Here is a 57,671-nt window from a genome sequence, read left to right as displayed (position 1 = left end):
TGATGATGGGCGGCGATGGTGTCGTTGACGAGAGTCTTGAAATGGAACCGATTGCGTTATCTGCCGTCCAGGAAGCGATGAACCAGATGATGGGAGCGGCTGCGACCTCAATGTCGACCGTTTTCTCAATGCGTATCGATATCTCGCCTCCAGCGGTCGAAGTTTTTGATTTCTCGCAAGAAAAAAGTATCGTGGATAGCTTCTCGTTATGGGAAAGCATGGTCATCATCGAGTTTGATTTGAAGATCGGAACGCTGATCGATTCAAAAATCGTACAATTGGCACCACTTGAATTTTCCAAACAACTGATTCAGAAATTATTCAGTGCCAGTACGACAACGACCGAACCGGCACCCACAGCTCAAGTCCCTACACCAGAACCGGTCCGGGAACAGCCGGCCGCGCCACAGCCACAACCGGAACCCCGGTATGAAGCACCGCCGGAATACAAAAAAGAGCCGGTTGGTGTCAGTCCTGTCCAATTCGGTCAGTTCTCTGAAGTGCAACAAGAAGGTCCGCCCGGAAATATCGGCATGCTCTACGATGTACCATTGAATGTCACAGTCGAACTGGGACGGACACGCCGGTCAGTCCGGGACATTTTGGAACTGACGCAAGGTTCAATCATTGAACTGGATAAATTAGCAGGAGAACCCGTTGACGTGTTCGTCAATAATACATTGATTGCAACGGGTGAAGTCGTCGTCATCGAAGAAAACTTCGGTGTCCGGATTACAGAGATTGTCAATAAAAAAGAACGTCTGCGGATGTTCTAAGGAGGAAATAGGATGAGTGCAAAAGTTTTGATTGTAGATGATGCAGCTTTCATGAGAATGATGATTAAGGAAATTTTATCGAAGAACGGCTATGACGTCGTCGGTGAGGCGGAAAACGGACGTGAAGCAGTTTCGAAATATAAAGAGTTAGCGCCGGATCTCGTCACACTTGATATCACGATGCCGGAAATGGACGGGATTTCAGCATTAAAAGAAATCAAAGCCTTTAATCCGGCTGCCAAAGTCATCATGTGTTCTGCAATGGGACAACAATCGATGGTCATCGATGCGATTCAAGCCGGAGCAAAAGACTTCATCGTTAAACCGTTCCAGGCAGACCGTGTACTCGAAGCCGTTTCGAAAACCATTTCATCATGAGAAGACTGACCTGTTTGACCTGTCTTCTCCTGTTCCTGCTGACGCATCAGGTCGGTGCCGAAACAGTGGAAGAGAAGCTCAACCCATCTAAGAAAAATGAACCTACAACACAACAGGTCGACGGGTCATCGACAGTCGTCACGGTCGTAAAAATCGTCGTGACACTCGCAGTTTTGATTGGTGGATTCCTTCTTGCCGTCCGTTTCATCAATGAACGGACAAAGGGAGTCCGTCAATCGAGCCGACTGTCGCATCTCGGTGGTGTCCCGCTTGGCAAAGATCGATCCGTTCAGCTCGTGAGGGTTCACGGTAAGATTTATGTTGTCGGTGTCGGTCAGAACGTTGAACTGCTTGATACGATTGAAGAAGACGACGAATGGTTAGCAACGGATACATCCGACAGCCTACCACATCCGTCAGCCGCATCCCCGTTTCTGGAATCATTTAAGCAACAGCTCGATCAGTTCCAGAAGAAACGAGGACGGTCATGACGACGATTGAAAACTTGATTTCCTTGGATACGCCGTCCGGGACGGCGACTTCCATCAAATTACTGGTCTTACTTACGCTTTTATCATTAGCACCGTCGTTACTGATTTTGATGACTTGTTTCACACGCGTCATCGTCGTCTTATCCTTTGTTCGTTCTGCTTTAGGAACACAACAAACACCGCCTAACCAACTGCTCGTCGGACTGGCGTTATTCATCACATTGTTCGTTATGGCACCTATTTTAACAGAATTGAACACGACGGCATTACAACCGTACATGGACGACAAAATCAGTCAAGAGGAAGCCTTTGATCAAGCCGGAGGAACGATGAAACGTTTTATGTCTCAATACACGCGGAGCAATGACTTAGAACTGTTTTTGAAGTATGGCAATTACGAGAAGCCCGAGAAGGTGGAAGATATTCCGCTCGTCGCGTTAGTACCGGCCTATGCCATCAGTGAGTTAAAGACGGCGTTTCAAATCGGATTTATGATTTTCATTCCGTTCCTCGTCATCGATATGGTCGTTTCGAGTGTCTTGATGTCGATGGGGATGATGATGTTACCACCGGTCATGATTGCCTTACCGTTTAAATTATTATTGTTCATTTTAGTAGATGGTTGGCATTTGATTGTCGAATCACTACTCGTCAGCATGCGATAGGGAGGGACGACATGACGCAGGAAATGATTATTCAATTAGCCAGTTCGGCCGTCTGGACCTTGTTAAAGGTGTCAGCTCCGCTCTTGCTCGTCTCACTCGTCGTTGGACTTCTCGTCAGCATCTTGCAGGCGACGACTCAAATTCAAGAGCAGACCTTATCGTTTGTTCCGAAGATTGTTGCCGTTTTTTTAGCACTCGTCTTTTTTGGACCATGGATCATGGAAGAACTCAAAACGTTTACGATTGAAATCTTCAAACAGATTGCCGAGGTTTCGCGAAAATGACGTTACTGTCCTTTGTCAGTGTTTTTTTACTTGTATTTGGCCGACTTGTTGGATTTTTAGTGGCTGCTCCTTTGTTTTCATCGAAGCAGTTACCCGCTCAGCATAAGTTGGCAATTGCTGCAGGACTTGCCTATTTTGCCAGTTACGCGGTCAAGACAACGGTTCAAGTCGATGACATCGATTTCTTTTTTCGAATGGGAACAGAAGTCATCATTGGGCTCGCCCTCGGTTTGCTCGCCAGTTTTTTACTGTATGCGCCACAAATGGCCGGATCAATCATTGATTTACAGATGGGGCTGGCGATGGCTTCCGCATATGATCCGATGTTTGGTGGGCAATCGCCGATCGTCGGTCGATTTTTTTACATGTTGACACTGCTCGTGCTGCTGGCGTCAGATATGCATTTGATTTTACTGGATGGCATCTATACGAGTTTTAAAATCTTTCCGCCCGGCAGTGCGATTAACGTTTCCGGAGAAGCCGGCATGAGCTTAGTCGTTCGTGTCGTCGGGCTCGCGATGCTCACGGCTCTTCAAATGGCGATGCCACTTGTGGTTGCCTTGTTTTTAGTCGATTTGGCGCTTGGTTTTTTAGCGAAAACCGCACCCCAGTTCAATATTTTTGCGATTGGATTTTCCGTCAAGTTATTGATGGGTTATGCGATTTTGTTTTTACTCGCCGGAGCGACCATTACCGGGATTTCCCGATTTGTTCCCTTATTACAAAACGTACTGTCCGATGCGATTCAATTACTAGGAGGTTGAGATGAAAAAATACACATTAACGCTTGACCTCCAGTATTTTGCGGGCGAAAAGACGGAAAAGGCATCACCTCGAAAACGTGATGACTCTCGGAAAAAAGGTCAGGTCGCAAAGTCGGCTGATTTAACGAGCAGTTTGATGTTGTTCGGAATGTTCTTGATTCTATTTTTCTTTGGTCCGTTTTTAGGGAAACGGTTCGTCATGGTATTAGAAGATGGGCTGAGCGCCCAAACGGTTTTAGTCGCTGTCGAAGAAGGACGCGTCCAGGAAGTCATGATTGAAATGCTGGTCCAAATGAGTATTCTTGTTGCACCATTCTTTCTGACGGCTGTCGTCATCGGCATTTTAGGGAATTTTGTACAAATCGGAGCATTGCTTAGCACCGAATCGATTCAACCGAAACTCGACCGGATCAATCCGTTGCAAGGCGTCAAACGAATCGTCAGCATGAAAGCATTAATTGAATTCTTAAAATCTGTTTTTAAATTACTTGTCATCGGTGTGACGAGCGGAACTGTCTTATGGAATAACAAAGTAGAAATTTCACGTTTGACGTCAGAACCGATTGGTGACGCCTTGGCGATTATCGGTCATCTGACGTTCCTGTTAGGGATTTCGGTCAGTATTGCGTTGATTGTCCTTGCTGTACTAGATTTTGCATATCAAAAATTTGATTTTGAAAAGTCGATTCGGATGAGTAAACAAGACTTAAAGGATGAGCATAAGAATACGGAAGGTGACCCGCAAATCAAAGGGAAAATTAAACAGCAACAACGGGAGATGGCGATGCGGCGGATGATGCAAGAAATACCGAATGCCGATGTTGTCATTACGAACCCGACCCATTACGCCGTAGCGATTCAATATGATGACGGCAAACATGCCGCACCCATTGTCGTCGCCAAGGGAGTGGATGCTGTCGCATTCCGGATTCGGGAGAAGGCGACAGCAGCTGAGATCCCGATTATTGAAAATAGACCGCTCGCACGAGCATTATTCGCAAAATCAGAAATAGGAATGGCAGTGGATGAATCATTTTATCAGGCACTCGCTGAAACACTCGCCTTTGTCTATCAAATGAAACAAGCGAAATGAAAGGATGAAGCATCATGACTATTTCAACACGAGATTTATCTGTCCTGCTAGGCGTCATTATGATTGTCTTCATGCTCGTCATTCCACTGCCAGGATTTTTACTCGATTTTCTCATTATCATCAATATTTTAATTGCCTTAATGGTCTTACTTGTCGCAATGAACGCGAAAGAAGCATTGGAATTTTCCGTTTTCCCGACACTCTTACTGATTGTGACTTTGTTCCGATTGGCATTGAACGTCTCGACGACCCGTGCGATTCTCTCGAACGGGAACGGTGGAGAAGTCATTGAAGCATTTGGTAGTTTCGTTGTCGGCGGAAACGCCCTGGTTGGATTCGTCGTCTTCTTGATTCTCGTATTGATTCAGTTTTTGGTCATCACGAAAGGATCAGAGCGGGTATCGGAAGTGTCGGCCCGTTTTACGCTTGATGCCATGCCCGGAAAACAGATGGCGATTGATGCCGATTTGAATTCCGGTATGATTGACGAATTACAGGCCCGGACACGCCGCCAAAAAATTCAATCGGAAGCCGATTTTTACGGAGCAATGGATGGAGCTTCGAAATTCGTCAAAGGAGACGCGATTGCCGGAATCATCATCGTCATCATCAACTTGATTTTCGGAATGATCATCGGTGTCGTGCAACAAGGGTTACCAATGGGGGAATCTGTCAAGCTGTATACGCTGTTAACCGTCGGTGACGGTCTTGTCAGTCAAATCCCGGCCTTATTGATTTCTGTTGCAACCGGAATCATCGTTACCCGCTCGACTTCTGACGGTAACTTAGGAGAAGACATCATCGGTCAGCTCTCACGGACACCGCTCCTCGTCATGATTGGAGCCGGTGCAATCTTCCTGCTAGGACTCTTTACAGCAATTCCCGATTACGTGACGATTCCTGTCGCGGCTGCAGCGGCTTTCTTCGCTTGGCGATTGACACGAACGTCAAAAGCAGCACAAGAAGAAGTGGCTGTCGAAGAAGCACCAACTGAAAATCTGCGATCTAGCGAATCGGTCATTTCCCTCTTGAACGTCGATACAATTGAGTTTGAATTTGGCTATGGTTTGATCCCGCTCGCAGATGAAGCACAAGGTGGGGATTTACTCGACCGGGTCGTCATGATCCGGAGACAGTTGGCACTTGAACTTGGATTCGTCTTACCGACAGTCCGGATTCGTGACCATCTGCAACTTCCACCGAACCACTACCGGATAAAAATCCGTGGAAGTGAGATGGCAACCGGCGAACTGTTACTCGATCATTACCTGGCAATGAGTCCGGGAGTGGATGATCCGGAAATCCAAGGTATCGAGACGGTTGAACCCGCGTTTGGGATGCCGGCCTTATGGATTGACGAACGGACGAGAAGCCGAGCAGAGATGTCCGGCTATACAGTCGTCGACCCGCCATCTGTTGTCGCAACACATTTGACAGAGCTTCTGAAAAAACACGCGGCCGATTTACTCGGTCGGGAAGAGACAAAACAACTGGTTGATCATTTAAAGGAATCGCATCCGATTTTAGTCGACGAAGTGACACCACAATTGTTGTCGATCGGCGAGCTACAAAAAGTGTTCGTGCAGTTGTTAAAAGAAAAAATTTCGATTCGAAACTTACCGCTCATCTTTGAGACATTGGCCGATTATGCTGCCGTGACGAAAGATAGTGATTTGTTGGCTGAATATGTCCGTCAAGCATTGGCTCGACAAATTACGGAACAAGTCTTACAAGGAGACGTCTTACACGTTGTGACGGTATCGAGTGAACTGGAGATGGAGATCCAGTCAGCGATTCAAAAAACGGAGTTCGGCAATTATTTGGCGCTTGATCCGGATAAGGCAACACGTTTCATCGAGTCACTAAATGAATTGACGGCAGAATTCGAACGATACGGAGCTCAGCCAATCGTTTTGGCATCGCCAAGTATTCGGATGTTTGTTCGTCAATTAACAGAACGTTATTTCCCGGATGTGCCTGTTCTGTCTTATAACGAACTGATTCCGACCATTGAAGTCAAGAGTATTGGGGTGATTTAACACATGATGGTAAAACGAATTATCGCAAATTCTGTCAGCGAAGCGATGGAACTGGTTAAACAAGACTTAGGAAATGATGCCATCATTTTGAACACACGGCAGATCAAAGTGGGCGGTTTGTTCGGCTTGTTTGCACAAAAAAAAGTGGAGCTCGTCGCCTCAGTCGAAGAACATCCGGTCGAAAAAACAACACAGCCTGTAAAACGGGTCTCGGATGAGCTACAACCAACTAAATCAGTCGTTCAAAGTCACCCATCAATGATGGAGCCGCTTAGCCCGAAGATTGTCTCGTTCAGTTCACGGCGGTTGCCGGAAGCGCTTAGCTCATACGAAGTCTTGCTCGCTGAACCTGCCCTGCAACATGAAGCGGAGGCACTCTATGATTTATTAGTGTCAACTTACTACAAGACCAATGATGTGAGACAGGTCGAACAAGCCTTCATCACGACTGTGACTGCTCCTATTCAAGTCACGACGGCAACTTCCCGTTTCATCATGGTGACCGGACCAACGGGAGTCGGAAAAACGACGACCCTTGCCAAACTGGCTGCTTATTACCGTCTCACGAAACAACAAACCGTTGGATTGATTACGACGGATACATATCGGATTTCAGCCATCGAACAATTACGGACTTATGCCGACATCATCGATATTCCGTTACACGTCGCCTATGATTTACAAGAATTCGAACAAGCGAAAGTCGACTTATCCGACTGTGACGTTATCCTAATCGACACGGCGGGAAGAAATTTTCTTGACGCGGGTTATGTCGAACAGTTAAAAAAGCGGCATGATTTTTCAGAGACAGATGTATTTCTTGTACTCAGCTTAACGTCGAAGTACCGCGATTTAGAACAGATTCAACAACGGTTCGATCAAGTACCGTTGTCCGGATTCATTTTTACCAAAGCCGATGAGACAACAGATTTGTGGTCGATTTACGGACTTACGAAAAAGACACAATTGCCTGTGTTTTGTCTGACGACCGGACAAGAAGTACCTGAAGACATCATCTGGCCGACAAGTGCAGAAGTTTCCCGAATGATTGTAGAAAGAGGGTTAAGATGATGCCAGAGGATCAGGCACGAGCGTTAAGATCAAAAGTTTCCGTACGGCAGACCAAAACCATTGCCATCGTCAGCGGTAAAGGTGGGGTCGGAAAAACGAATGTCGCGGTGAATCTGGGTGTCGCGTTATCGTTGCAAGCTAAAAAAGTATTAATCATTGATTTGGACATCGGTATGGCGAATGTCGGTGTGCTACTCGGAAAATCGTCGAAAGTTTCATTAATGGATTGTGTCAAGGAACGGTCACCCTTGACCCAAGCGGTCGTCGAAGCGACGCCGGATCTGCATTTCATTCATGGCGGGAGCGGATTCACAGAACTGATGGATCTGACGGATCATGATGTCGAATTCATGATGAGCGAGTTTCGGTTTTTCTATGAATATGATTTCGTCTTACTTGATCTAGGTGCCGGAGCGACACATCAGACTTTTGATTTCATCAGTAGTGCGGATGAAGCATGGCTGGTCGTGACGCCTGAACCGACGTCGATCATGGACGGATATGCTTTCGTCAAACTTGCGCATCACCATGCAAATGAACTTCCTGTCGCTGTCATCGTCAATCGGGCAACGAACGGACAAGAAGCGCTTGAAACGTTTGACCGGCTACAACAGGTCAGTCAGAACTTTTTGGGAAAATCGTTGCGCTTCGTCGGTTTTTTGCCGGATGATCCGACTGTCATGAAGGCAGTCAAAGCCCAACGACCATTTTATGTATTTGATCGGACGAGTGATGTCAGTTGGCGACTTGATCATATCACGACATCGCTGACAGGACTTCAGGTCCAGGAACAGAAATTTTTAGACCGGTTACTGAATCGTTTGAAAAAACGGCATAGCCGTGTCCGCTAACCATAAAGGAGGATACGTTCCATGGATTTAAATGAATATTTAGGATTGTTTCTTGATGAATCGATTGAACATTTACAAGCCATTAACTCGAGTTTGCTGATTTTTGAACAACGACTCGACGATGAAGCCGTTATCGATCAAATTTTCCGATCCGCTCATACTTTAAAAGGGATGGCCGGAACAATGGGGTATGATGCCATTGCCGATTTAACACACGAAATGGAAAGTGCACTTGATTTAGTCCGTTCGAAGACACAACCTGCTACACCCGAATTAATTGATGTACTATTTGTCGCAGCTGAACAGTTAGAAACGATGGTCGAGGATATCAGTCAAGGTGGTACCGGGAAGCTGGATGTAGCAACAACCGTCGTTCGTTTGAAACAGTTTATCAATACGGATTCGGAACCAGGTCAGGATACGGACAAACCTGCAGCAACAGTCGTGAAAAACTTTGAGTGTGATGTCTACTCTGAGTCGGTTGTCCGTCAATCGATGGCTTCCGGTTATCAAGCCTATGTCATTACGGTGGAGTTATCGGCGGATGTCATTTTGAAGGCAGCCCGGGTGTATATGGTATTTGACCGGTTGCAAAACCTCGGGGATGTCATCTTGTCGAATCCGACTTCGGATGAACTGGAACAGGAACAATTCGAGACCCGTTTTGATGTCTTGTTCGTGACGATGAAATCTGCTGAAGACATTCAAGGTGAAATCAAAGCCGTTTCGGAAGTCGCTCAAGTGTTGATTCAGCCATTCGAAGTGCCGGTCGAACCAGCAGCAGCGGCGACATTGCTTGAGCCGGTTGAAACGCCGGTCGTCAGTCCGGCAACGGATACTTCGAACGAGACGCAAACACCGGTTGCGGCAAAAACGATTCGTGTCAACCTCGAGCGGATTGATCGATTGATGAATCTGTTTGAAGAATTCATCATCGATCGTGGACGTCTCGAGCGGATTGCGGCAGAAGCCGGTTCTTCTGATTTGACGGAGACGGTTGAACGGATTAAACGCGGAACAAATGAACTGCAGTCACTGGTCCTGACGTTACGGATGATGCCAATCGAACAAGTCTTCAATCGTTTCCCGCGGATGGTACGTTCGGTATCGAAAGATGTCGGCAAAAACATCAAGCTCCACATTACAGGAGCAGAAACGGAACTCGACCGGACGGTCATTGATGAAATTGGGGATCCACTCGTCCACTTGATTCGAAATGCGGTCGACCATGGAATTGAAAGCAAAGCCGACCGGATTTTAGCCGGGAAAGCAGTTGAAGGAAATCTTTCCCTCCGGGCCTATCATTCCGGAAACCGTGTTTTCATTGAGATTGAAGATGATGGCGCAGGAATCAATCAGGAACGGGTGACAAAAATCGCCCTTGAAAAAGGATTGTTGACGGAAGAAGAGGCGGCGATGTTGACGCCGGAAGAAGCGGCAATGTTATTGTTCGCGCCTGGATTCTCGACGGCAGAAACCGTCACCGACTTATCAGGTCGTGGTGTCGGGCTGGACGTCGTTAAATCGAAAATTGAATCGCTCGGTGGAGAAGTCTTCGTCGAGACGAAACGCGGAGAAGGAACGATTTTCAGAATCAGTTTACCGCTGACGTTATCGATTATTTCTGCGATGCTCGTCAAGTTGGGAGAAGAAACGTATGCCATCCCGTTAACAGCCATCCTTGAAACGACATCGCTGAAGCAGGACGCCATTTTACAAGCCCACCGGGAAAAGGTATTCGATTTCCGTGGCCAGCTTGTTCCATTGATTTCATTAAATCAAGTATACGGATTACCACATGTGGAGGCAGATGCCTATTCTGTCGTCGTCGTCCGAAGTGGTGAGAAATTAGCAGGGTTGATAGTCTCAGAACTGATAGGACAACAGGAAATCGTCATGAAACCGTTAGGCAGTTATCTTGAGGGGATTCGTGCGATTTCAGGTGCGACGATTCTGGGTGACGGACAAGTTGCGTTAATCATTGACAGCAATGCACTGTTACGAAAGTGAGGGAATGAAGAATGGAACAAAAATGGGTCGTCTTTCAATTAGAAGAAAATGCATATGGAATTGATGTGCAATCGGTTCGTTCAATCGAACGTGTCATTCCGATCACACGTATCCCCAATGCCGCATCCTATGTCAAAGGTGTCATTAACTTACGCGGAGTCGTTACACCCGTGATTGATTTGCGGACGCGTTTAGGATTTGAGGCCGTCGAAGAAACAGAAGAAACGCGTATCATCATCGCAACACTGGAACATGGAGATGCAGGATTCATCGTGGATTGTGCAAATGAAGTCGTTGAAGCAGCAGATGTCCGGATTGAACCGCTGGCAGATTCAAAACAAGATGAGACAAACTATTTAACAGCCATCGCTAAAGGGGAAGACCAACTGTTCTCTTTACTCGAACCAAACCGTTTATTTGAAGAGATTATCCATGCTTAATCGAATGGAACAGGATGTCTTTCGAGAAATTGGTAATATCGGGGCAGCACATGCGGCAACCGCTTTATCCACGTTGCTGGGACAACCGGTTGAAATCGAAGTCCCTTCAGCGGACTTGGAAGGGTTCTCGACCATCATTGAGAGGGTCGGAGGTGCTGAAGCCTACACAGCAGGAGCACTCCTTCGGTTTTCTGGGGATATTAAAGCATCCTTATTATTTTTAATGCCGCTCAAGGATGCTGAGAAACTCGTTTCGCAGTTATTGCAACAGCCATTTCAATTTTTTTCGGAGCACCATGCGCTTGGTGTTTCGGCATGGGAAGAGATCGGGAATATCTTAATCGGCGCTTATGCCCGCTCGATTTCCGATTGGCTGGATTTATCCGTCCATGTCACGGTCCCGGCCTCTGCTTTTGATATGGTAGGAGCAATTTTGGAAGTTGCCTTACTTGAGTCAACAAAATTTGGTAACATGGCAGTATACATCGATACACGTTTATCCAGTTCAGGTAATGATTTGAATGGTCATTTATTGTTACTACCTGAAGAAGGTGCCTTTGATTCGGTCTTTCAACGATTGGGTGTGGATATTGATGGATGAAGTCGTTCGGATTGGAATTGCAGAATATGCAGTCAGCCAAAAACCAATCATTCTTCGGACGGCTGGTTTAGGTTCTTGTGTCGGTGTCATTATCTACGATCAAGAGCGTGGACTGTCGAGTATGGCACACGTGATGTTACCGGACTCGGCAATCAGTCGGAATATCGCACTGGAAATCGGAAAGTTCGCCGATACGGCCGTCGTCGAGTTGACACGCCGTCTTCGTCATAGTGGAGCAATTCGTCTCCGGGCAAAAATTGCCGGTGGTGCACAAATGTTTCAATTTAAATATGAACACGAATCGATGCGAATCGGTGAACGAAATATTGCGGCGGTAAAATTGGCTTTACGAAAAGCGAACGTCCCACTCGTTGCGGAAGACGTTGGTGGAACAAATGGTCGAACGATCGAGTTCCATTCTCAGACTGGACGGTTAGTCATCCGGACAGTCAACGTCGGAACGCTGGAAATTTAGAGGAGGAATGGTCATGCGTGAGGAATTACAACAACTTTGGAATCAATGGCTATCGACGCGTGATGTAGCGGTAGCTGACCAGTTACTGCTAAATTATGAACCTCTTGTGCACTACCACGTTCAGCGTCTCAGCGCGACACTTCCGAAGAGTGTCGATCGTGATGAATTAAAAAGTCTTGGGATGATGGGATTGTATGATGCTCTTCAAAAATTCGACCAAAATCACAATAATAAATTTGATACGTATGCAGCATTTCGTATTCGCGGCGCCATTTTAGACGGCTTACGAAAAATTGATTGGTTACCCCGGTCGTTACGGGAAAAATCAAAGCGGGTCGAAGCTGCTGTCGAGATTTTAGAACAAAGTCTTCAACGGACCCCGACGATTGATGAAGTTTCATCGATTGTTGATATGAACCCGGAAGAAGTCAAGACGGCACTTGCTGAGAGCTATTTTGCGAATATTCTATCGATCGATGAAGCAGTGACGCTTCAAGACGAAGGAAAAGCGATGGCCGTTTCCTATCTGGATCCAGATGCAGCGACACCTGAGGATACACTTTTGATGCGCGAGCTGATTTCGAAGCTTGCCGAAGAAGTGGAGCAATTGTCCGAGAAGGAACAATACGTTGTGTCCCTCTTTTACTTTGAAGAACTGACATTGACGGAAATCGGGGAAGTACTTGGCCTATCTACTTCACGAATTTCACAGATTCATTCGAAAGCGCTCCGAAAACTGAAACAAGCGTTAGGAAGTGCTTATCTTTCTGACCGCGTCGCGATGTGAAAGGACATACCATGACACTTTTTTATATTTTGCTAGCAGCACTCATTTGTTACGGTCTTTTGTTATTATTTAAGCAACAAGCGCTTTTGAAGGACCGCGTTACACATCTTGAACGACAGAAGCAGGAAACGGAAGAAATTCTGTTACAATTCATGCAACAGGTGAATGAGCTGACGGAAGGGGAGGTAAGATCCCGCCCGTCGACTCCTGTCGAACAAGAATGGAAAGGCGAAATCATTGTAGCTGAAGAATCAGAGCGACCCGATTATTCTTCTGAACCGGTCAAAGTATTTTCAAAAGAAGACAAACCGGACGACCGGGTGGAAGAATCGCCTCTGTTGGATGTTAAAGATCAACTCGAAAAAGGTGCTGATTTAGATCAATTGGCACGTTCACTGAACCGGGGAGCCGGAGAAGTGGCCTTGATTGCTAAACTTTCTCAGAAAACGAAGGTTGCCCGGCGTTAAACTTTATGCTATATTAGTCTACGGTGTTAATTACGCACGCATGTATCGCCGGCTGCGGTGCCTTTAATAGGTTAGCTGGAACAACGATCATCGCGGAGGACATCCAAAACCCAAAAGGAGGAATTCATCATGGCAGTAATCTCGATGAAACAATTGTTAGAAGCTGGTGTACACTTCGGTCACCAAACACGCCGTTGGAACCCAAAAATGGCAAAATACATCTTCACAGAACGTAACGGAATCTACATCATTGACCTACAAAAAACGGTTAAAAAAGTAGACGAAGCTTACAACTTCATCCGTGAAGTAGCGTCTGAAGGCGGAAACGTTCTTTTCGTTGGTACGAAAAAACAAGCTCAAGACACTGTGAAAGAAGAAGCGATCCGTGCTGGTCAATACTTCATCAACGAACGTTGGTTAGGTGGAACACTCACGAACTTCTCTACAATCAAAAAACGTATCAACCGTTTAAAACAACTCGAAAAAATGGAAGAGAACGGTACATTCGAAGTTCTTCCTAAAAAAGAAGTCATCATTCTTAAAAAAGAAATGACTCGTCTTGAGAAATTCCTCGGCGGTATCAAAGATATGCCAGGCGTTCCAGATGCACTCTTCATCGTTGACCCACGCAAAGAGCGTATCGCGATTGCAGAAGCACACAAACTCAACATCCCAATCGTTGCGATCGTTGACACAAACTGTGATCCGGACGAAATCGACTACGTCATCCCAGCAAACGACGATGCGATCCGTGCAGTCAAATTGCTTACTGGTAAAATGGCTGACGCAATCCTCGAAGTTAAACAAGGCGAAGATAACGTAGCACCTGAAACTACTGAAGAAGTAGTAGCAGACGCTGAGTAATTCGTGATGCCAGGTGATAAAGGGAATTGACCTTTTATCACCTTTTTTTTGAAAATAAGGACGTTATAAGGAGGAATATCGAATGGCTATTACAGCAGCTATGGTAAAAGAACTTCGTGAAAAAACTGGTGCAGGGATGCTTGACTGCAAAAAAGCACTCGTCGAAGCTGATGGGGACATGAACGCAGCAATCGACTTCTTGCGTGAAAAAGGAATCGCTAAAGCAGCAGCTAAAGGCGACCGGATTGCAGCAGAAGGTTTGACAGCTGTCGCAGTTAACGGCAACAAAGCAGCACTTGTTGAAATCAACTCAGAAACAGATTTCGTTGCGAAAAACGAACGTTTCCAATCACTCGTTCAAAACATTGCAGACGCAGTACTCCGCAATGGTTCTGAAACGGCTGAAGCAGCACTTGCTTCTGAATACGAAGCAGGAAAAACAATCGACACATACATCTCAGAAGAAGCATCAACAATCGGAGAGAAAATTTCACTTCGTCGTGTAGCGCTCTTCGCTAAAGAAGACAACGCAGCATTCGGTTCTTACCTCCACATGGGTGGTCGTATCGGTTCTGTCGTCGTCGTCGAAGGCACAACAGACGAAACTGTTGCAAAAGATATCGCAATGCACATTGCTGCAGCGCGCCCACTTTACGTCGACCGTTCTTCTGTCACAGAAGAAGAAAAAGCACGTGAAGAAAAAGTTCTTACAGAGCAAGCACTCAACGAAGGCAAACCTGCTAACATCGTTGAGAAAATGATTGCTGGTCGTATGAACAAATTCTACGAAGAAATCTGCCTCGTTGACCAAACATTCGTCAAAGATCCAGACTTCAAAGTTGGTAAATATGTAGAATCTAAAGGCGGAAAAATCGTTTCATTCGTACGCTTCGAAGTTGGAGAAGGTATGGAGAAACGTGAAGAAAACTTCGCTGAAGAAGTAATGAACCAACTTAAAAAATAAGAATCAGGATTTCCTGATGACAAGAGAAGGAACACGTATGCTTCAATCCACTTTCGTGTGGAAGTGGGTCGTGTTCCTTTTTTACGGAATTTAGCAAGGGGGACATAGTCATGCAACCGAAATATAACCGGATTGTGTTAAAATTGAGCGGAGAAGCGCTCGCAGGAGATCAAGGGTTCGGAATTCATCCTGGGATTGTCAATTCGATTTCGAATCAAATTAAAGAACTAGTCGAATTGAACGTAGAAGTCGCAGTCGTCGTAGGTGCAGGAAACATTTGGCGCGGTAAGACGGGAGCGGAGCTTGGGATGGACCGGGCAAATGCCGATTATATGGGGATGCTTGCGACCGTCATGAACTCGCTCGCTTTACAAGATAGCCTGGAATCCGTTGGTGTCGAAACACGTGTTCAGACGTCGATTGAAATGCGACAAGTCGCTGAACCATACATCCGCCGTCGGGCAATGCGTCATCTTGAAAAAGGACGGGTTGTTATCTTTGCAGCCGGAACAGGGAATCCGTATTTCTCAACAGATACGACAGCGGCGCTTCGGGCAGCTGAAATCGAGGCGGAAGTCATCTTAATGGCGAAAAACAACGTCGATGGCGTCTACTCGGCTGATCCAAATGTTGATCCAGATGCGAAGAAATTTGAGACATTATCTTACTTGGATGTTCTTAAAGACGGTCTTCAAGTCATGGATTCAACGGCAACATCACTTTGTATGGACAATGACATCCCGCTCATCGTATTCTCGTTGATGGAAGAAGGAAACATTAAACGAGTCGTCATCGGTGATGAAATCGGGACACTTGTAAGGGGGAAATAACATGTCACAAGCAATCATGAAACAAGCAGAAGAACGGATGGAGAAAGCACATCTGTCATTGAAAAAAGAACTTGCGACGTTACGTGCAGGACGTGCGAACGTATCAATCCTTGATCCGGTTCAAGTGGACTACTATGGTTCACCGACACCACTCAATCAAGTCGCAAACGTCAACACACCGGAAGCGCGTTTGATTTTGATTACACCGTGGGATAAATCGATGGTGACAGAAATTGAAAAAGCGATTCAACGTGCAGACCTAGGGCTTGCTCCTTCTTCGGACGGGACAGTCATTCGATTAGCGATTCCACCATTGACAGAGGATCGTCGGAAAGAACTCGTGAAACTTGTCAAAAAGTACACGGAAGAAGGAAAAGTCGCTCTTCGGAACATTCGTCGTGATACGAACGAACAACTGAAAAAACAAGAAAAAGACGGCGTGTTGACTGAAGATGACCTCCGCGGTTACACAGAAGACGTTCAAACATTAACGGACAAATTCGTTAAAGTACTTGATCAAACGGCGACGGATAAAGAACAAGAAATTATGGAAGTATGACACGTAATATTGTCAGGTTGGGGACTCTTTGTCACACGAAGAGTCCCTTTCTTCTTAAACTAAACGAGGGGAGGAAGAAGTAAATGTTTCAATGGTTAAATCAGACTAAAGAAGTAATTGAACAACAAGTTCCTGAACATATTGCGATTATTATGGATGGAAACGGACGTTGGGCAAAAAAACGAGGCCTTCCCCGTATCATGGGGCATCGTGAAGGGATGAAATCTGTCCGGGAAGTTGTTCGGACGGCAAATGAATTAGGTGTGAAAAGTTTGACGTTATATGCTTTTTCAACCGAAAACTGGACGCGTCCTGAAGAAGAAGTCAGTTTCCTGATGAAACTGCCGGCCCAATTTTTAGAGTCGGATCTTAAAGATTTGAATGAACGGAACGTCAAAGTCGAAGTGGCGGGAGAAATTTCGCGTCTGCCGATTTATACACGGGAAGCCGTTCAACAAGCCAAAACGGATACAGCGGACAATACAGGACTTCGGTTGATTTTTGCCCTCAATTATGGAGGACGGGATGAAATCGTTCAAGTCATGCAAAAAATCGCTGAAAAAGTGCAAGCCGGTGTATTGCGGCCTGACATGATTACGAACGAAGTCATTGAACAAGAATTAATGACAGGTTCGATGACAGATGTCGATCTCGTCATTCGTACGAGTGGGGAACAACGACTTTCCAACTTTTTATTATGGCAAGCTGCCTATGCCGAATTTTACTTTACAGATGTCTTATGGCCCGAGTTCCGGCGTGACCAGTTCTTAGCGGCGATTGAAGACTATAATCAACGGACGCGTCGTTTTGGCGGAGTCTGACTAAACGAGGACATATCTTATGAAAACACGAATTATTACAGGAATATGGGCAGGTGCCATCTTTTTAGTATTGCTTTATCTAGGAGGACTCCCATTCCTTGCTTTCATGGCAATTTTGACAATCATCGGGTATACCGAACTGATTAAAATGCGACAATTGTCGTTCAAGTCAATTCCGGTCCTGTTGTTCGGAGCGGGAACATTACTTCCGTTCATCGGGTTGTATGAACAGGCCAGCGAACAGTCGCTGTCACTCGGGCTGTCTCCGATTGCATGGGGCATGTTAATTGTCTTGATCGGTTTATTTTGGACAGTGTTCTCCAAAAACGTATTCACCTTCGACGATGTGGCCTTTTTGCTGTTGACTGCAGTCTATGTCGGAATAGGATTCGCATCGTTTACGTACATTCGGTTGCTTGAAAACGGTTTGACGTTTTCCTTACTGATCATCTTACTGATCTGGTTCACGGATTCGGGTGCTTACTTCGTTGGGAAAAGTCTGGGGAAAACAAAATTGTGGCCAGCCATCAGCCCAAATAAAACAGTTGAAGGAGCACTCGGTGGTGTCGTTCTTGCGATCGTACTCGGAGTGGTGTTTGAACTGATTCACCCGACAGTCGGTCTCGGAACTGTCGTATTGTTGGCACTGATCGTTGCCGTCGTCGGTCAATTAGGCGATTTAGTCCAGTCAGCGTATAAACGTCATTATGGCGTAAAAGATTCCGGAGCATTATTACCCGGACACGGTGGGATTCTTGACCGGTTCGACAGTATGATCATTGTCTTTACCGTTCTGATTGTACTCGGTATATTCGGATAAGGAGGAAAAAGGATGAAACAGGTTAGTATCATTGGGGGAACTGGATCAATCGGGACCCAAACGTTAGATGTCATCGCAGCAAATCCAGACCGTTTTCAACTGGTCAGCTTTGCGTTCGGGAAAAACATCGAGGTTGCCTTACCCTGGCTGAATCGTTTACGTCCGGAGCTGGTAGCTGTCTTAGACGAGACAGTAAAAGAACAACTCGAAGCTGTTCTTGATTACGCGCCAACAGTGCTCGTCGGTGAAGAAGGATTGATTGCTGTCGCAACAGCAGAACAAGCGGATATCGTCATTACAGCCGTCGTCGGTGCCGTCGGGCTTCGTCCTACGCTTGCCGCCATTGAAGCGGGAAAAGCGATCGGGTTGGCAAACAAAGAAACACTAGTGACAGCCGGACACCTCGTCATGAAAAAAGCACGTGAAAAAGGTGTCGCTATTCTTCCGGTCGATAGTGAACATGCCGCGATTTTCCAATGTCTGAATGGCGAACGTCGCCAAGACGTCCGACAAATCATCTTAACCGCATCCGGCGGCAGTTTCCGTGATCAAACACGGGAACAGTTGGCAAACGTAACAGTCGAGCAGGCGCTAAACCATCCGAACTGGTCAATGGGGGCCAAAATTACGATTGATTCGGCGACGATGATGAACAAAGGATTTGAAGTCATCGAAGCGCACTGGTTGTTTGATGTCACGTACGATGAAATCGATGTCGTCCTTCACCGGGAATCCATCATCCACTCGATGGTCGAATTCAATGATGGTGCGGTTATGGCGCAACTCGGGATGCCGGATATGCGTGAACCGATTCAATATGCCCTTACATATCCGTCCCGCCTTGAAATCAAAGGGGGAGAACGGTTAAACTTAAAACAAATCGGACGCCTGAATTTTGCGGAAGCTTCATTTGAACGTTATCCATTGCTTCGTCTTGCGTTTGAAGCAGGACGTGCGGGTGGATCGATGCCTTCCGTGCTCAATGCTGCGAACGAACAAGCTGTTGACCGTTTTTTAAAAGGGGAAATCAGCTTTTTAGAAATTGAAGCGAGCGTCGAGGCGGCTCTTCAAGCACATGAAAACATCGAAGATCCGTCTTTGGACCAGATTTTAGAGTCGGATCGTTGGGCCCGTGCGTTTGTTGCGTCCCTCTCACTCGCTAATTAAGGATGGGATAACAATGACGACCTTTATATCAATCGTATTGATGTTCGGTGTACTTGTTGCCGTGCATGAATGGGGTCATCTCGTCATGGCAAAACGGGCAGGAATCCTCTGTCGCGAATTCGCCATCGGATTTGGTCCGAAAATTTTTTCTTTTTTCAAAAATGAGACGTTGTACACGATTCGCCTGTTACCAATTGGTGGATATGTCAAAATGGCCGGGGAAGAACCGGAATTCGTTGAAGTCAAACCGGGGCAAACAATCGGCTTGGGACTTCGTGACGGTATCATTGAGACGATGTATTTGGATGCTTCCCGTCCGGAGGCGGATCAAGTCGTAACCGTCGAAAAAATTGATTTGTTGCATAAGCTAGAAGTCATCGCCTTACAAGATGAAGTATCGGCACGTTACCCTGTCTCGAAGACGGCATTTCTTGTCGAAGGACAAACCAAAACTCAAATCGCGCCATACGATCGAACGTTTGGATCAAAATCCGTTTTCAAACGTGTCCTAGCCATTGCGGCAGGTCCGGCCATGAACTTTGTTCTCGCGTTTGTTATCTTGTTCGGCTTAGCATTGTATAATGGTTCACCGACCGGAGAAAGTGTCATTGGAACGGTGCAAAAAGAATCTCCGGCTGATAAGGCAGGTCTTGTCGAAGGAGACCGGATTGTTTCCGTCAATGGAACAGAAACGGATAAATGGACGGATTTACGGGCCGGGTTCCAAGATCAGGCCGGAAAAAAGACAACCGTCGTCTACGAACGAGATGGTCAGGAGCAAACGACGTCCATCACACCGAAGGTACAACAGCAAGGTGATCAAAAAGTTGGAATCATTGGTGTGACGAATGAGACAGAAAAATCATTTGGAACAGCCTTACAGACAGGTATTTCCGAAACATGGCGGATGTCGACATTGATCGTCGGAGCTGTCGGAGATCTCGTAACGGGTGTCGTCGGCGTCGATCAATTATCCGGTCCGGTCGGAATCGTCAAAATGACGGATCAAGTTGCGGACAGCGGATTTTCCATGTTGCTGACATGGACTGCATTGCTTTCAGTCAACTTAGCAGTATTCAACTTATTACCACTACCTGCTTTAGACGGTGGCCGATTATTGTTCCTGTTTTTAGAAGCGTTGCGCGGGAAACCGGTCGATCCGCAAAAAGAAGGATTAGTCCATTTTGTTGGATTTGCACTTTTGATGCTCTTGATGTTGGTCGTCACATGGAACGATATCCAGAAGTTCTTTTAAATTATTAGTCAAAGGGGTTCACGACTCACATGAAACAATCCAAATTATTTATGCCTACTTTACGTGAAGTACCATCCGATGCAGAAGCCATCAGTCATCAGCTTTTGTTACGGGCAGGGTTTATGCGTCAAAATGCAGCCGGAATCTATTCGTATCTTCCACTGGCGAAACGCGTCCTGTCGAAAATCGAGACGATCATTCGTCAAGAAATGGAGGGAGCTGGTGCGCAGGAATTGTTGATGCCAGCTATTCAACCAGCAGAACTATGGGAAGAAACCGGACGCTGGGATATTTACGGTCCGGAACTGATGCGTTTGACGGACCGTCACGATCGACGGTTTGCGCTTGGTGCGACACATGAAGAGTTGATTACGTCCATCGTCCGTGATGAGCTGAACTCCTATAAAAAATTACCGGTCAACTTGTTCCAGATTCAAATGAAGTACCGGGATGAACGCCGTCCACGGTTCGGATTACTCCGTGGCCGTGAATTCATCATGAAAGATGCCTATTCGTTCCATTCGTCGCAAGAGAGTTTGGAAGAAGAATATCAAAATATGTTTAATGCCTATACAAAAATCTTCACACGTGTCGGACTCGAGTTCCGTCCGGTCGTCGCAGATTCCGGTGCGATTGGCGGTAGTGGAACACATGAATTCCATGCCTTGGCTGCTATCGGCGAAGATACGATCGTGTATTCTGATCAGTCGGATTATGCGGCGAACCTGGAGATGGCAGAATCGGTCGATCAGTACACGAAACAAGATAAAGCATCAGAAGCATTAGAAGAAGTTCACACAGGTGACGCCAAAACAATTGAAGCTGTCAGTGCAGTACTTGGATTACCGGAACAGGAGTCGATCAAAACGGTTGTCTTCAAAACGGAAGAAGGTCTTGTCATGGCGCTCGTCCGTGGTGATCATGAAGTCAATGACATTAAACTGAAGAATTACCTCGGTGCTCTCGATATTATGATGGCAACGGATGAAGAAATCGAGCAGGCACTCCATTCGACACCGGGAACGCTCGGACCGATTGGGGCCGACATGAAGGTTGTTGCGGATTATGCAGTGCGGGCATTAACAAATTCTGTTTGCGGCGCGAACAAGCCGGAAACGCATTACGTGCATGTTGAGCCAAACCGCGACTTTGAAGCAGAATACACAGATTTACGATTCGTCGAAGAAGGTGACCTCTCACCGGACGGACAAGGACACGTCAAGTTCGCTCGAGGAATCGAAGTCGGACAAGTCTTTAAACTCGGGACACGTTATTCAGAGGGCATGAATGCTACGTTCCTTGATGAAGGCGGGAAAGCCCAACCGTTGATCATGGGTTGTTACGGGATTGGTGTCTCGCGGACGATGTCTGCCGTCGTCGAGCAACATTACGATGACCGCGGCATCATCTGGCCAAAAGCCATTGCACCATTTGATGTTCATTTGATTGCCGTCAACGGTAAAAATGCAGAACAAATGCAAGTCGCGGAAACGGTCTACCATGACCTGACGGCCGCCGGATTCTCGGTTCTCTTTGACGATCGGAAAGAACGTGCCGGCGTCAAATTCGCCGACGCAGACTTGATTGGACTGCCTGTAAGAATCAATGTAGGTAAAAAAGCACCGGACGGTATCGTGGAACTGAAAGCACGACGCGGTGGAGAAGCAGAAGAAATTCAACAAGCAGATCTTCTTGAAGCTGTTCGTTCGCTTTATGAAGGTTTACAATAAGTAATGGGAACGGTCACTTTTCGTAAAGTGACTGTTTTCTTGTCTCACACCCATTCGCCCCTTGGGCAATCTGCAAGAGGAGGAGGAGTGGCTGTCATGGTGTGAAGCAACAACGACAGCACAAATGCGAGTGGATACACAACAACGCATGTCGCTCTTGATGAGCGATTTAGAATTACCAACCGGCATCGTTGAAGAATTTTTTACAGATGCTTCACTTGAAAAATTACGGGTCCAAAAAGCAACCGCGACATGGACTTTCCATATCCGACTGGTACAGGTCTTACCTCAAAACGTTTATCAGATGTTTTACAGTCGGCTGAAAAGCCGTTACCAACAGTTTGCGGAGGTCAAATTACTGCTTGAATCCGAGCAACGTCCCGACGCTAAACTATTTATTGATTACTGGCCCTATATCGTCGAGGATTTGGCTGATGCCTCGTCAGCGATGCGGAGTCATCTAAGCCGTGTTTTGCCGGAGTACCGGGACAATAAACTATTTATTCCGGTTCGAAGTGAACCGGAAGCCGGATTCCTGAAAAATGATCTTTGCGGTGAAATGCAATTATTATACGGGGCATACGGGTTCCCGAAATTTGTGTGTGAACCGGTCGTCCAGATGGATCAAACTGAGCAGGAAGAATTACGGAATCAGGTTAAACAGGAGGATATTGATGAAGCAAAACGAATGCTTGAACTTCAATTCAAACGGGAACAATCCCGTGACGATGACGAAGGACCAATTGATATCCGGATTGGAAAACCGATTCAAGACGAAGTGGTACCGATTAAGACGATTCAAGATGAAGAACGCCGGATTGCAATCCGGGGACTTGTTTTTGCGGCAGAAAGTCGGGAACTCCGCAGCGGAAAAACAATCTTTACATTTAAACTGACCGACTATACGGATTCTTTGGTCGTCAAAATGTTTGCCCGTGACGAGACCGATGTCAAAATCCTGTCGGCTATCAAAAAAGGCATGTGGATTCAAGTAGCGGGCCGCGTCGAATTTGATACGTTCTTGCGTGACTTGTGTATGATGATCGCCCAGTTGTCCGAAGTCAAAATGGAACTGCCGGCCGATCCATGGGCGGGTGAGAAACGGGTCGAGTTACATGCCCATTCCCAAATGAGTCAGATGGATGCTGTCATGAACGTGACGAAATATGTGGAGCGAGCAGCTGCCTGGGGGCACCCGGCAGTCGCCATCACTGATCACGCGGGGGCGCAAAGCTTCCCGGATGCGTATTATGCCGGAAAGAAAAACAACATCAAGGTGTTATACGGGATTGAAGCGAACGTCGTCAACGACGGGGTTCAGGTCGCGTATCATCCGGTCGATCAGGACTTGGAAAAAGCAACGTTTGTCGTTTTTGACGTCGAGACCACCGGATTGTCTGCGATGTATAACAAAATCATCGAGTTAGCCGCTGTTAAGATTTACGATGGAGACATCATCGACAAGTTCGAAGCGTTTGCTGATCCACAACATCTCTTGTCAGCGACAACGATTGATTTAACGGGAATTACCGATGAGATGGTCCGCGGAAAACCGGACCCGGAACAAGTCGTCAAGGAATTCATGGACTGGGCGGGGGATTCGATTCTCGTTGCCCACAATGCTTCCTTTGATATCGGGTTCTTAAATGCCACATTACGGTCCGGTAACCATGATGAATCGACTTTACCCGTCATCGATACGCTCGAACTCGCGCGTGTCCTGATGCCGAGTCTTAAAAATCACCGTTTGAATACGCTCGCGAAACGATTTGATATTGAATTGACCCAGCATCACCGGGCGATTTACGATGCGGAAGCGACCGGCTATTTGATGCTCAAACTACTGCAAATGGCGGACGAGATGTTTAATATGAAGACTCACCTTTCGCTTAACCGGGAGATGGGAAAAGATATTTCACGGGCACGTCCGTATCATGCGACGGTCTATGCCAAAAACCGGACAGGTCTGAAAAACTTGTATCAGCTGATTTCGCTGGCGCATACGAAACACGTCCACCGTGTCGTCCGGACACCGCGTTCGCAACTCGTTGCGCACCGGGACGGTTTGATCATCGGTTCGGCCTGTGACAACGGGGAAGTGTTTGATGCAGCCCTTAATAAATCAGATGAAGATTTGGCGAAGGTCATGCGTTTTTATGATTTCATCGAAATTCAGCCACCTGCGATGTACGGTCATTTAATCGAACGGGAAATCGTTCAAAATGAGTTGGAACTGCGGGATTTGATCAAAAAGGTCATCCGGGTCGCGGAAGAAAACGATATTCTGCCGGTAGCGACGGGCAATGTGCATTATCTGGACACACATGACGCCACCTATCGGGAAGTGTTGATTCGGACGCAGGGCGGCGCCAACATGCTGAATATGCGTAAACAATTGCCGCCGGCCCATTTCCGGACGACACAAGAAATGATGAGTGATTTTAAATTTTTAGGACCGGAACTGTCGGAGCGGCTTGTCATCATCAATAGTCAGAAAATCGCCGGCTGGTTTGAAAATATTGATATCATTCCAAAAGATTTGTTCACGCCTAAAATTGAAGGCGCGGATGAAGAGGTCCGGTCGTTGTCGTATGACATGGCGCATCGCATTTACGGCGATGTCCTGCCGGAAATCGTCGAAGCACGGCTCGAAAAGGAACTCAAATCGATTATCGGTCACGGATTTGCCGTCATTTATCTGATTTCGCACAAGCTCGTAAAAAAATCACTCGATGATGGATATCTCGTCGGATCCCGGGGATCGGTCGGTTCGAGCCTCGTCGCGACGATGACGGAAATCACGGAAGTCAATCCGTTACCACCGCATTACGTCTGTCCGAATTGTAAGGAGTCGGAATTCTTTGATGATGGATCGGTTGGTTCTGGATTCGACTTACCGGATAAAACGTGTAAGACGTGTGACGTGCCGTTAATCAAAGACGGGCACGATATTCCGTTTGAGACGTTCCTTGGATTCAAAGGGGATAAAGTACCGGATATTGATTTAAACTTCAGTGGAGAATACCAGCCGAAAGCCCACGCCTATACAAAAGTCTTGTTTGGTGACGACTATGTGTACCGAGCCGGGACAATTGGTACGATTGCCGAGAAAACGGCTTACGGCTACGTCAAAGGATATCAGTCTGAAAATGATTTAAACTACCGGAATGCTGAAGTCGACCGGCTCGTCAGCGGTGTGACCGGTGTCAAACGGACGACGGGTCAGCATCCGGGTGGGATCATCGTTGTTCCGGATTATATGGACATTTATGATATCAGTCCGATTCAATTCCCGGCGGATGACATGGGGTCCGAGTGGAAAACGACCCACTTTGATTTCCATTCGATCCACGATAACTTATTGAAACTGGATATCCTCGGACATGATGATCCGACGATGATTCGGATGCTGCAAGATTTGTCGGGACGCGATCCGAAAACGATTCCCGTCGATGATGCAGAGGTCATGAAGATTTTCAGTTCGACAGAATCGATTGGCGTGACACCGGAACAGATTGATTCGAAAACCGGGACGCTTGGGATTCCAGAGTTTGGGACAAAATTTGTCCGACAGATGCTTGAAGAAACAAAACCGACGACTTTTTCAGAACTTGTCCAGATTTCCGGTCTGTCTCACGGCACGGATGTTTGGCTCGGTAATGCCAGTGAGCTGATTTATAACGGAACATGTGAACTGAAAGACGTCATCGGTTGCCGGGATGATATCATGGTCTATTTGATTTACGCGGGTCTTGAACCGTCACTTGCCTTTAAAATCATGGAATCGGTCCGTAAAGGGAAAGGTCTTTCAATTGAGATGGAAGAGGCGATGATTGAAAATCATGTACCGCTTTGGTATATCGATTCTTGTAAAAAAATCAAGTACATGTTCCCGAAAGCCCACGCCGCGGCCTATGTGTTGATGGCCGTCCGGATTGCTTATTATAAAGTCCATCATCCGATGTACTATTATGCCTCTTACTTCACGGTTCGTGCCGGTGATTTTGATATCGGGGCGATGAACAAGGGATCGGCAGCGATCCGCAAAGTATTGCAGGATATCAAAGATAAAGGATTTGAAGCAACGGCGAAAGACAAGGGGCTGTACACCGTGCTTGAGATTGCGCTTGAAATGATTGAACGGGGCTTTACCTTCAGCAAAGTCGATTTGTATAAATCGAGTGCATCCGAGTTTCTGATTGATGGAGATTCGCTACTGCCGCCGTTCGATGCTGTCACCGGTCTTGGAACGAACGCGGCGAAACAAATCGTCGAAGCCCGAAAAGGCGGTGAGTTCCTGTCGAAGGAAGATTTGCAAAAACGGGCGAAACTCTCGAAGTCGATTATCGAAACGCTGGATAATCTCGGTTGTCTGGAAGGTCTTCCGGATGAGAACCAACTCTCGTTATTTGACCTCTAAAGCCTTGCGGATGCTTGCTTAAGAAGGTGCATTATGCTATATTGAGTGAGGAAATGTTTTTTATACTACGACTTGGAAGGAGTAGGGGGACCTGCTCCTTTCTTGTTTGTTTTTTGAAGGAGGATGAAGATGACGAACGTAACTGAGAAGGTCGAACAACTCGCTAAACCGATCGTAGAACGAGAGGGGATGGAGCTTGTCGACGTCGAATTCGTCAAAGAGGGGGCGGATTGGTTCCTACGTGTCTCCATCGATAAAGAAGGTGGCGTTGACCTGGAAGACTGTGTCAACATCAATGAAAAGTTATCGGAAGCATTGAATCAAGATGATCCGATTGACGAACCCTACTATTTAGATGTTGCGAGTCCAGGTGCTGAACGACCACTCAAAAAAACCGAGGATTTCGAAAAGGCGATTGGCAAACACGTCTATATCAAGACGCATGATCCCGTCAAGGATGCGACAGAATTTGAGGGTACACTACTGACTTATTCTGAAGAAATGCTTGAACTCGAAGTCCGTGTGAAGACACGAAAATTGAAAATTGAAATACCGGTGAACAAGATCGCGATGGCGCGGCTTGCGGTAGTGTTCTAAGGAAAGGAAGAGAACGATGGGACCACAGTTACTTGAAGCAATCGAACAAATCGCTAAAGAAAAAGAGATTGATAAGAATATCATCATCGATGCGCTGGAACAGGCATTGATTTCCGCTTACCGTCGCAACTTTGGAAAAGAGTCGGAGGCAGTAAAAGTCGAATTTGACCAACAGACAGGAGATATCCGTGTCTTTGCCTTAAAAGAGGTTGTTGAACGTTTGACACAGCCGGAAGAACAGCTTTCACTCGAGGAAGCACACGAAATCGATCCAACGTATGAACTCGGTGATTTCCATAAAGTCGAAGTGACACCAGGTGATTTCGGACGTGTCGCAGCACAAACGGCGAAACAAATCGTCACACAAAAGATGCGCGAAGCAGAGCGGGAACGTATTTACAATCATTTCGCCGACCGGGAAGATGAAATCATGACCGGAATGGTTGAACGTCAGGATGCACGTAATCTTTACGTTAACCTGGAGGGGATTGAAGCCGTACTGACGACACACGAACAGATGCCGAATGAACGTTTCGGAATCCGGGAATACATCAAAGTATACGTAACGAAAGTCGATCCAATGGTCAAGGGATCAGGCGCATCGATTCTTGTATCGCGGACACACCCAGGTTTATTAAAACGTCTGTTTGAAATCGAAGTACCTGAAATCGCCAGCGGCGAAGTTGAAGTGAAGTCGGTAGCACGTGAAGCCGGCGACCGTTCGAAGATTGCCGTTGCTTCCGACGAAATCGATCCTGTCGGTGCATGTGTCGGTCAAAAAGGAGCGCGTGTCCAACGTATCGTTAACGAATTAAACGGAGAAAAGATTGATATCGTCCGTTATTCAGATGATCCGAAAGAATACGTCGCCAATGCATTAAGTCCAGCACAAGTCGTCGCCGTATATGTCAATGAGCCGGCAAAAGCGACAATCGTCGTCGTACCGGACTTCCAATTGTCACTTGCGATCGGGAAACGTGGTCAAAATGCCCGTTTAGCTGCCAAGTTAACAGGATGGAAAATTGACATCAAGAGCGAATCAGAAGCAGAATCGATGGAATTGAAAGATGTCTTCATGAAAGTCGAACCTGCGGCAACAGAAGCAGTTGACGTGGAAACGGTCCAAGTCGAAGGCGAGGAATAATTCGTGCAAAAAAAGGTACCATTACGCAAATGTGTCATCACACAAGAGATGCGTCCTAAAAAAGAGTTAATTCGGGTCGTCCGGACACCTGACAGTGAGGTTGTCGTCGATCTTAATGGTAAAATGAATGGGCGAGGCGCCTATTTGACGAAAGATGCCACTGTCATTGCGACAGCAAAAAAGAAGCGCACACTCGATCACCATCTGAAAGTCAAAACAACAGATGCGTTATATGATCAATTGCTTGCGATCGCGGGAGGTACACATGAGTAAATGGGAATCGCTCCTTGGTCTCGCGAACCGAGCGCGGAAAGTGACGACTGGAGAAGAACTCGTACTGAAAGAAGTACGGGGGGGACAAGCCAAACTCGTCCTCTTAGCAGCAGATGCGGGGGCTGCCACGCGTAAGAAAGTGACGGATAAATGTACAAGTTATCGTGTTCCGTACATCGAAGTCGGAGATCGAAACATTCTTGGACATGCACTTGGGAAAGACGCGCGTGTTGTCGTGTCAGTCAACGAAGCCGGATTTGCGAAAAAGCTAACGGAACTCCTCTCGAACGATTAACTGGAGGTGGATCTTTTGGGTAAACGTGTATACGAATTCGCGAAAGAACAGAATGTAACGAGTAAGCAGGTCATCGCCCAGCTCGAAAAGCTGGAAAAACCCGTTAAGAATCATATGGCGGTTTTAGATGAACAGACAGTACAGCAACTCGACAAAGTATTTAATCCCGAGAAACATCGGGTCCAAAAAACGGAGGCTCCAAAACAAGTGAAATCAGACAATAAACCGAACAGACCAGGAACAACTAACAAACCAGCAGGGAACCAATCACGCAATACAAAAGGCGGACGTCCGGAATTCGGAAACCGCAATAACCGCGGTGGAAAACGCCGTCCACAGAAAAAAGTGGAACCACGTAAACTGGAAGTAGCAGACCCAAATTCAAAATCAAGTCAACGAAAAGCAGCACGTCGGGCGCAAGAAGAAGCAATGGCAAACGTCGTTCAATACGCAGACAACTTAACAGTCGGCGAATTGGCTGAAAAAATGGATAAAAAACCAAACGAACTGATCATGAAATTGATGGGAATGGGCGTTATGGCGACCATTAACCAAGATCTCGATGATGAGACGGTTGAATTGCTTGCATCTGACTTCGGATTTGAAGTCGAAAAAACAGTTAAAGTCGATGAAACAGACTTCGATGCATATGAACTGAACCTCGATAACTACGAATTGTCAGAACGTCCACCGGTCGTTACAATCATGGGACACGTTGACCACGGTAAAACGACATTGCTTGACTCGATCCGTAACACAAAAGTCACAGCAGGCGAAGCCGGCGGAATTACGCAGCATATCGGTGCCTACCAAGTAGAAATCGAAGGAAAGAAAATTACATTCCTCGATACACCAGGTCACGCCGCGTTTACAACAATGCGTGCACGTGGGGCAGATGTCACGGATATCGCCATCATCGTTGTCGCAGCAGATGACGGCGTCATGCCGCAAACGGAAGAAGCGATCAGCCACGCAAAAGCAGCCGGTGTTCCAATCATCGTTGCTGTCAACAAGATGGATAAAGAAGGCGCTAATCCAGACCGTGTCAAACAAGAATTGACGGAGTTCGAACTCGTAGCCGAGGACTGGGGCGGTGACACGATTTTCGTACCGGTTTCAGCTCTTAAAGGAGACGGAATCGACGAGTTGCTTGAGATGATTCTTCTTGTCTCCGAAGTCCAAGAATATAAATCTACACCGGACATGCACGGACGCGGAACGGTCATCGAAGCGAAACTCGATAAAGGACGCGGACCTGTTGCGACATTGCTCGTCCAACACGGAACACTTCGTGTCGGAGATCCAATTGTCGTCGGTCATACGTTCGGCCGGATTCGGGCAATGGTCAACGATATCGGTCGCCGTGTCAAAGAGGTTGGCCCGTCGACACCAATCGAAATTACAGGCTTGAACGATGTACCAAAAGCCGGAGATCAATTCTTTGCGTTTGAAGATGAGAAAAAAGCCCGTCAAATCGGGGAAGCGCGTTACCAACGTGAAATCGAGGCACAACGCCGCGATTCAGCGAAAGTCAGTTTGGAAGATCTCTTCGACCGGATCAAAGAAGGCGAAGTCAAAGACCTCAACATCATCATCAAAGGTGACGTTCAAGGTTCAGTCGAAGCCCTCGCCGGTTCACTCAAGAAAATCGACGTCGAAGGTGCTAAGATCAACATCGTCCACTCAGGTGTTGGTGCCATCACAGAAGGTGATGTCATCTTGGCTTCAGCAGCTAACGCCATCATCATCGGCTTTAACGTCCGTCCAGATGGTAACGCGAAATCGATGGCAGACCAAGAGAAGGTTGAGATTCGTCTTCACAAAATCATCTACAATGCGATCGAAGAAATCGAACAAGCGATGAAAGGTCTTCTTGACCCAGAATTCGTTGAGAAAATCATTGGTCAAGCTGAAGTTCGTGACGTCATCAAAGTCTCGAAAGTCGGAACGATTGCCGGTGGTTATGTCACAGAAGGTAAATTGACACGTGCTGCAGGTGTTCGTGTTGTTCGTGACAGCATCGTTATTTATGAAGGAAAACTCGATACGTTGCGCCGCTTCAAAGACGATGTCAAAGAAGTAGCAGCCGGTTACGAGTGTGGAATCAAGATCGAACGATACGACGATATCAAAGTAGACGATGTCATCGAAGCGTTCATCATGGAAGAAGTTAAACGCAAGTAACAGAACGGATCAGAATCCGAACTGGAGGGATATAGAATGAGCGTACGTTCCAATCGTGTAGCAGAGCAGGTGCGTAAAGAAATTACGCAAATGTTGATTAAAGATGTGAATGATCCGCGTGTCAAGGCGGTGACGGTAACCGGTGTTGAAGTCACAGGTGACTTACAACAAGCAACGATCTTTTATTCGGTGCTCGGTGATGAAACGGTGCGTGAAGAAGCGCGCGTTGGTCTTGAAAAGTCAAAAGGGTTCATGCGTAAAGAAATCGGATCACGGATCCGTTTACGGAAGACACCTGAATTGCTGTTTGAGATCGATACATCTGTCGAGTACGGATCACGGATCGACGAATTGCTCCGGAACTTGAACAAGGATTAACAAGACAAGGGCAACCACACCTGTGGTTGTCCTTTTTTAGGAGGGACAAGGATGGAACCCATCGGAGTATTACCGTTAGATAAACCAGCAGGTATGACGAGTCACGATTGTGTTTTTCGACTGCGTCGCCTTTTTCAAACAAAAAAAGTCGGACATACCGGAACGCTTGATCCGGAAGTGACAGGTGTCTTGCCGATTTGTCTCGGACGAGCAACGAAGCTTGCGCGCTTCATTACGGACGAAGGGAAGAAGTATGTCGCAGAAGTGACGATTGGCTATGCGACGACAACCGAAGATGCCCACGGGGAAACCGTTCGGGAAACGCCGGTCCCACCTGATGCATTTACGGAGCAGCAAGTCGATGAAATACTCAATCAACTGACCGGACAGCTGGAACAGACACCGCCCTATTATTCGGCCGTGAAAGTAAACGGGAAAAAATTATATGAATATGCCCGTAAAGGCATCGAAGTGGAACGACCGACCCGAATCGTTCAAATCGATACACTGGACCGAACATCTGAATTGACTTTTGAAGACGGTGTCTGCCGTTTTCAAATCGAAATTGCCTGCGGAAAAGGCACGTACATCCGGACACTTGCGGTTGCAATCGGTGAACGGTTAGGTTATGCGGCCCATATGAGTGAATTGCGCCGGACAAGCTCGGGTGCGATGTCCGAAACAGAAGCGGTGACACTTGCAACACTTGAAGCCTGTGAGACGGTGGAAGAGCGGATGCAGTACGTTTTACCGATTGAACAAGTCATTCAAAAGTGGCCACGGTTGACTGTAGACGCCGAGACAGCGGCCCGTGTCTTGAATGGTGCCAAGTTAGCAGGCATTCCGGTCGAATTTGAACGCTTTACTGTCTATAATGAAGAGGGCATCCCTTTAGCAATCTACCGGCTTGATTCCGAAATCAATATGGGACGCGTAGAAGTCATGTTACAAATCGATTAGGATCGGAGAGATCAGGAATGGACATCATTCATTTAACATATCCAGAACAACCAGTAGAAGACCCGGCTGTTATTGCACTCGGCTTTTTTGATGGCGTACATCTTGGACACCAACGTGTTTTACAAACCGCAATTGAAAAAAGCCGCGAATTACATCTGCCGGTAGCGGTCATGACGTTTGATCCTCATCCGAAACAAGTACTTGGTAACGGAACGGAACAGATTCTCTACATTACACCGCTGGACCGAAAACTCGAAAAGATGGCGCAACTTGGCATTGACCGGGTGTATGTCATTGAATTCACAGTCGCCTTTTCAGAGTTGTCACCACAGGACTTCGTTGACCACTATTTAATTGCTGCCGGAGCACGCCACATTGTTGCAGGATTTGATTATTCGTATGGACGGTTCGGGGCCGGCAAAATGGCGACGCTTGATTTCCACAGTCGTGGACGATTTGATCATACGATCGTTTCAGAACACCAAGCAGACGATGAAAAGGTCAGCTCGACACGAATTCGTCGTTTGCTCGCAGATGGCGCCGTCGCAGAGGCAGCTCTGTTGTTAGGTGAGCCGTATCAAACGAAAGGGATTGTCATTCATGGCGACGCCCGCGGTCGCCAAATTGGATTTCCGACCGCCAATATCCGCCCGGAATTTGCTTATGTCATTCCGAAACTAGGTGTCTATGCGACGTTCGTTCATCTAGAGGATGGGCGGAAATTTCCGGCAATGACGAACATCGGACGGAGACCGACGTTTTATGAGACGGGAGAAGTCAGCATCGAAACTCACCTGCTCGCATTCGACGAAGATTTATATGGACAGGAACTGAAGCTCGAATGGATGGCTTACTTACGGGACGAACAAGCATTCGATGGAATCGAGAGTTTAAAAAATCAACTTGCCCAAGATAAAATTCACGCGATGCAGGCATTAACGGTTTGACAGACGGTGACGGGTTCGTTATGATGAGTCAGTACGAATACGTACAGCCGGTTGGCTTGGCATCAGGTCTCACCATCCGATGCTCGGCAATACGGTCATTCAAAAGATGGAGGTGGAGTGACAATGGCACTCACTAAAGAACGTAAAAATGAAATTATCGAAGCTTATGCTACGAAACAAGGCGATACTGGTTCGCCGGAAGTACAAGTTGCTGTTTTAACTGAACAGATCACAACTTTAAACGATCACTTACGTACACACAAAAAGGATCACCACTCACGTCGTGGTCTCTTGAAAATGGTTGGTCGTCGCCGTAACTTGCTCACATACCTTCGTAACAAGGATGTTTCACGTTACCGTTCATTGATCGAGCGTCTTGGTCTTCGTCGCTAATCCGAACAGATCAACAAGGAAGCAGGAGCATCGTCTCCTGCTTCTTTTTTTTGCCGATTCGTGGACATTTGGCGCAAGAACATCCATAATTAGATTTGAATGAAAAAACGGATAGAAGTGAGAGGGGATTTGTGCATGTCACAAACAAAGCAGACGTTTTCGACCGAACTCGGTGGACGTCCATTAACAATTGAAATCGGTCAACTGGCCAAACAAGCAAACGGAGCAGCATTGATCCGTTACGGTGAGACGGCAGTCCTTGCGACGGTCGTAGCATCAAAACAACCGAAAGACTTAGATTTCTTCCCATTAACAGTGAACTATGAAGAAAAATTATATGCAGCAGGTAAGATTCCGGGTGGCTTCCTAAAACGTGAAGGACGTCCGGGCGAAAACGCGATTTTGACATCACGTTTGATTGACCGTCCAATCCGTCCCTTGTTCCCAGATGGATTCCGTCATGACATCCAAGTTGCAACGACGGTCTTATCTTCAGATGAAGACAATTCACCAGAAGTCGCAGCGATGATCGGGGCTTCCATTGCCTTGTCGATTTCAGACATTCCATTTGATGGTCCGATTGCCGGCGTGACGATTGGTCGCGTGAACGGTGAGTTCATCATCAACCCGACAATGAGTCAAGCAGCTGAAAGTGATATCGACCTTCAAGTTGCCGGAACGAAACATGCGGTCAACATGGTCGAAGCCGGAGCAAAAGAAGTGTCGGAAGAAGCGATGCTTGAAGCGATTCTTCTCGGACATGATGTCATCAAGGCATTGATTGCGTTCCAAGAAGAAATCGTCGCAGCCGTTGGTCAAGAGAAATTCGCCTATACGGTTTCTTCGTTTGACGAGACTCTTGTCAACCGCTTGAAAGCTGATGCACTTGCAGAAGTGACGATGGCGGTTCAAGTCGAAGAAAAACAAGCACGCGATCTTGCCATCAACGAAGTCATTTCGAAATATATCGATCAGTACGCAGCAGATGATTCGATTACGGAAGCGCAATTGGCAGAAGTATCGGGTGTCTTGAACAAATTCGTCAAAACAGAAGTACGTCGTTTGATTACAGAAGACAAAGTCCGTCCAGACGGTCGTGGTCTTGCTGAAATCCGTCCGCTTGACTCGGAAATCGGATTGTTACCACGTGCACACGGTTCAGGTTTGTTCACACGTGGTCAAACACAAGTCTTGTCTGTTGCGACGCTCGGTGTCGCAGGAGATGCGCAAATCATCGATGGACTTGGACTCAAAGCAGAAAAACGTTTCATGCACCATTATAACTTCCCGCCGTTCTCAGTCGGAGAAGCTCGTCCGATGCGTGCACCGGGTCGTCGTGAAATCGGTCACGGAGCACTCGGGGAACGTGCACTGTTACCAGTTCTTCCATCAGAAACAGATTTCCCTTACACGATTCGTCTCGTGTCAGAAGTTCTTGAATCAAACGGTTCGTCTTCACAGGCATCGATTTGTGGATCAATCCTTGCGATGATGGATGCAGGTGTGCCGCTGAAAGCACCGGTCGCCGGAATTGCAATGGGCTTGATTAAAGAAGGCGAAAACTATTCGATCCTGACAGACATTCAAGGCATGGAAGATCATCTCGGCGATATGGACTTTAAAGTCGCAGGAACTAAAGACGGAGTGACTGCTCTTCAAATGGATATGAAGATTGGCGGAATTACGCGTCAAATTTTAGAAGAGGCGCTTGAACAAGCGCGTCTCGGTCGTTTACACATCCTTGAACACATGAATTCAGTCATTGCTGAACCACGTGTCGAGTTGTCTAAATATGCACCGAAAATCGTCACATTGAAAATCAATCCGGATAAAATCCGTGATGTGATTGGACCCGGCGGTAAAGTCATCAACAGCATCATCGATGAGACGGGTGTTAAAATCGATATCGATCAAGACGGAACAGTCTTTATCGCGTCAACGGATCAAGACGGCATCAATCGTGCTCGTCAGTTGATTGAAGATATCGTCCGTGAAGTCGTCATCGGAGAAGAATTTGACGGGACAGTTCGCCGCGTCGAAAAATTCGGTGCTTTCGTCGAACTATTCAAAGGAAAAGATGCTCTTGTACACATCTCGGAATTAGCACTTGAGCGTGTTGGCCAAACTGAAGATGTCGTCAAATTAGGCGATAAATTGAAAGTCCGTGTCACAGAAGTCGATGACAAAGGACGTGTCAATGCATCGCATAAAGTATTGCTTGTTGAAGGTATGAGTGCGGAAGATCGTGCTGCATACGATGAAAAGAAAAAAACAGAGCGTGACAGCCGCCCGCCGCGTCGGGATACTGGATCTCGCCCACCACGTGACGGACAACGTCCACCGCGTCGTAACTAATGAAAACAAAGGTGGCTCAACGGTGCGAATACGTGCACCGCGGGCCACCTTGTTTCATATTTCAAGGAGGAATGAACGATGGTCGAAAGACTTGTATTAGAGAATGGGGTTCGAATCGTCAGTGAACGGATCGAGAATGCCCGGAGTGTAGCAACCGGTATTTTCATCAAAGCCGGTTCCCGGACGGAAACCAAAGAAGAACATGGCATCAGCCATTTGATTGAACACATGATGTTTAAAGGGACGAAAAAACAATCGGCAAAAGAAATTGCCGTTTATTTTGACCGCTTGGGTGGTAATATTAATGCATTCACGAGTAAAGATCAGACCTGTTATTATGTAAAGACATTGGATGAACATGCCATCACGGCGTTTGACGTCCTCGCTGACATGTTTTTGGAGTCGACGTTCGACGAAGAGGAACTGGAAAAAGAAAAGCGGGTCGTGATTGAAGAAATTAAAATGTACGAAGATACACCAGATGATTTGGTGCACGAACTGTTAGCAGTGGCCGCTTACGGGGAAGACGTCATGGCCCGACCGATTCTCGGTACGGAAGAAAGCGTCAAGCAACTGAGCCGTCAAATGATTGTAGAGTACCTGCAGGAAGCGTATGCACCGGAACAAATCGTCATCTCGGTTGCAGGGCATGTGACGGATGAATTGATTACACAAATTAAAAATCGGTTCAGTAAACTGCGGACAAGTGAAACCGTCCGCCAAATTGAAGAACCGACTTTGAAAAGTGACACGTTGCGGAAAGAAAAAGACACGGAACAAGTCCATGTTTGTTATAACTTCCGAGCAATCCCTTCTGCTGATGATCGTTTGCCGACGTTAGCCTTACTCAATAATGCGTTCGGAGCGACGATGTCGAGCCGCCTGTTCCAATCGATTCGCGAAGACCGTGGATTAGCCTATTCCGTCTTTTCGTACTATACGACATTCGATGATCATGGCACGTTTACGATTTATGTCGGAACATCAAAAGAAACGCTGGAAGAAGTTGAAACCGTTCTTTCAACGGAAATCAAACAACTGCTCGAACATGGTCTGACGACGAAAGAGCTAGAAGATGGAATCGAGCAGTTAAAAGGATCGTTGATTTTAGGAAATGAGAGTATATCCAGTCATATGAACCGTAATGCCCGGAATGAACTCCATTTAGGAATGCATCCGACGCTAGAAGATGTACTGGCAGAAGTGGAACAGATTACGCCTGCTAACGTTCAGGAAATGATTGCGTATATCTTTAGTGAACCACCGGCTAAAGCTTACATCTTGCCGGAAATCGATGAGGCAGACCTTGAAACCGAGTGAACCTTACCCTACACTGAAATAGCATGTAACTGAAAAACAAGTTGTTGAGAAAGAAGGAATACCCTTGAATTTAGCTGAACTAATCGAAGTCATTCAGACTCAAAAAACGGAACGTATGGTAGAGGCAGTCGTGACGTCTTTAACAACCGATTCACGTGATGTGAAGCCAGGTACATTATTTGTCGCCATTAAAGGTTATACAGTGGATGGACACGATTATGCCAAACAGGCCGAAGCACAGGGGGCTGTCGCCATCGTGTCAGAACGCTTGCTCGATGTGACGATTCCTGTCATTCTTGTCAGAAGTACGACCCGGGCGATGGCAGAACTTGCCGGTAAGTTTTATGATTATCCTTCTGAAAAGATGCGGATGATCGGAATCACCGGAACGAACGGAAAAACGACGACGACGACGATCGTCCGTGATGTCTTGGCCCAGTTGGGACGGAAAACGGGAATCATCGGTACCGTCGAAGTCAAAATTGGTGACCGGGTCGTCCCGAGTCGTAATACGACACCTCAAAGTTCGGAACTGCAAGCCTTTTTCCATCAAATGCACCAAGAAGGCGTCGAAGACGTCATCATGGAAGTCTCTTCACACGGATTGGAGCTCGGACGGGTGACCGGAACAGATTTTGACGTGGCTGGGTTTACGAACCTGACACACGATCATCTCGATTTCCATAAAACATTCGAGAATTATGCACGGGCAAAAGGATTGCTCTTTGCACAACTCGGGCAACGGCTATCCGATAAAAAAGTCGCAGTCTTGAATGCAGATGATGAGATCAGTCAGTTATTTGAGATGATGACGGGTGCCCGTGTCATGACATACGGGATTGATCAATGGGCCGACTTGATGGCTACAAATATTACACAAACGCTTCAGGAAACAACATTTACGATGGTTTATCAGGAACAATCGGTCGAACTGACTGTTCAATTCATCGGTCGATTCAACGTCTATAACTTACTGCTTGCCACAGGCATCCTTCTTTCAATCGGCTACAGTTTAACTGAGATTTCGAATGCGATCACTCAGATTCAGCCGGCAAAAGGTCGGATGCAACGTTTGCCGATTGACGGTTACAACATTTATGTGGACTATGCGCATACGCCGGATGGTATCGAACAATGTTTGAAAGCATTAGTTGATGTTCCAAAAGAAAATATCGTCTTTTTAATTGGAACAGGCGGAAATCGGGATGTGACCAAACGGCCGATGATGGGACAACTTGCCTCAACGTACGCGGGAACAGTCGTCATCACGACGGACGATCCCCGTTTTGAATCGTATGAGTCCATCACATCCGGAATCGCATCCGGGATGCTTCACGATCAATTCGTTGAAATCGGAGACCGGGAAGAAGCAGTCCGCTACGCAGCGAGTCTTGCTCGACCGGACAACATCGTTATTCTAGCAGGAAAAGGGCATGAAAAATATCAAATCATTGGGGATGAGAAGACACCCCTCGACGAAGAGGTACTCGTTAAAGAGATGATACGCCAATTGGAGGAAAAGAAGTGACTTATCAACAACTTGAAATTGAACAGGCGCAGTTTGAACAGTTTGTAAAAACCCACCCGAAAGGAGATCTTCTCCAGTTACCTGCTTGGGGATCCGTCAAGGCAGCAACTGGCTGGACGCATGAACGGATTGCGGTCGGAACGTCAACCGGTCAGCTGGTCGGGGTCGCATTGTTATTGTTTAAAAAAGTTCCGAAATTACCGTTTACGTTATGTTATGCTCCACGCGGATTTGTCGTTGATTATACAGATCAGTCAGCCGTTGCGGCATTACGGGATGCGGCGATTCGAGTCGCAAAAAAACGAAAAGCGATTACGATTAAACTCGATCCGAACGTCGACCGGACGGAATATCCGAACTTGCTTCAAGAAATGAAGGAACTCGGATTTAAGCACAACGGATTCGGAGGCGGATTTGATTATGCGCAACCGCGCTTTACGATGGAGACAAGTCTTGAAGGGTCGGAAAAAGAAATCTTTGACCGTTTCCATTCCAAGTTTCGTTATAATGTCCGTTTGGCCGAACGAAAAGGGATTGTTTGTTACGAAGCATCGCGGGAAGAGTTAAAAACATTTGCGAACCTGATGGTCGAAACAGGAGAACGTGATGGGTTTTCGATTCGCGGTCTCGATTACTTTGAAAATCTTTACGATCATCTTCGTCCGACTGGAGATGCGGCATTGTTTTTAACTAAACTGGATGTCGTCCGGGCGCTTGAAAATACGGAAGCAGCCTTATTACAAGCAGATAAGGAGTTAACGAAAATCCACCGTCAGCTGGAAAAAGAAACGGTCGAAAAAAAAATCAACAGTTTGAATAATCGACTCGAACAGACGACTGCTCAGATTGAAAAGGCAGAGAAATCGAAAACTGAACTGATGGCGATTGCGGCAAAACATCCAAACGGAGTGATTCTTTCAGGCGGTTTGTTGACGCTTGCCGGTCGCCGGTCGTATTACCTATACGGTGCCTCGTCAAACGAATACCGTGAATTCATGCCGAACCACTTGATGCAATGGACGATGATGCGTCATGCGAAAGCGCACGGAGCCATTTCATATGACTTTGGCGGTGTGAGTGGATCAACGGATCCGGACGATCATTATGCGGGTCTCTATGCCTTTAAGTCAGGTTGGGGCAGTGAAATGATTGAAAAAATCGGAGAATTCGACTATGTCCTGAACAAGCCGTTATATCTGTTGCTTGAAACAGGATTGCCGATTCTTCAAAAAATTCGGAAGAAGTTACGCCGCTAATGAAACGGGGAACAATCTTCATCTGGATTTTGTTCCTGCTGGTCATGTTTGCCATCGGATCCTTTCTTGCCGCGTCTACTAATCGAATGCCAAGCATTTTGATGGATCAGCCGGAGTTAGGGCTGGAAAGTTGTCCACGAGACCGTGCCGGCGAGAACCGTCTCATTAACGACAGTGCCAATCAATTGAAGCAACTTCATCCGGCAGTCCGTACCGGTGCGGAGGATTTGATTCGTCTCAGTCATTCCTGCTACAACATTGATATCCGGATCACACAAGGGTATCGGACAAAAAAAAAGCAGGATGCACTGTATGAACAAGGCCGCTCACAAGCAGGAGACGTAGTAACCAACGCGCGCGGCGGAGAATCGATGCACAATTATGGTTTAGCGATTGACTTCGTTCAAATGATAGACGGAGATATTTCTTACGATTTAGAATACGACGGAAATCAATCAGGTAAAAGTGACTGGCGTGAGGTGGCTGCTGTCGGGAAAGCGCTTGGCTTTGAATGGGGCGGCGACTGGAAACGATTTGTCGATTATCCGCACTTCGAGATGACATTCGGTTATTCCTTGAACGAGCTTCAAGCAGGCAAGAAACCGAGCAGACAGGAAAAAGCAAACCGAACAGAGGAAATCGAGAAGCTGTTGAATCCGTAAAACGAACATCGTGTGGACCGAAAGAGTGGTCACACGATGTTTTTTTTCGTTTTCACCATCCCTGTTGTTGGCAGAATGGCAAAGTTCGGCTAGAATAGTGATAGTGATAAGTGGACGGCTCACGAAAAGTGAATATAAATAGGAGGTCATATCGTGTCAAAGAAAAAGACGGAAAAAGTAAGCGTCTTTGCTCTTGGTGGCGCCGGTGAAATCGGTAAGAACATGTACGTCGTCGAACTCGACGAGGACATCTTCGTAATCGATGCCGGGTTAATGTTCCCAGGAGATGAGATGCTTGGAATCGATAAAGTCATTCCAGACATTAGTTATTTAAAAGAAAACAAAGAGCGGATTCAAGGGATTTTCATTACTCATGGACATGAGGACCACATTGGTGCCCTCAGTTATGTCTTACGGGACTTAAAAGTACCGGTTTATGGAACACGTTTAACGCTTGGTTTGATTGAAATTAAATTAAAAGAAGCCGGTTTATTGAAAAAGGCAGATCTTCGTCCAATTGATGCCAAGACGAAATTAACCGTAGCAGGTCACTTCATTACGTTCTTCCGTGTTAATCACTCGATTCCGGATGCAGTCGGGGTATGTATCCAAACATCGCAAGGGGCGATTGTCCATACGGGAGACTTTAAATTTGACTACACACCAGTCGACGGCAAACAAGCTGATTTCGGGAAGATTGCCGCAATCGGTCAGCGCGGTGTCCTCTGTCTGTTGTCTGATTCGACGAATGCCGAACGTCCTGGTATGTCCGGCTCAGAATCAACGGTCGGTTCGGAACTGAACGATGTCATCTATGAGGCACCAGGTCGCGTCATCGTAGCTTCCTTCGCATCAAACGTTCACCGTCTGCAACAGGTCTTTGCAGCGGCAGAAGCAAACAACCGGAAAGTTGCGGTTGTCGGTCGCAGCATGGTCAATATCGTGGAGGTCGCTCAACGTTTGAACTACTTGCGCTTTAAACAAAAAACGTTGGTCGAACTGTCGGAAATCAATCGACTTGATGATAATCAAGTTGTGATTTTAACGACGGGGTCGCAAGGTGAACCGATGGCAGCTCTCACACGCATGGCACGGAACGCGCATAAGCAGGTCAACATCCGCTTAAACGATACCGTTGTCGTTGCAGCGTCACCGATTCCCGGAAACGAGAAATCCGTTTCGAAAACAATTGATCTCTTGTTCCGCGCAGGTGCGAACGTCATCTACAATCAGCGGAAAGTTCATGTATCCGGTCACGGACACGCAGAAGACTTGAAGTTGATGCTGAACTTGATTAAACCGAAATTCTTCGTTCCCATCCACGGGGAGTTCCGGATGCAAAAGGCACACAGCCGTTTAGCACAAACGGTTGGTGTCAATGCGAACAACATCTTCATCATCGAAAACGGGGATGTCGTCGAGTTTGAAAAACGGAAAGCCCGGATGTCACGTAAAGTGAACGCCGGAAACGTCCTGATTGACGGAATCGGTGTCGGGGATGTCGGAAACATCGTCTTACGTGATCGTCGCCTGTTGTCACAAGACGGTGTTGTCCTCTGTGTGATTACCATCAGCCGAAAAAATAAAACGATTGTCTCCGGGCCAGAAATCATTTCCCGCGGATTCGTTTATATGCGCGAATCCGAAGATATGATCAATGAAGCCAACCGTATCGTTGCCAAGCAACTGCAAGGTAAATTGACTGGTGAGCTCGACTGGACAGAAATGAAATCATTGATTCGTGACAAGTTAAGTTCATACTTGTATGAACAGACGAAACGTCGTCCGATGATTTTACCGATCATCATGGAAATTTAACAAAAGGAGCGACTCAGGGAGGCCGATGGATGGTCAGCTGAGTCGTTTTTTTATCAGGAGGTCAGAGAAAGATGGCGACAACAAAAAAAGGACCGGTCCGGAAAACACCGCCACGAAAGCGCACCCCGGCGAAAAAACGGCCATCCGCGAAAAAACAGCGTCAACCGATCCAGTACCGTACATATGCAGCAATCATCGCGGTTCTTTCATTGCTGGCGTACGTTTTAGCACTTGGACAGTTTGGACGTGTCGGTGAAGTACTGGCGCAATTCGCAACAGATCAGGTGGGACAGTTTGGTTCCCTTCTGTACGGTTTGATTGGCGGAATGTTGTTACTGTTCTTATCAAACCAAGAACGGGTAGCCAAATGGGCCTGGTCTTCCTTAATTTTAGGTGGCTTAATCTGGATTGATTTGCTACTTGGTCAACCGCGTGGGGCCATGAATGCATGGCTGTATCAAGGTTCCTCTTATTATATCTCCAGTTTTGGGGCATTTATGATCGGTTTATTTCTGATGGTGACAGGTATTCATCTGCTTCAGCCGACATTTTTCAGTGAACTGGCTTTCGGGATCAAGGAACGAATTCAGGAATTCCGGCAACGCGAGCGACAGACAGTAGCAAAAGAACGTCCTCAGAAAAAGAAACCAACCCAGTCAGAAGCGCTAGAACAACCGGTTGATAAAAAGAAAACATTGAAAAACCAAGCCGTCGAAGAACTCGTCCCGGAAGAAGCACCGGTCAATCTTCAAGATGTACCAATCATCGGATTTGCGGATCATGTCGAACCACAAGCGAAAGACCCACAAGGACCGCTGACGATGACGGAGACACCGGACGGGTATCAATTGCCGTCGCTTGATTTACTGTCAGAACCCGTCACAAAAGACTTATCAGGGGAAAACAAGCGCTTAAAAGACAATGCGACGAAACTGATTGCTACGTTAAAGTCGTTTGGAATTGGAGCAAAAGTCTTAAAAATCCATCTTGGGCCAAGTGTGACGAAATATGAGATTGAACCGGATCAAGGTATCAAGCTGAGTCGAATCACCGGACTGGCCGATGATTTGGCACTTGCGCTCGCAGCAAAAGATATCCGGATTGAAGCACCGATTCCCGGAAAAGCTGCCGTCGGAATCGAAGTGCCGAACCGGGAAGTCGCGATGGTCTCTTTACGAGAGGTCTTAGGGGCGGAGAGCGTTCAAGCAGACCCGGATCGCTTACTTGTTGCGCTTGGTCGAAGCATCTCCGGTGAGACGGTCACAGCGAAGCTGAATAAGATGCCGCATGTCTTAGTCGCCGGTTCAACCGGCTCCGGGAAATCTGTTTGTATCAACGGAATGATTGTTTCGATTTTAATGCGGGCCCGGCCAGATGAAGTCCGGCTGATGATGATTGATCCGAAGATGGTCGAACTGAATGTCTATAACGGAATTCCCCATCTGCTCGCACCTGTCGTGACAGATCCGAAGAAAGCGGCACAGGCTTTAAAACAGGTCGTTTCGGAAATGGAACGGCGGTATGAAATCTTCAGTCAGAACGGGGCGCGGAATATCGAAGGCTACAATGCCTTGATCGATAAGATGAACGCAGAGGAAAAAGTCCATCAACGCCTGCCGTACATCGTCGTTATCGTTGATGAGTTAGCCGATTTGATGATGGTTGCCTCAAATGAAGTCGAAGATGCCATCATGCGGCTCGCTCAGATGGCGCGGGCAGCCGGGATCCACATGGTCATCGCGACACAACGGCCAAGTGTCGACATCATTACCGGCGTCATCAAGGCCAACATCCCGTCCCGGATTGCTTTCAGCGTTTCCAGTGGGACGGATTCCCGGACGATTCTTGATACAAGTGGGGCAGACAAGTTGCTCGGACGAGGGGACATGTTATTGCTCGGGAACGGAATGAATAAACCGGTTCGCGTCCAGGGAGCATTCCTGTCAGATGAAGAAGTCGAAACAATCGTCAATCATGTCATTTCCCAACAAAAGGCACAATATGTCGAGGCTATGATTCCTAAAGATATTCCAGAAGGGGAGACGGAAGTCGACGATCCGTTATACGATGAAGTCGTTCAGTTCATCTTGACACAGGAGACAGCATCCACCTCGATGATTCAACGGAAATATCGGATCGGCTACAACCGGGCCGCCCGACTGATTGATGCGTTAGAAGAAAATGGTTTGATTGGTCCGTCTGAAGGATCAAAACCGCGTCGTGTCATGGGGCATTAACAGTTGAAAGAGGAGAGAGCCACCTGAGGCTTTGTCCTCTTTTTTTAGGTGAAAATCAAAAAATGAAAACTTAAACCGTTTTCATCAAAATAGTTGTCAGACGTCTGTTGATTTTGTGCGGGATATTTGTCATACTCAGTCATATGAGTTGGCGTACCCGATAAAGGTACGTGAGCGACTTTTTCACAAATAGATAATGAAAGCGCTCACATTACAGGAAGAGGAGTTGGCGATGATGAAAAAGCAGTATGCATTCGTATCAATGATGACCATTGCGACAGTCGGATTAGCAGCATGTGGAGGTTCGGCGGACAACAATTCAAGTAAAAAGGAACAGTTTTCTGTAGCGATGGTTGCCGATAAAGGCGGAATCGATGACAAGTCATTTAACCAGTCGGCATGGGAAGGCCTTCAAGCGTACGGAAAAGAAAATCAGCTTAAGCAAAATGAAGGCTACTCCTATCTTCAGTCTAAGTCCCAACAAGACTACCAACCGAACTTGTCTCGACTCGCACGAGGCGGGGAAGATTTAGTATTCGGAATCGGGAATACGTTTAACGAAGACATCGAGACTGTAGCGAAACAATTTAAGGATACTCAATTTGCCATCGTCGACAATGTCGTACCGGGTAAAAATGTGACATCAATTACGTTCAAAGAGAACGAAGGCGCTTATCTTGCGGGAATTGTAGCGGCCATGCAGACAAAAACGGACCACATCGGATTTGTCGGCGGCATGAAGATGGATGTCATTGAGCGATTCCGTGCCGGATTCGAAGCAGGGGCAAAATCCGTTAATCCAAAAATCAAAGTTGACGTCCAATACGCTGAGGATTTTGCAGCACCGGAAAAAGGACAAGCAATCGCAGCCGGAATGTACGGAAAAGGCGCGGATATTATTTTCCCGGCTGCCGGCGGAACAGGAAACGGTGTCTTCACAGAAGCGAAAAACCGTAAGAAGAACGGCGAAGATGTTTCAGTCATCGGAGTAGACCGGGATCAAAAAGAAGAAGGTATGCCGGAAGACGTGACGTTGACATCGGTCATCAAGCGAGTAGATCGTGCGGTTCAAGATACAGCCAATGCGGCGAAAGACGGAAAACTAACGGGTGGGAAAACGATTCGTTACGGTTTAAAAGAACAAGGTGTCGATTTAGTAGAGTCAGACAAGCTGTCAAAAGAGACATTGAAAAAAGTCGAACAAGCCAAAAAAGCTGTTGTTGAAGGAAAAACAGTTGTCCCTGAACAATAAGCGACAGGTGGAAAAGGGGTATTCTTAGGTAGAATGCCCTATTTTCTTCCAATCTTATTTACGTTATGAAAAGGGTTACAAAAGCGCCAGAAGTCAGACTTCTAACCTGTTACAAAATGATTGCAGGATTGAGTCCGGCATCATATACTTATCTTGGCTGGAGTTCTCATACGTCAGAAGTCTGAGCACTGGTTACAACTAGATAGAGGATGGAGATGCGTCATGTCGATTAAATTAGATCATCGTTTGCTTTATTTACGTGTGATTGAAAAAATCAAGTCTGACATCGATGACGGCGTTTACAAGGAAGGCGAAAAGTTACCTTCAGAGTTTGAACTTTCAAAGCAACTTGGCGTTAGTCGAGCGACTCTTCGAGAGGCTTTACGAATTCTTGAAGATGAGAACATTGTCATCCGTAAACACGGTGTCGGTACGTTTATCAATGCAAGACCACCGTTTACTTCAGGGATTGAGGAGCTTTACAGTGTCACGGAGATGATTGCGCGTGCAGGTATGATTCCGACCTCAGAAGTTCTGTCATCAGAAATGGTACAACCAACTGAACGTGATCGAGAACGTTTTCAGTTAGGACCGGATGAACTGGTTTATCGAATCGAACGAATCCGACTTGCGGGAGATGTTCCTGTCGTCTATTGTGTCGATAAGATTCCAAGCCATTATATTAAAAATGAAGAACAGTTTACGTCTTCGACGTCACTGTTTGACGCTCTAGAAAAAGAATTAGGACGCCGTGTCACTCATGCGGTCACGCACATCGAACCGCGGATTGATCCAAAGATCGCTGAACAATTACATACGGACCAACCGTTACTCGTACTGCGGCAAACGCATTATGATGAGCTTGACCGATCCGTTCTTTATTCAGCGAACTATTTCCGTGCGGACAAGTTTGATTTCCATGTCATCCGTAAGCGTGTCTAACCACTCGTTTTAGGGGTTCCACTGAAAGCGCTTTCCACCTACCTACCTACGTAACGCTCCTCATCACCAGCCTCAGGTGCTTGACGTAGTCAGGAACTTTGTATGACCATATTCGAAAGGGGATTATTTCAGATGAAAAAGAAGTCACTTCTCGCATTAGCAGCAACAGGTTTAGCAATGAGTTCGGTACTCGCAGCATGTGGTGGTAACGATGATTCGAAAGATTCAAGCGGCGGAGACGAAAAAGCAGGCTTCAAAGTAGGTATGGTTACAGATACGGGCGGTGTTGACGATAAGTCGTTCAACCAATCAGCGTGGGAAGGGATTCAGAAATTCGGTAAAGACAACGACTTAAAAGAAGGTACAGGATACAAGTACCTCCAGTCAGCGAAACAATCGGATTACCAACCGAACCTTCAGCAATTGGCGCGTGCGAAATATGACTTGATTCTAGGTATCGGATTCTTGATGGCAGAAGATATCGGTAAAGTTGCGGATCAATTCAAAGACAACAACTTTGCACTTGTTGATATGGTCGTTGACAAACCAAACGTTGCGTCAATCGTCTTCAAAGAAAACGAAGGATCATTCCTCGTTGGTGTTGTTGCCGGTTTGACAACGAAATCAGACAAAGTTGGTTTCGTCGGTGGTGTTAACTCTGACTTGATCAAAAAGTTCGAAAGTGGATTTAAAGCTGGAGTTAAAGCCGTCAACCCGAAAGCAGACATCCAAGTTCAATATGCAGAAGACTTTAACGCTGCTGAAAAAGGACAAGCAATTGCTTCAGGTATGTACGGTAAAAAAGTCGACGTCATCTATCATGCTGCTGGTGGAACAGGACAAGGTGTCTTCACAGAAGCGAAAAACCGTAAGAAAAACGGCGAAGATGTTTGGGTAATCGGTGTCGACCGTGACCAAGTTGAAGAAGGTATGCCAGAAAACGTTACATTGACGTCAATGGTCAAACGTGTAGATACAGCAGTTGAACAAGTAGCAAAAGATACGAAAGACGGTAACTTCCCAGCTGGTAAAGTCGTTGAGTTCGGTCTCAAAGACGGCGGAGTTGATATCGCACCATCACAAGACAATGTAGCGAAAGACGTCTTGACGAAAGTGGAAGACTTCAAAAAACAAATCATCGCTGGCGACATCAAAGTTCCAGCTACTGACGACGAGTACAAAGAATACGAAGCGTCACTGAAATAAACTGGAAGCGGGGGTCGCTAGTACTGCGGCCTCCCCTTTTAAACTAAACATGGGAGTGGATTTTCTTGGAATACGTCATTGAAATGCTAAACATACGAAAAGAGTTTGGCAGTTTCGTCGCAAATGATAACATCACGCTCCAGCTTCGGAAAGGTGAGATTCACGCTTTACTTGGTGAAAACGGTGCCGGAAAATCGACGCTGATGAACGTCTTATTTGGTTTGTATCAGCCTGAGGCTGGAGAGATTCGTGTACGTGGTGAGAAAGTCAATATTACGAGTCCGAACGTTGCGAATGATCTGGGGATCGGGATGGTACACCAACATTTCATGCTCGTTCAAAATTTCACAGTAACAGAAAACATCATCTTGGGTGCAGAACCGAAAGCCGGTCTGAAAATCGACCGAGCAGCGGCACGTGAAAAAGTCCGCCAAATTTCGGAACAATACGGTCTTGCCGTTGATCCAGATGCAAAAATCGAAGATATTTCGGTAGGGATGCAACAGCGTGTTGAAATTTTAAAAACACTGTACCGTGGCGCAGATATTCTAATCTTCGATGAGCCATCTGCTGTTTTAACCCCACAAGAAATCAAAGAATTGATTCAAATCATGAATCGATTGATTGCTGAAGGGAAATCGATTATCTTGATTACCCACAAATTGAAGGAAATCATGGAAGTCGCCGATCGCTGTACGACAATTCGTCGTGGTAAGTATATCGGAACAGTTGATATCGATGAAACAATGACCCAATCAAGACTGGCTGAGATGATGGTAGGGCGGGAAGTAAACTTCAATGCGGAGTATTCCAAGGCAACTCCACAAGAACTTGTACTGGACATCAAAGATTTAGTTGTCAAAGACAGTCGCGGTATCAAGGCAGTAGACGGATTGAACCTCGATATCCGGGCCGGTGAAATCGTCGGAATCGCTGGAATCGATGGGAATGGACAAACGGAGTTGATTGAAGCTATTACCGGTTTGCGTAAAGCAGACAGCGGTGAGATTTTCCTCAATAACAAATCCATCAAGAACTTAAAACCGCGAAAAGTGACGGAATCCGGTGTCGGACATATTCCGCAAGACCGTCATAAACACGGTTTGGTCCTCGACTACTCGATCGGGCACAATATGGTGTTACAAACGTATTATCAAAAACCGTATTCAAAAGCAGGCATCATGAACTACGGTCAGGTCATGGAAAAAGCAAAAACCTTAATCGAGAAGTTCGACGTCCGAACTCCAAGTCCGGAAACATTTGCGCGCGCCCTGTCAGGCGGAAACCAACAAAAGGCGATTATCGCCCGTGAAGTAGATCGTTCCCCTGACTTACTGATTGCGGCACAACCAACACGTGGACTAGATGTCGGAGCCATTGAATTCATCCATGAACAATTGGTTCTCGAACGAGAAAAAGGCCGTGCTGTTCTATTGATTTCATTTGAATTGGAAGAAATTCTACAAGTGTCGGACCGGATTGCGGTTCTTTATGAAGGACGTACCGTTGCTTTCCTTGATCCGAAAGAAACAAACGAAATCGAACTTGGCTTCTTGATGGCCGGCGGTAAGAAAGAGGAGGTCGGTCGTTCATGAAACTAGAACGTTTTTACGGAATATTGATTCCGATTCTGTCCATCATTTTAGGAATGGTCGTCGGTGCAATCGTTATGCTGGCTGGCGGTTACAATCCGGTTGATGGATTTGATCAATTGTTTTACGGAATATTCGGAGAGCCTTACAGCATCGGTGAAACATTACGAGCTGCTGCTCCGCTGATTTTTGCGGGTCTTGCTGTTGCCTTTGCTTTCCGGACAGGACTCTTTAACATCGGAGTGGAAGGACAAGTGTTGGTCGGCTGGATGGTTGCCGTCTGGATCGGGATTGAGTTTGACCTCCCGACAGCGATTCACTTGCCGCTCGCTTTGATTGGTGCGGGACTTGCTGGAGCGCTTTGGGCATCCGTCCCGGGTATCTTAAAAGCAAAATTCCACGTGCACGAAGTTATCACGTCGATCATGATGAACTATATCGCCCTCTATGTGACGAATGATATTTTACGTCACGTCATCGGGATTGAAAACGAACGGACGGAGTCAGTAAAGGAATCCGCTTCACTTGCTTCACCATTCCTGCAGGAATTGACGGATTTCTCACGTCTGCATAACGGGATTTTCATTGCTGTTCTCGCAGCACTCGTCTTTTGGTTCATCCTTTGGAAAACGACGCTCGGTTATGAATTACGGGCAGTTGGTTTCAATAAGAGTGCAGCAGAATATGCCGGTATGGGTGTCAACAAGAACATTGTTCTTTCATTCGTCATCTCGGGTATATTTGCAGGACTCGCCGGAGCGATGGAAGGGTTAGGAACATTCCAAAACATGACGCTGAATGCTTCATTCACAGGTGTCGGATTCGACGGGATTGCCGTTGCCTTACTAGGTGCCAACAATCCGATTGGGGTTGTACTTGCCGCCTTACTGTTTGCGGGTCTGAACATCGGTGGTCTTTCGATGCAACAAATCGGAATCCCGCCAGAATTAATTAAAATCATCATCGCATTTATCATCATCTTCGTCGCATCGGGTTATGCGATCCGTCTTTTGATCGAGAAGTTCACGGTCAAGAAACCCGAAGATAAAAAAGTGAAAGGAGCCGATAAATAATGGGCTTTTTAGAAGTACTGTATATTATCGTACCGATCGCACTTGCCTATTCGGCTCCGTTGATCATTGCAGCACTCGGTGGAATCTTCAGTGAGCGTTCTGGTGTTGTCAACATCGCACTTGAAGGATTGATGGTCATGGGGGCATTCTCAGGTATCGTTTCGGCCTTAACGTTATCGAAGATGGGGTTAGGCGCTGCCAGTCCTTGGATTGCCATGCTGATTGCCATCGTTGTCGGAGCCATATTCTCGTTGTTCCTCGCAATTCCGGCCATTTTATTCCGTGCCGATCAGACGGTTCTCGGAGTAGCGATTAATATGTTAGCTGTCGGTTTGGCGATTTTCCTTGTTCGTGCGTTTTATGGAAAAGGACAGACGGATTCGATTCCGAACCGGATTTCGAAAGAAAACGTTCCGTTTTTATCGGATATCCCGGTACTCAAGATGTTTTTTGCTAACGTCTATTACACGTCGTACATTGCGATTGCTTTGGCATTCGTTGCGTGGTACGTCATCTTCAAAACACCATTCGGTCTCCGTCTTCGTTCGGTCGGGGAACATCCCATGGCGGCAGATACGATGGGAATCAATGTCACGAAAATGCGTTTCATCGGTGTCATGATTTCAGGTGGTTTTGGTGGTCTTGCCGGCGCTGTTTACGCGACATCGATTTCACTCAACTTCAGTGTAACAACAATTCTTGGACAAGGATTCCTTGCGATTGCAGCCATGATTTTCGGAAAATGGAATCCACTCGGAGCGATGGGCGCAGCCTTATTCTTCGGATTCGCTCAAGCGATTTCGATCATTGGACAACAGTTACCGCTTTTGGATCAAATTCCACAAGTCTACTTGTTGATTGCACCATACTTGCTGACGATTTTGGCACTTGCCGGTGTCGTTGGACGGGCGGATGCACCGAAAGCTGTCGGTGTACCGTATATCAAAGGAAAACGGTAACGTTTCCTGTCTTAAATCACTTTTCTGCGCTCGCCGTAGGAAAGTGATTTTTTTTACGAAAAAAAGATCTGCTCCTGTAAGAGCAGACCGGTGAGTCGAACATTATTCGTATTTAAGCGCGTCGCCTTCAAATGATTCGTCCGCTACTTTGATAGAATCTGTCGGGCATCCTTCGAATGCATCGATCATATCATCAAATAACGCTTCTGGAATTTCAGCTGTTCCCTTGTTATCATCTAAAATGACGTAAGCCAAGCCCTCATCATCGTAATCATAAATATCAGGGGCAGCTGCGCCGCAAGCGCCACATGCGATACATGTGTCTTTGTCAACAATTGTAAATTTAGCCATCGGTCATTCTCCTCTCGATTCGAAAACATTGGAAACCAAGTACTGTTCTCATCTATAAGTCATTGTATCGGACTCATGCGCGCATTTCAATGAAGAAGAGGTAGAAGTATGTGAATAAACCAATCGATGGGGTGAAATCGCCTTTTCCGTTTCTTTAGTAGATTCAACATAGCGTAAATCAGATAGGAAATGTAAAATAGGAACAAATGTACGAATTGGGAGTCGGATGTATTCTGAACATGAACGAGGCATCCCAGTAACAACTTGCAACAGGACGGAAAGGAGGACTGACATGGAAAAAACAATCGTACGACAAATCGTACTAGAAGCCATCAGTCGTTTGCAAAATGAACGGACAGATCGAAGCTTATTTCATCTGATTCAAGGAAAACGTTCAGCGACTTCCTTACAAGACGCACATTTTTACGGACTGGAAGCTATTTTCGGAATGGTGCCATTAAAAAAAGACCGGTTTGAGCAGCTGTTACAGGAGCTGGAACATGCCGGCTGGATCGAGCGGGAACAAACTTTGATGATTACAGATGCCGGAAGAGCACAAATCACTCCGCCTTTTTTACTGGATGACTTAGGTGGAGAGCTACGCGGTTATCCGATACATTTGTGGAAACGGATCAGTCTGTTGATTCAATCGATTGTCTGTCTTAATCAAAACACTTTTTTTATTCCAGTACAACAAGACAGTGGGATAAAAGAGTGGGTCAGACAACAAATCCGTCAGGTACCCGAACGGTCGGTTTGGATAACGACTGTGTATCAAGAACTGAATAAGGCGTTACATCAATTGACAGAACGAGATGCAATTCTCATCAGTTACCGGTTATCCGGGCAAAAAACGGGATTATCGTTTCCTCAATTGAGTGAACGGCTGGGAACGGACTTGCTTTCGCTACAGTTGGAATTTATGATGGCCTGGCGAAGATGTTTACGGGCATTACCTGAAGACGGCCTGATACTGTCCCTAGGAAACGATATTGATCATTTTAAAATGACGCAGTCTGCGAAAAAGACCTGGGAGTTGCTGAAACAAGGTTACACCGTTCAACAAATTGCCGAGAGGCGACGATTAAAAAAAAGTACGATGGAAGATCATCTCGTCGAAATCGCAATGTATGCTACTGTTTTTCCACTCGAACAATTTGTGACTGCTACCCAATATGAAGAGGTTGTCCGACTCTCTGAACGGTTACAGACGTTCTCACTGAAACGGATTAAACACGAATTGACGCAGGAAATGGACTATTTTCAAATCCGTATCGTCCTGGCAAGAAAGGTGGCTCGTCCATGATGGAAGAAGTATTAAAGCGAATCTTTCGATATGATGCATTTCGTGACGGGCAACGTCCAATCGTCGAATCGGTCCTTGACGGTCATGATACAGTCGCTATCCTGCCGACAGGCGGAGGTAAATCGATTTGTTACCAATTGCCATCTTATCTGCAAACGCCCGGACTGACGTTGATTGTATCCCCCTTGCTGTCGCTGATCGAAGACCAGGTCATGCAAATCAAACGCCGGGGGGAACGATCCGTCGCCAAGTTGACGTCGCTTGAGTCCCGTGATCAAAAAGAGCACATTTTACGCCACCTGAATCAGTTACGTTATTTATATCTGTCCCCTGAGCAGTTGGCTGTCCCGCAAATCCAACAACGGTTAGCGGACATCAAAATCAATCTGTTTGTCGTCGATGAAGCCCACTGTATCTCGCAGTGGGGGCACGAGTTCAGAACGGAATATGCAAAACTGGGGTCTATCCGAAAACAGCTGGGTAATCCGACTTGCCTAGCTTTGACGGCTACGGCAACGAATCAAGTCGAACAGGACATCATTCAAGGGCTGGCACTTATACAACCCAACCGGATCCGTCATTCCGTCAACCGACCGGAAATTCAACTCATTGTCGAACAAACTGAACAAAGCGAAAAAGATACAGTGTTGAAAAGACGATTGAAGACTACCAATCGTCCATGCGTCATTTATACGACGACGCGGAAAGAAGCAGAGCGAATCGCGACGTTTGTTCCTCAGGCGGCCTATTACCACGCCGGTCTTGAACCGGAAGATCGACAACTGATTCAACAACAGTTCCTTCACGACGAAATTGACTGTCTGGTCTGTACCAGTGCATTTGGTATGGGTGTTGACAAAGGAAATGTCCGGACCGTCATTCATTATACGATGCCGGCTACGATTGAAGCCTACATGCAGGAAATCGGACGAGCGGGACGGGACGGTCAGCCCTCGACTGCTGTATTACTCTATGCACCAGGTGATCAACAACTTCAACAATTCTTAGTGGATAAACAATATGCGTCGTTACTTTGGGTTGATCAAGTGACTCAATCCCGCGGACAAGGGGAGTCTTTTGAATCGATTGAACAACGCCTTAATCTCGAACCGGATGATCCCGCCTATCGATTGTTAAAAAGTCAACTTATGGAAGGGAAAACAAAATCACAAATTATTGAATGGCAAGAGGACCGGAAAAAAATACGTTTACGTGAACTTATGCAAATGATAAATTATATTCAAAATACGTTTTGTCGCCGGGCCTTCATCTTGGAGCATTTTGGCGAAAAGCCAGTTGTACAAGACCGGTGTTGTGACAATTGCGGTACACTCACGGTGGACGAACCCGTCATACAGGTCGATGTGAACCAACTTGACTGGAAACGTCGGCTAGAAGAAGTCTTTTTTTCATCCCGTCCTTCAGTGTAAACTAATAGTATTCCTTATTTTTTAGAAAAGGTGATGAAATTGAGTAAACACGATCAACGAAAAAATCGGCAAGATGAACAACAACGAACATCATTACCTCCACGTTCCTCGAGAATCGAGCACGTTCGAAATGAACGGTTAAAACAACCATTTGCTAAAAATCCACTTGCGATTACCCTCACCGTTTTGATGATTACCATTATCATTGCCTTTGTCTCCATCGGTTTCATGATGTAAGCGCACATTGTGAACGGAGATTTTTTTCCTTTACGGGTATACTAAAGGGAAGAAGAAAGGAGGCACGGTGCATGGATCGTGGGAAATATAATATCAAAGCAGTTGCTGCATTGGTGGGACTCAATCCGACGACCATTCGTGCTTGGGAACGGCGGTATCAAGTATTGGATCCAGATCGGAGCGAATCAGGACATCGTATTTACAGCGATAACGATGTTGCCAAGCTGCGGTGGATTGTCGATAAACAAAAAGAAGGGCTATCGGTTTCGAAAGCCATTCAACTATATGAAATGCCGGTGAACCGAACGGAGGTTCCAACCGATTACGGGATCGAACTGCGTGATCAACTGTTCGAAGCACTGACGAGTTTCGAAGAACGGCACGCACATGACATCATGAACAAAGCCTTTTCGATGTTTAGCTTTGATAAGGTCATTCAAGATATCGTAGGTCCGTTGTTACATGAAATCGGGATGCGATGGGAAAAAGGAACGATTACGATTGCACATGAACATTTTGCGACGGCGTTCTTACGGGCGCGTCTCTCGACGTTATCCCTTCAAATGCCGATTAATCCATTTTTGCCACGCATTCTGTGCGTTTGTGCACCGGAAGAAGAACATGAACTTGGATTGCTGTTCTTTACGTTGTATTTACGTCAGAGCGGATTCGATGTCATTTTCCTTGGCGCGGGTATTCCAGTACCCGATCTTGTGGCGGTAACGAAACAGCTGACTCCTCGAGCAGTTGTTTTATCTTGTACGATTTCTGATCATTTAAAGGACCTGGATGAAGCAATTGACGAGATTCATCTGCATGCGCCGCAAACGGAAATTGGTTTGGGTGGCTATGCCGTTGACCAACATCCGGAAAAGTACGGGGATATGTTGCTTGGATCAGATGACACCGCTTGGAAAAGTTGGTTAAGTCGACTCACTCCGACAACTGGTGTATAGTGTGAGTCATATTGAACGGAGAGCTTTTGTACTCTGCCGAGTAACTGGAGGAGTCTAACATGAGGTTTGAGCAATTTAAGCAAGGTCACTTACGGGTCTTCGTGTCAAAGCAAGAACTGTCTGCCCATGACGTTCGACCAGAAACGTTGGCTGTCGGAAAAGGACAAGCATTATTACGTAATTTACTAGAAGAAGCAGAATCGAATTACGGATTTCATGCCGTCGGGACACTCGACTTTTTTGTCACATTTTTTCCGAATGACGGGATGTTGGTCGATGTTCGGCGGGAAGGCGCCTTGCCGGAAGAAACGTTTGAAGAATTTGATCAAGTGGAAATCAGGATGACGGTCGATATCGTGCATCATGTCTTATATCAACTGGATCAGTTGGAGGATGTCATTCAAGCGAGTCATAGTCTGGGGCGTCACATCGATCAAACGGAAACGGGTGGCACACTGTATTTCTTTGAAAACCGTTATTATTTATACTTCCAAGAACAAATGAAGCAACATGTTGAGCAGACGATTACAACGATTCTGTCGGAATACGGAGTACCCAGTCCGAAAAGTCCGCTCGTGATGTCGGAATACGGCAAAACGATTCTGTTGGAACAAGCGGTTCCAGCTCTAATCGCAACCTTTACACCTTGATTCGGATGACCCGTTTTAATCGGGAATCGTCAAGGTGTAGCTAAAAAGTCACTTCACCGAATGCATTCGGGAAGTGACTTTTTATGTGTCTGGACGATTCTTGCGACCATTTTGTGTTTTTTCATACAAAAAGTGATGGTATGATAAGCATTGAACGTAAGATGAAGGAGTGAACAAGATGAAAGTGGCAGTATTGTTTGGCGGAATTTCTGGTGAACGTGAAGTTTCATTAAATAGTGGGAAATCGGTAATTAATGCGCTGGAAAGTAAAGGGCATGAAGTCGTTGCCGTCGACTTTCATCCAGAGCGTGCAGAGGAAATCTTAAATCTACAAGTCGAGGCCGCTGTCATTGCCCTTCACGGCAAGTTTGGTGAAGATGGTCGTGTCCAAGCACTACTAGAGATGGCAGGCATTCCATATACAGGTTCAGGAGTATTGGCGTCAGCGTTAGCGATGGACAAGGCGCGCTCAAAGGTACATTTCGAAAAAGCAGGCATTCGAATTGCACGGGATGTATTGGTCGAGCGAGGGGACGACATCGAACAAAAAGTCAAACAATGGGACAAGCAGTTCCCTTGTGTCGTCAAGCCGGCACAAGAAGGCTCTTCGAATGGTTTAACGATTGCGACGGACGAACAGATGCTGCGTCAAGGCATCGAACTGGCATTCCAGGCGGATGATGCTGTTTTGATTGAACAATTCATCAAAGGGCGTGAAGTTACAGTGCCGGTTCTCGGGGCGAAAGGA

General features: G+C 46.5%; 55 protein-coding genes (2 of these 55 running past the window's edge). 54 read left to right on the top strand and 1 reads right to left on the bottom strand.

The window, feature by feature from the left end:
• The 48 genes from fliY to AC3IRK_RS09650 all read left to right on the top strand — a co-directional run.
• Window positions 1–776, top strand: partial view of a flagellar motor switch phosphatase FliY gene (gene fliY, locus AC3IRK_RS09885; protein WP_131502580.1) — the 3' portion only. The gene continues 355 nt to the left of window position 1, outside the view; the window shows 776 of its 1,131 coding nt (coding positions 356–1,131); the start codon falls outside the window, past its left edge; its stop codon occupies window positions 774–776.
• Window positions 777–788: 12 nt separating this feature from the next.
• Window positions 789–1,154, top strand: a complete 366-nt coding sequence (locus tag AC3IRK_RS09880; RefSeq protein WP_026828018.1) for a response regulator — start codon at window positions 789–791, stop codon at window positions 1,152–1,154.
• Between the two features lie 14 nt (window positions 1,155–1,168).
• Window positions 1,169–1,645: a flagellar biosynthetic protein FliO gene (locus AC3IRK_RS09875; RefSeq protein WP_251138584.1), complete on the top strand. Its 477-nt coding sequence runs from the start codon at window positions 1,169–1,171 to the stop codon at window positions 1,643–1,645.
• Window positions 1,642–2,310, top strand: coding sequence for a flagellar type III secretion system pore protein FliP (gene fliP / locus AC3IRK_RS09870; protein WP_114595506.1), 669 nt, complete (start codon window positions 1,642–1,644; stop codon window positions 2,308–2,310). Before AC3IRK_RS09875 ends, fliP begins: the two co-directional genes overlap by 4 nt.
• Before the next feature lie 11 nt (window positions 2,311–2,321).
• Window positions 2,322–2,594 carry a flagellar biosynthesis protein FliQ gene (fliQ, locus tag AC3IRK_RS09865; RefSeq protein WP_012370733.1) on the top strand — a complete coding sequence of 91 codons (273 nt, stop codon included), beginning with the start codon at window positions 2,322–2,324 and terminating at the stop codon, window positions 2,592–2,594.
• Window positions 2,591–3,358: a flagellar biosynthetic protein FliR gene (fliR, locus tag AC3IRK_RS09860; RefSeq protein WP_188004505.1), complete on the top strand. Its 768-nt coding sequence runs from the start codon at window positions 2,591–2,593 to the stop codon at window positions 3,356–3,358. Before fliQ ends, fliR begins: the two co-directional genes overlap by 4 nt.
• Window position 3,359: 1 nt before the next feature.
• A complete protein-coding gene (gene flhB, locus AC3IRK_RS09855) occupies window positions 3,360–4,451 on the top strand; it encodes a flagellar biosynthesis protein FlhB (protein WP_131502578.1) in 1,092 nt (363 codons plus the stop codon).
• Window positions 4,452–4,465: 14 nt separating this feature from the next.
• Window positions 4,466–6,490 (top strand): flagellar biosynthesis protein FlhA, encoded by a 2,025-nt coding sequence (flhA, locus tag AC3IRK_RS09850; protein WP_131502577.1) that lies wholly within the window; start codon window positions 4,466–4,468, stop codon window positions 6,488–6,490.
• A 3-nt stretch (window positions 6,491–6,493) separates the two neighbouring features.
• Window positions 6,494–7,561 (top strand): flagellar biosynthesis protein FlhF, encoded by a 1,068-nt coding sequence (locus tag AC3IRK_RS09845; RefSeq protein ID WP_188004504.1) that lies wholly within the window; start codon window positions 6,494–6,496, stop codon window positions 7,559–7,561.
• Complete coding sequence (locus AC3IRK_RS09840; protein WP_131502575.1) at window positions 7,558–8,412, top strand: MinD/ParA family protein; 855 nt, start codon at window positions 7,558–7,560, stop codon at window positions 8,410–8,412. Before AC3IRK_RS09845 ends, AC3IRK_RS09840 begins: the two co-directional genes overlap by 4 nt.
• A 21-nt stretch (window positions 8,413–8,433) precedes the next feature.
• Window positions 8,434–10,422, top strand: coding sequence for a chemotaxis protein CheA (locus AC3IRK_RS09835; protein WP_131502574.1), 1,989 nt, complete (start codon window positions 8,434–8,436; stop codon window positions 10,420–10,422).
• 11 nt (window positions 10,423–10,433) lie between these two features.
• Window positions 10,434–10,862: a chemotaxis protein CheW gene (locus tag AC3IRK_RS09830; protein ID WP_026828027.1), complete on the top strand. Its 429-nt coding sequence runs from the start codon at window positions 10,434–10,436 to the stop codon at window positions 10,860–10,862.
• On the top strand, window positions 10,855–11,463 hold the full coding sequence (locus tag AC3IRK_RS09825) for a chemotaxis protein CheC (protein ID WP_114595514.1): 609 nt from the start codon (window positions 10,855–10,857) through the stop codon (window positions 11,461–11,463). The genes AC3IRK_RS09830 and AC3IRK_RS09825 overlap by 8 nt, the downstream gene beginning before the upstream one ends.
• The gene (locus tag AC3IRK_RS09820) at window positions 11,456–11,938 is read left to right on the top strand and encodes a chemotaxis protein CheD (protein ID WP_131502573.1); all 483 of its coding nucleotides are present in this window, start codon (window positions 11,456–11,458) and stop codon (window positions 11,936–11,938) included. The genes AC3IRK_RS09825 and AC3IRK_RS09820 overlap by 8 nt, the downstream gene beginning before the upstream one ends.
• A gap of 13 nt (window positions 11,939–11,951) precedes the next feature.
• Window positions 11,952–12,725 (top strand): FliA/WhiG family RNA polymerase sigma factor, encoded by a 774-nt coding sequence (locus AC3IRK_RS09815; protein WP_114595516.1) that lies wholly within the window; start codon window positions 11,952–11,954, stop codon window positions 12,723–12,725.
• An 11-nt stretch (window positions 12,726–12,736) separates the two neighbouring features.
• Window positions 12,737–13,192, top strand: coding sequence for a hypothetical protein (locus AC3IRK_RS09810; RefSeq protein WP_131502572.1), 456 nt, complete (start codon window positions 12,737–12,739; stop codon window positions 13,190–13,192).
• Between the two features lie 129 nt (window positions 13,193–13,321).
• Complete coding sequence (gene rpsB, locus AC3IRK_RS09805) at window positions 13,322–14,056, top strand: 30S ribosomal protein S2 (RefSeq protein ID WP_012370721.1); 735 nt, start codon at window positions 13,322–13,324, stop codon at window positions 14,054–14,056.
• Between the two features lie 82 nt (window positions 14,057–14,138).
• Entirely contained in the window at window positions 14,139–15,020 is an 882-nt protein-coding gene (gene tsf, locus AC3IRK_RS09800; protein ID WP_114595518.1) for a translation elongation factor Ts, read from the top strand.
• Window positions 15,021–15,130: 110 nt separating this feature from the next.
• Window positions 15,131–15,850: a UMP kinase gene (gene pyrH, locus AC3IRK_RS09795; RefSeq protein WP_026828033.1), complete on the top strand. Its 720-nt coding sequence runs from the start codon at window positions 15,131–15,133 to the stop codon at window positions 15,848–15,850.
• A 1-nt stretch (window position 15,851) separates the two neighbouring features.
• Window positions 15,852–16,409 (top strand): ribosome recycling factor, encoded by a 558-nt coding sequence (gene frr, locus AC3IRK_RS09790; RefSeq protein ID WP_114595519.1) that lies wholly within the window; start codon window positions 15,852–15,854, stop codon window positions 16,407–16,409.
• An 83-nt stretch (window positions 16,410–16,492) separates the two neighbouring features.
• The gene (gene uppS, locus AC3IRK_RS09785; protein ID WP_131502571.1) at window positions 16,493–17,230 is read left to right on the top strand and encodes an undecaprenyl pyrophosphate synthase; all 738 of its coding nucleotides are present in this window, start codon (window positions 16,493–16,495) and stop codon (window positions 17,228–17,230) included.
• 19 nt (window positions 17,231–17,249) lie between these two features.
• Window positions 17,250–18,050: a phosphatidate cytidylyltransferase gene (locus AC3IRK_RS09780; RefSeq protein WP_131502570.1), complete on the top strand. Its 801-nt coding sequence runs from the start codon at window positions 17,250–17,252 to the stop codon at window positions 18,048–18,050.
• A gap of 12 nt (window positions 18,051–18,062) precedes the next feature.
• On the top strand, window positions 18,063–19,217 hold the full coding sequence (locus AC3IRK_RS09775) for a 1-deoxy-D-xylulose-5-phosphate reductoisomerase (protein WP_131502569.1): 1,155 nt from the start codon (window positions 18,063–18,065) through the stop codon (window positions 19,215–19,217).
• Window positions 19,218–19,230: 13 nt separating this feature from the next.
• A complete protein-coding gene (rseP, locus tag AC3IRK_RS09770; RefSeq protein ID WP_188004501.1) occupies window positions 19,231–20,472 on the top strand; it encodes an RIP metalloprotease RseP in 1,242 nt (413 codons plus the stop codon).
• Window positions 20,473–20,501: 29 nt separating this feature from the next.
• The gene (locus AC3IRK_RS09765; protein WP_131972521.1) at window positions 20,502–22,202 is read left to right on the top strand and encodes a proline--tRNA ligase; all 1,701 of its coding nucleotides are present in this window, start codon (window positions 20,502–20,504) and stop codon (window positions 22,200–22,202) included.
• 124 nt (window positions 22,203–22,326) lie between these two features.
• On the top strand, window positions 22,327–26,622 hold the full coding sequence (locus AC3IRK_RS09760) for a PolC-type DNA polymerase III (protein ID WP_207904752.1): 4,296 nt from the start codon (window positions 22,327–22,329) through the stop codon (window positions 26,620–26,622).
• 129 nt (window positions 26,623–26,751) lie between these two features.
• A complete protein-coding gene (gene rimP, locus AC3IRK_RS09755; protein WP_114595525.1) occupies window positions 26,752–27,219 on the top strand; it encodes a ribosome maturation factor RimP in 468 nt (155 codons plus the stop codon).
• A gap of 16 nt (window positions 27,220–27,235) precedes the next feature.
• Entirely contained in the window at window positions 27,236–28,363 is a 1,128-nt protein-coding gene (gene nusA, locus AC3IRK_RS09750) for a transcription termination factor NusA (protein ID WP_131502565.1), read from the top strand.
• A gap of 3 nt (window positions 28,364–28,366) precedes the next feature.
• Window positions 28,367–28,636 carry an RNase P modulator RnpM gene (gene rnpM, locus AC3IRK_RS09745; protein WP_012370709.1) on the top strand — a complete coding sequence of 90 codons (270 nt, stop codon included), beginning with the start codon at window positions 28,367–28,369 and terminating at the stop codon, window positions 28,634–28,636.
• On the top strand, window positions 28,629–28,931 hold the full coding sequence (locus AC3IRK_RS09740) for a YlxQ family RNA-binding protein (RefSeq protein ID WP_012370708.1): 303 nt from the start codon (window positions 28,629–28,631) through the stop codon (window positions 28,929–28,931). The genes rnpM and AC3IRK_RS09740 overlap by 8 nt, the downstream gene beginning before the upstream one ends.
• Before the next feature lie 15 nt (window positions 28,932–28,946).
• Window positions 28,947–31,115: a translation initiation factor IF-2 gene (infB, locus tag AC3IRK_RS09735; RefSeq protein ID WP_026828043.1), complete on the top strand. Its 2,169-nt coding sequence runs from the start codon at window positions 28,947–28,949 to the stop codon at window positions 31,113–31,115.
• A gap of 36 nt (window positions 31,116–31,151) precedes the next feature.
• Window positions 31,152–31,493, top strand: coding sequence for a 30S ribosome-binding factor RbfA (gene rbfA, locus AC3IRK_RS09730; protein ID WP_012370706.1), 342 nt, complete (start codon window positions 31,152–31,154; stop codon window positions 31,491–31,493).
• Between the two features lie 51 nt (window positions 31,494–31,544).
• Entirely contained in the window at window positions 31,545–32,453 is a 909-nt protein-coding gene (truB, locus tag AC3IRK_RS09725; RefSeq protein WP_131972523.1) for a tRNA pseudouridine(55) synthase TruB, read from the top strand.
• Window positions 32,454–32,470: 17 nt separating this feature from the next.
• Entirely contained in the window at window positions 32,471–33,400 is a 930-nt protein-coding gene (locus AC3IRK_RS09720) for a bifunctional riboflavin kinase/FAD synthetase (RefSeq protein WP_131972524.1), read from the top strand.
• Window positions 33,401–33,523: 123 nt separating this feature from the next.
• Complete coding sequence (rpsO, locus tag AC3IRK_RS09715; protein ID WP_012370703.1) at window positions 33,524–33,793, top strand: 30S ribosomal protein S15; 270 nt, start codon at window positions 33,524–33,526, stop codon at window positions 33,791–33,793.
• Window positions 33,794–33,928: 135 nt separating this feature from the next.
• A complete protein-coding gene (gene pnp, locus AC3IRK_RS09710) occupies window positions 33,929–36,148 on the top strand; it encodes a polyribonucleotide nucleotidyltransferase (protein WP_114595528.1) in 2,220 nt (739 codons plus the stop codon).
• Between the two features lie 78 nt (window positions 36,149–36,226).
• Window positions 36,227–37,468, top strand: a complete 1,242-nt coding sequence (locus AC3IRK_RS09705; protein ID WP_489169916.1) for a M16 family metallopeptidase — start codon at window positions 36,227–36,229, stop codon at window positions 37,466–37,468.
• A gap of 64 nt (window positions 37,469–37,532) precedes the next feature.
• The gene (locus AC3IRK_RS09700) at window positions 37,533–38,996 is read left to right on the top strand and encodes a UDP-N-acetylmuramoyl-L-alanyl-D-glutamate--2,6-diaminopimelate ligase (RefSeq protein ID WP_489169915.1); all 1,464 of its coding nucleotides are present in this window, start codon (window positions 37,533–37,535) and stop codon (window positions 38,994–38,996) included.
• Window positions 38,993–40,252, top strand: coding sequence for a lipid II:glycine glycyltransferase FemX (locus tag AC3IRK_RS09695; RefSeq protein WP_131502559.1), 1,260 nt, complete (start codon window positions 38,993–38,995; stop codon window positions 40,250–40,252). The genes AC3IRK_RS09700 and AC3IRK_RS09695 overlap by 4 nt, the downstream gene beginning before the upstream one ends.
• The gene (locus AC3IRK_RS09690) at window positions 40,252–40,914 is read left to right on the top strand and encodes a M15 family metallopeptidase (protein WP_489169914.1); all 663 of its coding nucleotides are present in this window, start codon (window positions 40,252–40,254) and stop codon (window positions 40,912–40,914) included. The genes AC3IRK_RS09695 and AC3IRK_RS09690 overlap by 1 nt, the downstream gene beginning before the upstream one ends.
• Before the next feature lie 153 nt (window positions 40,915–41,067).
• Window positions 41,068–42,732 carry a ribonuclease J gene (locus AC3IRK_RS09685; RefSeq protein ID WP_114595533.1) on the top strand — a complete coding sequence of 555 codons (1,665 nt, stop codon included), beginning with the start codon at window positions 41,068–41,070 and terminating at the stop codon, window positions 42,730–42,732.
• 71 nt (window positions 42,733–42,803) lie between these two features.
• Window positions 42,804–44,969, top strand: a complete 2,166-nt coding sequence (locus AC3IRK_RS09680) for a DNA translocase FtsK (RefSeq protein WP_489169913.1) — start codon at window positions 42,804–42,806, stop codon at window positions 44,967–44,969.
• A 232-nt stretch (window positions 44,970–45,201) separates the two neighbouring features.
• Window positions 45,202–46,221, top strand: a complete 1,020-nt coding sequence (locus AC3IRK_RS09675) for a BMP family lipoprotein (RefSeq protein ID WP_131972528.1) — start codon at window positions 45,202–45,204, stop codon at window positions 46,219–46,221.
• Window positions 46,222–46,443: 222 nt separating this feature from the next.
• The gene (locus AC3IRK_RS09670; protein WP_012370694.1) at window positions 46,444–47,163 is read left to right on the top strand and encodes a GntR family transcriptional regulator; all 720 of its coding nucleotides are present in this window, start codon (window positions 46,444–46,446) and stop codon (window positions 47,161–47,163) included.
• A 132-nt stretch (window positions 47,164–47,295) separates the two neighbouring features.
• Window positions 47,296–48,369: a BMP family lipoprotein gene (locus AC3IRK_RS09665; RefSeq protein ID WP_131502555.1), complete on the top strand. Its 1,074-nt coding sequence runs from the start codon at window positions 47,296–47,298 to the stop codon at window positions 48,367–48,369.
• 65 nt (window positions 48,370–48,434) lie between these two features.
• Window positions 48,435–49,964, top strand: a complete 1,530-nt coding sequence (locus AC3IRK_RS09660; protein WP_114595537.1) for an ABC transporter ATP-binding protein — start codon at window positions 48,435–48,437, stop codon at window positions 49,962–49,964.
• On the top strand, window positions 49,961–51,034 hold the full coding sequence (locus tag AC3IRK_RS09655; protein ID WP_131502554.1) for an ABC transporter permease: 1,074 nt from the start codon (window positions 49,961–49,963) through the stop codon (window positions 51,032–51,034). The genes AC3IRK_RS09660 and AC3IRK_RS09655 overlap by 4 nt, the downstream gene beginning before the upstream one ends.
• Window positions 51,034–51,993 (top strand): ABC transporter permease, encoded by a 960-nt coding sequence (locus tag AC3IRK_RS09650; RefSeq protein ID WP_131502553.1) that lies wholly within the window; start codon window positions 51,034–51,036, stop codon window positions 51,991–51,993. The genes AC3IRK_RS09655 and AC3IRK_RS09650 overlap by 1 nt, the downstream gene beginning before the upstream one ends.
• 102 nt (window positions 51,994–52,095) lie before the next feature.
• On the opposite strand, the gene AC3IRK_RS09645 is transcribed toward AC3IRK_RS09650, so the two are convergent.
• On the bottom strand, window positions 52,096–52,344 hold the full coding sequence (locus tag AC3IRK_RS09645) for a ferredoxin (RefSeq protein ID WP_012370689.1): 249 nt from the start codon (window positions 52,342–52,344) through the stop codon (window positions 52,096–52,098).
• Between the two features lie 292 nt (window positions 52,345–52,636).
• Here AC3IRK_RS09645 and AC3IRK_RS09640 point away from each other — a divergent pair, with 292 nt between their 5' ends.
• The 6 genes from AC3IRK_RS09640 to AC3IRK_RS09615 form a co-directional block, all read left to right on the top strand.
• On the top strand, window positions 52,637–53,650 hold the full coding sequence (locus tag AC3IRK_RS09640) for a YpbB family protein (protein WP_489169912.1): 1,014 nt from the start codon (window positions 52,637–52,639) through the stop codon (window positions 53,648–53,650).
• A complete protein-coding gene (locus AC3IRK_RS09635; protein WP_188004492.1) occupies window positions 53,647–55,080 on the top strand; it encodes a RecQ family ATP-dependent DNA helicase in 1,434 nt (477 codons plus the stop codon). Before AC3IRK_RS09640 ends, AC3IRK_RS09635 begins: the two co-directional genes overlap by 4 nt.
• Window positions 55,081–55,119: 39 nt before the next feature.
• On the top strand, window positions 55,120–55,317 hold the full coding sequence (locus AC3IRK_RS09630) for a hypothetical protein (RefSeq protein ID WP_233494518.1): 198 nt from the start codon (window positions 55,120–55,122) through the stop codon (window positions 55,315–55,317).
• 71 nt (window positions 55,318–55,388) lie between these two features.
• Window positions 55,389–56,273: a MerR family transcriptional regulator gene (locus AC3IRK_RS09625; protein WP_131502550.1), complete on the top strand. Its 885-nt coding sequence runs from the start codon at window positions 55,389–55,391 to the stop codon at window positions 56,271–56,273.
• Between the two features lie 59 nt (window positions 56,274–56,332).
• Window positions 56,333–56,923 (top strand): adaptor protein MecA, encoded by a 591-nt coding sequence (locus AC3IRK_RS09620; protein WP_131502549.1) that lies wholly within the window; start codon window positions 56,333–56,335, stop codon window positions 56,921–56,923.
• Window positions 56,924–57,101: 178 nt separating this feature from the next.
• A protein-coding gene (locus AC3IRK_RS09615) for a D-alanine--D-alanine ligase (RefSeq protein WP_131502548.1) crosses the window boundary here: on the top strand, window positions 57,102–57,671 show its 5' portion. Its footprint extends 378 nt past the window's final position; only the first 570 of its 948 coding nucleotides appear in the window; its start codon is at window positions 57,102–57,104; its stop codon lies beyond the right edge, outside the window.

Source organism: Exiguobacterium sp. GL_137 (genome assembly GCF_057834585.1).
Note: the sequence above shows the minus strand (reverse complement) of the source record. Positions and strands in the feature narration are given on the sequence as shown.

Bases quoted from the DNA above. Each gene is read 5' to 3' on its own strand.
- AC3IRK_RS09740 (WP_012370708.1), top strand. From the start codon at position 28,629: ATGAGTAAATGGGAATCGCTCCTTGGTCTCGCGAACCGAGCGCGGAAA.
- AC3IRK_RS09650 (WP_131502553.1), top strand. From the start codon at position 51,034: ATGGGCTTTTTAGAAGTACTGTATATTATCGTACCGATCGCACTTGCC.
- AC3IRK_RS09825 (WP_114595514.1), top strand. From the start codon at position 10,855: ATGCTTAATCGAATGGAACAGGATGTCTTTCGAGAAATTGGTAATATC.
- pyrH (WP_026828033.1), top strand. From the start codon at position 15,131: ATGCAACCGAAATATAACCGGATTGTGTTAAAATTGAGCGGAGAAGCG.
- AC3IRK_RS09760 (WP_207904752.1), top strand. From the start codon at position 22,327: ATGCGAGTGGATACACAACAACGCATGTCGCTCTTGATGAGCGATTTA.
- AC3IRK_RS09880 (WP_026828018.1), top strand. From the start codon at position 789: ATGAGTGCAAAAGTTTTGATTGTAGATGATGCAGCTTTCATGAGAATG.
- fliP (WP_114595506.1), top strand. From the start codon at position 1,642: ATGACGACGATTGAAAACTTGATTTCCTTGGATACGCCGTCCGGGACG.
- AC3IRK_RS09845 (WP_188004504.1), top strand. From the start codon at position 6,494: ATGATGGTAAAACGAATTATCGCAAATTCTGTCAGCGAAGCGATGGAA.
- AC3IRK_RS09780 (WP_131502570.1), top strand. From the start codon at position 17,250: ATGAAAACACGAATTATTACAGGAATATGGGCAGGTGCCATCTTTTTA.
- rbfA (WP_012370706.1), top strand. From the start codon at position 31,152: ATGAGCGTACGTTCCAATCGTGTAGCAGAGCAGGTGCGTAAAGAAATT.
- rseP (WP_188004501.1), top strand. From the start codon at position 19,231: ATGACGACCTTTATATCAATCGTATTGATGTTCGGTGTACTTGTTGCC.
- AC3IRK_RS09815 (WP_114595516.1), top strand. From the start codon at position 11,952: ATGCGTGAGGAATTACAACAACTTTGGAATCAATGGCTATCGACGCGT.
- AC3IRK_RS09690 (WP_489169914.1), top strand. From the start codon at position 40,252: ATGAAACGGGGAACAATCTTCATCTGGATTTTGTTCCTGCTGGTCATG.
- AC3IRK_RS09765 (WP_131972521.1), top strand. From the start codon at position 20,502: ATGAAACAATCCAAATTATTTATGCCTACTTTACGTGAAGTACCATCC.
- rpsB (WP_012370721.1), top strand. From the start codon at position 13,322: ATGGCAGTAATCTCGATGAAACAATTGTTAGAAGCTGGTGTACACTTC.
- rpsO (WP_012370703.1), top strand. From the start codon at position 33,524: ATGGCACTCACTAAAGAACGTAAAAATGAAATTATCGAAGCTTATGCT.
- AC3IRK_RS09675 (WP_131972528.1), top strand. From the start codon at position 45,202: ATGATGAAAAAGCAGTATGCATTCGTATCAATGATGACCATTGCGACA.
- AC3IRK_RS09635 (WP_188004492.1), top strand. From the start codon at position 53,647: ATGATGGAAGAAGTATTAAAGCGAATCTTTCGATATGATGCATTTCGT.
- AC3IRK_RS09775 (WP_131502569.1), top strand. From the start codon at position 18,063: ATGAAACAGGTTAGTATCATTGGGGGAACTGGATCAATCGGGACCCAA.
- flhB (WP_131502578.1), top strand. From the start codon at position 3,360: ATGAAAAAATACACATTAACGCTTGACCTCCAGTATTTTGCGGGCGAA.
- AC3IRK_RS09625 (WP_131502550.1), top strand. From the start codon at position 55,389: ATGGATCGTGGGAAATATAATATCAAAGCAGTTGCTGCATTGGTGGGA.
- frr (WP_114595519.1), top strand. From the start codon at position 15,852: ATGTCACAAGCAATCATGAAACAAGCAGAAGAACGGATGGAGAAAGCA.
- AC3IRK_RS09670 (WP_012370694.1), top strand. From the start codon at position 46,444: ATGTCGATTAAATTAGATCATCGTTTGCTTTATTTACGTGTGATTGAA.
- rimP (WP_114595525.1), top strand. From the start codon at position 26,752: ATGACGAACGTAACTGAGAAGGTCGAACAACTCGCTAAACCGATCGTA.
- tsf (WP_114595518.1), top strand. From the start codon at position 14,139: ATGGCTATTACAGCAGCTATGGTAAAAGAACTTCGTGAAAAAACTGGT.
- AC3IRK_RS09680 (WP_489169913.1), top strand. From the start codon at position 42,804: ATGGCGACAACAAAAAAAGGACCGGTCCGGAAAACACCGCCACGAAAG.
- AC3IRK_RS09665 (WP_131502555.1), top strand. From the start codon at position 47,296: ATGAAAAAGAAGTCACTTCTCGCATTAGCAGCAACAGGTTTAGCAATG.
- nusA (WP_131502565.1), top strand. From the start codon at position 27,236: ATGGGACCACAGTTACTTGAAGCAATCGAACAAATCGCTAAAGAAAAA.
- flhA (WP_131502577.1), top strand. From the start codon at position 4,466: ATGACTATTTCAACACGAGATTTATCTGTCCTGCTAGGCGTCATTATG.
- AC3IRK_RS09720 (WP_131972524.1), top strand. From the start codon at position 32,471: ATGGACATCATTCATTTAACATATCCAGAACAACCAGTAGAAGACCCG.
- AC3IRK_RS09645 (WP_012370689.1), bottom strand. From the start codon at position 52,344: ATGGCTAAATTTACAATTGTTGACAAAGACACATGTATCGCATGTGGC.
- AC3IRK_RS09835 (WP_131502574.1), top strand. From the start codon at position 8,434: ATGGATTTAAATGAATATTTAGGATTGTTTCTTGATGAATCGATTGAA.
- AC3IRK_RS09620 (WP_131502549.1), top strand. From the start codon at position 56,333: ATGAGGTTTGAGCAATTTAAGCAAGGTCACTTACGGGTCTTCGTGTCA.
- AC3IRK_RS09640 (WP_489169912.1), top strand. From the start codon at position 52,637: ATGGAAAAAACAATCGTACGACAAATCGTACTAGAAGCCATCAGTCGT.
- AC3IRK_RS09830 (WP_026828027.1), top strand. From the start codon at position 10,434: ATGGAACAAAAATGGGTCGTCTTTCAATTAGAAGAAAATGCATATGGA.
- AC3IRK_RS09810 (WP_131502572.1), top strand. From the start codon at position 12,737: ATGACACTTTTTTATATTTTGCTAGCAGCACTCATTTGTTACGGTCTT.
- fliR (WP_188004505.1), top strand. From the start codon at position 2,591: ATGACGTTACTGTCCTTTGTCAGTGTTTTTTTACTTGTATTTGGCCGA.
- AC3IRK_RS09820 (WP_131502573.1), top strand. From the start codon at position 11,456: ATGGATGAAGTCGTTCGGATTGGAATTGCAGAATATGCAGTCAGCCAA.
- truB (WP_131972523.1), top strand. From the start codon at position 31,545: ATGGAACCCATCGGAGTATTACCGTTAGATAAACCAGCAGGTATGACG.
- pnp (WP_114595528.1), top strand. From the start codon at position 33,929: ATGTCACAAACAAAGCAGACGTTTTCGACCGAACTCGGTGGACGTCCA.
- AC3IRK_RS09655 (WP_131502554.1), top strand. From the start codon at position 49,961: ATGAAACTAGAACGTTTTTACGGAATATTGATTCCGATTCTGTCCATC.
- uppS (WP_131502571.1), top strand. From the start codon at position 16,493: ATGTTTCAATGGTTAAATCAGACTAAAGAAGTAATTGAACAACAAGTT.
- fliQ (WP_012370733.1), top strand. From the start codon at position 2,322: ATGACGCAGGAAATGATTATTCAATTAGCCAGTTCGGCCGTCTGGACC.
- AC3IRK_RS09840 (WP_131502575.1), top strand. From the start codon at position 7,558: ATGATGCCAGAGGATCAGGCACGAGCGTTAAGATCAAAAGTTTCCGTA.
- AC3IRK_RS09705 (WP_489169916.1), top strand. From the start codon at position 36,227: ATGGTCGAAAGACTTGTATTAGAGAATGGGGTTCGAATCGTCAGTGAA.